Consider the following 44,701-nt stretch of genomic DNA (forward strand, 5'->3'; position numbering starts at 1 on the left):
ATCCTGGCCGGCACGGACGTCGAGGCCGGGCTGTGGCTGCTGCAGACCCTGCTCGGCGTGGTGCGCTGGGCGCAGGCGACCGGCCTGGACAGCCGCGGGCTGCTCGAGGTCCTCGGCGTCGGCCCCGAGCGGCGCGGCCCGGCCGCCGACGAGGAGCGCGCCGCCCTGCTCGACGCCCTGCGCGCGCAGTTCGAGACCGTCCAGCTCACCCCGGACGCGTTCCGCTCGGCCCGCTTCGGGCCGCGCGCGGCACAGGTGATCCACGACGTCGTGGCCGGAGCCGAGGACGTCGGCTCGCCGGTGCTGCGCCTCACGCCGGGCGTCCGGGACGCCGCCTACGCCGCCGTCACCGACCTCGGCCGGGTGACCGCCGACGACTTCCGCGGCATCGGCCTCGACGAACGGTTCGCCACGAAGATCCACACGAACCTGGTCCTGCGCGGGTACCTCGACCCGTCCGGCACCCTCGACGCCGCCACGCTCCCCGAGACACCGGAGGAGCTGTGGCTCACCGGGGACTTCGGCGCGTACCGCGACGCGATCGCCGCCGACCTCGCCGCGGCGGTGGACCGCGCCGGCGAGGACGAGCCCGCCGCGTTCTACCCGTCCGACCTCGCCAGGTACTCGGAGCTGACCGCCGCCGAGCAGGCGGAGCTGTACGACAACCTGGTCTTCAACGGGCGGATCGACGCTGAGGGCCGGATCCTGGCGTCCGACGACGACGCCGTGGACCCGGTGGACGCCGACCTCGCCGACCTGGTCTGGCCCGTGTACGAGCGGCTCCTCGAGGTCGCCGACCGGTTCCCGGGCGCCTGGATCACCCTCGACCCGGCGGTGTTCGCCGACGTGCCGCTGACCGACCAGCAGCGGGCCGCGCTCCTGGAGAGCCTGCGGTTCAACGGCTACCTCGACGACGAGGGCGCCTACACCGACCCGGTCGCCGCGCTCGGCCTGACCCTGCCCGAGCTCACCCTGGACGTGGCGTTCCACCCGCACCGGCGGCAGATCCTCGACGCGATCCAGGGCCAGCTGACGGCCGCGCTGACGGCGATGAACACCCTGACCCCCGACGACTTCCGCGACCTCGGCGACGACGCCGCCGCGCAGCGCGTCGCGGGTGTGCTCGACGCCGGGCTGCTCGTCGACGGGCGGATCCCGGACGACGCCGTGCCCGGCCTGACCGACCCCGCGGCCGTGCTCACCCTCGCCGGGTTCACCGAGGCGGAGAACCTGCTCGTGCTGCAGCGCCTCGTCGAGGCCATCCGCGACGGCGCGCCGTTCCGGGTGGACGTCGCCGCCGTCGACGCGCTCGGGTTCACCGCCCAGGAACGCGACGACCTGCTGCGGGTGCTCGTGGAGGCGGGCGACCTCACGCCCGGGCTGACCGTGCCCGCCGACCGGCTGAACTGGTTCGGGCACGTCCACCACGCGCTGGACTTCGCGCTGCCGGGCCTCACCGACTACAGCCGCGACGTGTTCTTCCTCCTGCACGCCGTGGCCGTGACCGTCGACGCCGCCGCCGACGAGGTCGTCGCGGTGCTCACCGCCCGCGAGGCGGCCCAGCGCGCGGCGGTGTTCGCGACCCTGCAGGACGCGCTCGGCGTCCCCGCCGCGACCGCCGAGGCGATCTGCGCCGCGGTCGTCGGAGGCGCCGCCGAGACCCTCGACCTGCTCGTCGCGCCCGCCCTGGACGACCCGTTCGCGGCCGCGGCGGACCCGGACGTGCGCCGCGCGGTGCGCCGCATCCGCGGCTTCGCCGCGCTCGCCGCGCGGCTCGGGCTCGGCGCCGACGAGGTCGCCGTCGCCTTCCAGGACCAGGACCTGACCGGCAAGTTCGCCGAACCGCTGACCCTGCCGCCCGGCGTCGACCGCATCGACGCGCTGCTGGAAAGCCCCGACGGCGACGTGTACCTGTTCCGCGGGCGCGGCTTCTGGCGGTACGAGCCGGGCGCGGACACCCCGGCCGACCCGCGGCCGCGGGCGCTGACCGAGCTGTCGGACCGCTTCGGCGGGCTCGCCTCCGTCGACGCGGCGTTCACCGACGCCGACGGCACCGCGTGGATCGTCGGCCGCGACGACGCCGGCACCTCCCGCACGTTCGTCCGGCCGCTGGAGCACACCCGGTGGACGCCGCGGACGCAGGCGTGGGGCACGGTCCGCAACGCGTTCAGCGACGGCACCCGCATCGACGCGGCGTTCGTCGACGAGGAGGGCCGCACGTACCTGTTCCGCGGCGACCAGTACGTGCGCTACTCCGGCCCCGGCTACGCCGCCGTGGACGAGGGCTACCCGCGCCGGCTCGGCGAGTGGTGGGAGGGCGAGCAGCGTCGGCCCGGCGACGCGCCGCTGCCGCCGAGGTTCCGTTCGGCGCTGGACGCGGCGTTCCTCGGCCACGACGGCGTCACGTACCTGTTCTCCGGCGACCAGTTCGTCGCGTTGGGCGGCCCGGCCGACCGCTCCGCCGCGGAGCGGCCGATCGCCGGCACGTGGGGGACCGTCGTCAACAACCTCGCGACCGCGGACCGGGTCGACGCCGCGTACGTCGACGGCTCCGCGCTGTACGTGTTCTCCGGCGACCAGGTCGTGCGGCACAGCGACAGCGTCGAGAACGACGGCCTGCGCGCCGACGACGGCTACCCGCGCCGGATCGCCGCCCACTTCGACAACGCCGTCCCGGCGGTGTTCGAGCCCGGCGTCGACGCCGCGCTCGCCGAGCCGGGCGGCGGCGTCATCCACCTCTTCCGCAACGGCAAGACGGCCGCGGTCGGCGCACCCGACGCGAGCGTCGTGCCGACCGCGCAGCGCTGGGGCGTGCTCGGCCCGGTCCTGCCCAGCGGCACCGTCGACGCCGCCCTCCTCGGCCTCGACGGCCGGACCTACCTGTTCAGCGGCGGCCAGTACCTGCGGTACACCGGCGCCGACTACACCACGGTCGACCCCGGGCACCCCCGCGCGATCCCCGACGACTGGGGCGGCCTGTGCCGGGTCGACGCCGCGTTCGTCATGGACGGCGCCACGTACGTCTTCGGCACCGGCGGGAAACTGTTCGACCTGCCGCTGGACGAAGGCCCGCGGACCGCGTGGTCCCGGGACCGGCTCGCCCCCGTGCACCGCGCCGACCTGGATGAGGGCCGGCTGCCGGGCGCGCTGCGCGACCGGCTCGCCGAGCACGGCATTCCCGTCGCCTCCGACGCCGCAGTGTCCAACGCCGGGACCGCCACGGGCGCGCAGTGGCGGCTGACCGCCACCGACGGGCTGAGCCTCACGCTGCGCAAGGCGGGGCGGCGCCTGCAGGTGCACGTGACGCCCGACAGCGAGGACCCGTCGCGCCCGTACTGGGAGGAGGTCCGCCCGCGGACGTTCTTCGTGAAGTACTCGACCCGCGACTACACCACCCCCGACGCCGGCTACCCGCGGCCGATGACCGAGAACTGGTGGAACCTGCCCGACGACCTGATCGGCGGCGAAGCGGAGGCCCCGTTCGCCCGCGTCGACGCGGTCTTCACCGCCGCCGACGGGCGCATCCACCTTTTCGCAGGCGGCCAGTTCGTGGTCTTCGACGCCAAGCGCCGCTGGTGGTCGGCGCCGAGGCCGATCGCCGACGGCTGGGACAGCCTGCCGTTCGGGCACGTCGACGCCGCGTTCGTCGGCGCCGACGGGCGCACGTACGTGTTCAGCGGCCCGCAGTACGTGCGCTACACCGACACGTACACCCGCGTCGACGACCGGTTCCCGGCGCGGATCACGTCGATGTGGGGGACCGTCGCCAACACGATCGCCCGGACCGGGCGGGTCGACGCGGCGCTCGTCGTGCAGCGCCCCGCCACCGACGACCTTACCGCTGAGGCGCCGCTCACCGACGGCTCCCTCGACACCCCGGACCTGCCCGTGGACGGGCGCATGGTGCGGCGCACGTACCTGTTCTCCGGCGGCCAGTACGTCCGCTACACCGACACCGCCGGCGGCACCCGGCCGGCGACCGTCGACCTCGGCTACCCGCGGCAACTCGCCGCGCTGCGCGAGGAGCCCGGCTTCGAGCACCTCGCCGCCGACCTCACGCGGGTCGACGCCGCCTTCGCCGACCGCGGCAACGTCTACCTGTACAGCGGCCGCGACTGCCACGTCGTCTCCCTCGACGTCCACCGCCGCCTCACCGACGTCGCCCGCGCCGACGTCGCCTGCGCGCTCGTCGAGGACGGCACGGTCTACCTGGAGCACCCGGAGGGCTGGCACCGCTACAGCTCCCTGGAGGGCACCACCGTCGCGTCGGAGCCGGCGTTGCCGCGCGGGCTGCGGACCGTGCCCGCCGAGTACCGGACCGGGCTCGACGCGGTCCTCGCCGGCACCGACGGCACCACCTACCTGTTCAAGGGCGCGACCTGCTACAACACCACCCTCGACCGGGCCTACCCGCTGGCCGAGGAGTGGGGCCGGCCGCGGAACACGATCTACCACGACAACGCCGTCGACACGGCGTTCGTCGCCGCCAACGGCAAGACCTACGTGTTCAGCGGCGACCAGTTCGTCGTGTACGACGGCCCCGACTATCTGGAGGCGGAGGTCACGGCCGGCCCATTGCCGATCGCGGAGCACTTCGCCGGGCTGCGGCGCGTCGCCCTCGCCTACGTCCGCGACGGCGTCACCCACCTGTTCGAGCCGCCGGACAGCAGCGGCCTGATGCGCCTGGTCACGTACTCCGGCAAGGAGTACGACCAGCCCGACGACGCCGAACCCCGCTTCGTCGACGCCGAGTTCTGGGGTGTACCGCAGGCGTACCGGCCGGCCGGGTTCACCGCACCGGACGCGGTCCTGTTCACCGGCGACGCCACGCTGCTCCTGACCGGCGGCACCGTCGTGCAGTACGACGAGGTCGACCGCGTCTGGTCCGCGCCGCGGCCGCTGGACCGCATCTGGCGCGGCATCGGCGACGTCGAGGAGCTCACGACCGCGTTCACCGGCCGCGACGGCGCGACGTACTTCTTCTTCGCCCACGAGTTCGCCCGCTACCAGGGCCGCGCGTTCACCCCGCGGCAGCCGATCCAGGACCGCTGGGGCCGCACCCGCAACACGTTCCTGAACGGCAGCGGCGTCGACGCCGCCTTCGTCCACCAGAGTGCCGTGAGTGGCGCCGTGACTTACCTGTTCGCCGGCGAGCAGTACGTGCGCTACTCCACCTCCGACTACCGCTGGGTCGACCCGGGCTACCCGAGGCCGATCGCCGGCAACCTGAGCACCGAGGAGCCGTTCGCGGGCCTGCCGGCGGCCGTCGAGGACGAGCTGGTCGCACGGGCCGGCACCGGCGGCAGCGCCGTGCTCGACGCGGTCGTGGCCGGCGGCCGCAACACCTACCTGTTCGCCGGCAGGACCTGCCACGTCGTGTCCGCCGCGCCGGCCGCCGTCTACGACATCGGCGGGGACATCAGCGGGCTCGGGCAGGTGCGCAACACGATCGCCGACCGGCGGCGGGTCGACGCGGCGCTCGTCACCGCCGGCTACACGTACCTGTTCTCCGGCGACCAGTACGTGCGCTACACCGGCGCCGACTACACCCGCGTCGACGACGGCTACCCGCGCACCATCGCCGGGTCGCTCGCAGAGGAGCTGGATGTCGAGCGCCTGCCGGAGGAGTTCCACACCGGGATCGACGCGGCGATGCGCGCCCCCGACGGCTGGACCTACCTGTTCGCGGGCGGCGGGCAGAGCCTGCGGTTCCGGGACGGCACCGCCGAGGTGACCCCGATCGCCGGCGCGTGGGGCGCGGTCCGCAACGACCTCACCGCCGCCGGCGGCCCGCGCGCCGCGTTCGTCGCGCCGGGCGGCGAGCTGTACGCCTTCGCCGGCGGCCAGTACGTGCGTTACGCGCTGCCGCCGGTGCCCGCCGAAGGGGAGCCGGTGCCCGCCGCCACCGCGTACGCCACCGTGGACGACGGCTACCCGCGGCTGGTCCACGACGCGTGGGGCGCGCTGCCCACGGACTTCGAGGCGGCCATCGACGGCGCGTTCACGCTGCGCGGGCACACCTACCTGTGCAGCGGCGGCCAGTACGTGCGCTACGCCGCCGGCCGGTACGACACCGACGGGCCGGCGTCCCCGCAGGCGTTCGCGGACCGCTGGGCCGACGTCGCCGACTACCGGCTCGGCGACCTGCGGACCGTGACCCGCTTCGCCGCGCTGGTCCGCACCCACCGCGCCGGCGGCGTCGACCTCGCCGCCGCGCTCGCCCCGGCGGCCCGTCCGAGCACCGACCTCTACCGTTCTGTCGCCGACCTGTTCGGCTGGGACGTCGACGAGCTGCGCTGGTGCCGGCGCAACAGCCGGTTCCTCACCGACGGCGCGGACGACGAGGACCGGTTCGAGCTCGAGTTCCTCCTCGAGCTGGTGGAGCTGTTCGGGTTCGCCGGGCCGCTCGGCGCCGGGCCGTCGAAGCTGCGCGCCGACGTGTGGACAAGGCTGCACCCGGCCGCGGGCCGGCCCGCCGACGCCGCGCTCGACGCCGCGGCCGCGGCCCTGACCCTGCTCCTGGCCCGCAAGGTGGGCGCCGACCGGTGGCCGGCGCTGGCCCGCACGCTGCACGACGAGCTGAACCTGGCGCTGCGCGACGCGCTCGTCGGCGCCGTCCTCGCCCGTGACCCCGGCCCCGCCGCACACCCGCGGACCGCCCGCGACCTGTTCGAGCGCTACCTCATCGACGTCGAGATGGGGGAGAAGGGCATGACGTCGCGGGTGCGGGAGGCGATCGCCGCCGTGCAGCTGTACGTGCACCGCTACCTGCTGAACCTGGAGCCCGCCGATGGCGGCGAGGAGCAGCGGCTGCGGGTCAAGCAGTGGTGGACGTGGATGCGCAACTACCGGGTGTGGGAGGCCAACCGCAAGGTCTTCCTGTACCCGGAGAACTACCTGCGCCCCGAGCTGCGCGACACGAAGACCCCCGCGTTCGAGGCCCTGGAACGGGACCTGCTGCAGGGCGAGATCACCGCGCAGGGCGTCGAGCGGGCGTACAAGCGCTACCTCGACGAGTACACCGAGGTGTCCCGGCTCACGATCGCCGGCGGCTACGTCTACACCAAGGACCAGCTGCCGGACGGGCCGCGCCGGCTGGTGCTGTTCGGCCGGACGAAGACCGACCCGCGCCGCTACTACTTCCGGCGGGCCGAGTTCGGCAGCCGGGAGAAGCTGTCCGCGACGTGGGAGCCGTGGCAGCCGGTCGGCGTGCGCATCGACGCCGACCTGGTGCACCCCGTCCACGCGTTCGGCCGCGTCTTCGTCTTCTGGACCGTCGTCGAGCCCGTCGCCGACGACGACCCGGCCAGCGGCACCGTCGTCGCCCGCAGCGACGGCGCGGAGCAGCACGTGACGGCATCGGCGAAGTCGACCCGGGTCCGGATCGCCTACTCGTTCCAGAACCTCAACGGGGAGTGGGTGCCGGCCCAGGAGCTCGGCACCGGTCCCGCGGAGGCCGGGACGATCGGCGACGTGCAGCTGCTGGTGCTGCCGCGGATCAAGCCCGACACGGGCCGGATGTCGGTCGTCGTGTCGTGCACCTACACGGCCACCCCGCCGACCCCCGCGGGTGCGGAGACGCCGCCGGAGCCGAAGCCGGCCGCGGTGCTGTACGAGCTCAACCCCGAGCTGTACGCGGAGCGGATCCCGGTGCCGCCCAAGGCGGTCGCCGGCACCGGCACGACCCCGGCCGAGGTCGCGGCGTCGATCATCGCGTCCATCATGGCCGCCGCTGCCGCCGCCGCGGGCCTTCCGCTGCCGGCGGGGCCCGCCGCGGCCGACGCCGACACCGACGCGGCTCTCGCTGAGCTCGCCACCGCGGTGGCCGCCGCCGCGGCCGCCAAGGCCGCCACCGCCGACCGGGTCGCGCAGATCTTCCTCGACCAGGTCCAGCCGGCCGACGTGGTGCGCTTCGACGCGCCGACCGGCGCCGAGTCGTGGCCGTGGTTCAGCGTCGACCACAAGGGCGGCAGCTTCCTGTGCCGGCCGGTGACGATCGAGCAGGTCACCGTGGCCCCGGTGAAGCTGAGCACCACCGGGGTGCGCTTCCCGAGCTGGAGCGCGGTCGACGCCGCCGTCGAACTGCCCGGCGGCACGGCCACCACCCCCGGCACGCAACTGTTCTTCTCCACCGCCCGTAACCGGTCCGTGGTCGTCCCGCCGGCCGGGCGGATCCCGGGGGCGGTGCCGATCGGTGAGCAGTGGGGGCTGCCCCGCACCGTGCTGCCGGCCGCGAACAGTGCCGTCGACGCGGTCCTCGTCCGCGGCGAGCACACGTTCGTGTTCTCCGGCAGCCAGTACGTGCGGTTCACCGGCACCCCGTTCGGCAAGATCGACAAGGGGTACCCGCGGGCGATCCTCGGCAACACCGAGACGCTGCCGCAGTGGGACCGGGTCGACGTCGCGTTCACCCTGCCCGGCAACGTCGAGGTGTTCCTCAACCAGGCGCTGGAGCAGGTCGTCACCGTCACCGACGGAAAGCTCGGCACCCCGGCGAGCTGGAAGGACCACTGGGTCCGCAAGCACCTCGGCGGCCTGGACGCCGTCATGGTCACCGACACCTACGTGTTCCTGTTCGCCGGCGACCGGTACGCGCGCCTGGACCACACCAAGAAGCCGAACAAGGGCAACTGGTTCGACGCGCCGGACAAGGACTACCCGCGCCCGATCGCCGGCAACCCCGACAGGATCCCCACCGACGTCCGCGTCGACGCGGCGGTGTGGCGCAACGGCACCGCGTACTACTTCGACAACACCGACCACCGCTACGCCGAGGTGCCGGCCGCCGGCGCGCGAACGTACCGCGCGACCTACGCCGCGCCCAGCGCGATCGCCACGTCCCAGATCGTCGACGCGGCGTGGGTCGGCGGCGGCAAGCTGTACCTCACCCGCGCCGGCGAGTACGTGCGGTACACGCTGAACGCCGACAACACCGTCCCGGACTGCATCGACGACGGCTACCCGAAACCGCTGGCGGTGCCCGTCGACACCGTCCTGCGGCGCGGCGCCGACCTGTACGTGTTCAGCGGCCCGCTGTACACGAAGATGCCGGCCACGCAGGAGCCGTCGAAGATGCCGGGCTTCCGGCCGGTCGCCGGCGCGTGGGGCGAGCTGCCGGCGTTCGACTCGGCGCTGACCTCATCGACCGGGCTGTACATGTTCGTCGGCGACACGTACCTGCCGCACGACCAGACCCTCGAACCGCCGCGCCCGTACGAACGCACCGCGCTGCCGTTCGAGATCGTCCGGCTGACCACCGGCACCGCCTCGGACCTGAACCGCAAGCTGCTGTCCGGCGGGATGCCGGCGCTGCTCGACCTGAGCACCCAGGAGACGGACGAGGTCGCGTTCAGCACCGACCCGCTCGACGTCAAGGCGATCCGGGTCAAGCCGGAGCTGGTCGACCCCGACCGGCTGCCGTCCGGCTCGCACCTGGACTTCCGCAGCGCCAACGGCCTCTACTACTGGGAGATCTTCTTCCACGCGCCGCTGCTCATCGCGAACGCCCTCAACGGCGCGCAGCGCTTCGAGGACGCCCGCCGCTGGTACGAGTACATCTTCGACCCGACCCACCCGACGTCCTACTGGCGGTTCCTGCCGTTCCTGACCATCGACCCGGCGGCGCTCGCCGACAGCCTGACCGCCGAGTTCGTCGCGACCGGCGGCACCGGCCTGGACGTCGGTACCCTCGCACCGTCGCCGACGTCGACGAAGCTCGGGCCCGCGCTCGCACCGGTCGTGATCGCGCTGCGGACCCTGGCGCCGGCGGTTGCCGAGCACCGGGACCCGCGGACCGCGCAGGAGCTCGCCGCGCTCGGCACCGTCAAGGCGGCCGCGACGCACAAGCGGATCGCGGGCGCGCTGGCGGCGCTGCTGGCCGGCACGCCGACGGCCGCGCAGCGCGCCGCGGTCGCGGCGCTGGAGGAGCGGACCCTCATCGCAGCCGACCTCGGCGCCCTGTTCGAGGCCAACGGCGACGAGGAGGACCTGCTCAAGGCCTACCGGGAGGACCCGTTCGACCCGCACGCGATCGCCGCGCTGCGCCCGGTCGCCTACCGCCGCGCCGTCGTCATGGGCTACGTCGACAACCTGCTCGACTGGGCGGACATGCTGTTCCGGCAGTACACCCCGGAGAGCGTCGACGAGGCGCGGATGCTGTACGTGCTCGCCTACGACCTGCTCGGCGAGCGCCCCGAACGGCTCGGCGTCCGGCTCCTGCCGCAGGGCAAGAGCCTGGCCGAGCTCGGCACCGCGGACCTGACCGGCTACTTCAGCCGTGGCGGCGTGATGCTCGACGGCCCCGGCGAGGTGCACGCGGGCGTCGGCGACGCGTACTTCTCCATCCCCGAGAACAGCGTCTTCCTCGACTACTGGACCCGGGTCGAGGACCGGCTGCACAAGATCCGGCAGTCGCTGGACATCCTCGGCATCAGCCGGCCGCTGCCGCTGTTCGCGCCGCCGATCGACCCGATGGCGCTGGTGCAGGCCGTCGCGTCCGGGGCGGGCCTGGACCAGGTGACCGCGGCCGCCGCCGCCCAGCCGCCGCACTACCGGTTCGCCGCCGTCTACCGACGGGCCCAGGAGGTCGTCGACAAGCTCGGCCAGCTCGGCTCGGATCTGCTCAGCGTCCTGGAACGCGGCAGCGCGGAGGAGCTGAGCCTGCTGCAGAACCGGCAGGAGCACACCATCCTCACCATGTCCCTCGCGGTGAAGGAGGCGCAGGTCCGCATCGCCGAGGAGGGCGTCGCGGAGCTCACCGCCGGCCGGGTCGGCGCGCAGGAACGGGCCGCGCACTACGACGCGCTCATCGCCACGGGCATGACCGCGCTGGAACGGGCGCAGATCGCGACGATGTCCCTCGGCGCGACGATGCACATGTCCTCCAGCGTCCTGCAGATCGCCTCCGCCATCAGCCACGCGCTGCCGCAGATCAAGATGGGCCCGTTCATCATGGGCGCGGAGGCCGGCGGCGACCAGGCCGGCAGTTCGCTGGACAGCACGGCGCAGATCCTGCAGTCCCTCGGCGAGGGCTTCCAGGTGATCGGCGAGGTCCTCGGGGTGTCCGCGCAGTACGAGCGGATGTCGCAGGACTGGACGCTGCAGCTGGCCACCGCCCGCAACGATCTGGAGCAGCTGGAGCACCGCATCGCCACGGCCGACCAGCAGCTCAGCATCGCCCGGCGGGAGGCAGACATCCAGGCGCGGCAGCTGGAGCACTCCGACGCCGTCGCGACGTTCCTGCAGGACCGCTTCACCAACGCCGAGCTCTACGGCTGGATGGCCGCGCGACTGTCCGGCATGTACTTCCAGGCGTACAGCCTCGCCTACGACCTCGCGAAGGCGGCGGAGCGGGCCTACCAGTTCGAGCAGGGCGTGACCGACGAGTTCATCCGGCCGACGTACTGGGAGAGCCGGCGCAACGGCCTGCTCGCCGGGCAGAGCCTCGCGCTGGACCTGCAGCAGCTGGGCAAGGCGCAGCTCGACGGCGACGCGCGGCCACTGGAGATCACCCGCCAGGTGTCGCTGCTGGACACCGACCCGGTCGCGCTGCTGCGGCTGCGCACGGCCGGCAGCGCCGACTTCGCGCTGAGCGAGGCGCTCTTCGACCGGGACTTCCCGGGCCACTTCCGCCGGCAGATCCGCACGGTGACGGTGACCTTCCTGGACGCCGAGGGCCAGCCGGTCGGTGTCAACGCGACGCTGACCCAGCTGAGCAACAAGACCGTGCTGGCGCCGGACCCGGCCGCCGTCAAGCACCTGCTCGACCCGAAGGGCAGCCCGCCGGACGCGATCCGCGCCGACTGGCGGGCCAGCCAGCGCATCGCGCTGTCCCAGGTGGACTACGGCAAGGAGAACAACGGCCTGTTCGAGCTGCGCTACGACGACGAGCGTTACCTGCCGTTCGAGGGCACCGGAGCGGTGTCGACGTGGCGGCTGGAGCGCTCCGCCCACCGCGCCCCCGACGTGTACGACGTGCTGGTCACCGTGAAGTACACGGCCGAGTACGGCGGCGACCCGTTCGCCGCGGCGGTCAAGGGGATGCTCAAGCCCTTCACCGCCGCCCGGTTCTTCGACGTGGCGCGGGAGTTCCCCGAGCAGTGGGAGGACTTCGTCGGCAACGGCGCGTCCCGGCTCGTGCTGCCCTTCGCCACCGGCATGTTCCCCGACATGGCGGGCCGCCGGATCACCGGCATCGTGCCCGCGTACGAGCTGACCAACGGCACCCCCGCCCGCCTGGTCCTCAACGGCGATCCGAAGCTCACGCTCACCGAGGCGACGCTCCTGCCGACGCCCGGTCTCACCGTCCGCGACGACGGGCCGGGGTGGGCGTTCGCGCTCGACGGCGACAAGGCCGACCTCGGCAACGTCGGGCTCGTCCTGACCTACCAGGCCCGCGTCCAGTAAGGAGACTGCGATGACCAACCCAACCCGTTCGGGCTCGTCCGGGTACAACCCGAGCCGGCGGCAGCAGCCGGTGCCCCGGTACACCCCCCGGACCACGTCCAGCATGAGCACGACCACCAGGGTCGGGGGCAGCTACGGCTACAGCGGCTGGTACAGCCCGCCCATCACGGCCTCCTCCTCGTCCTCTTCGTCTTCGCGGTCGGCGTACGGGTACCGCCCGCGCCCGGCGGCCTCGTCCTCGACCTCGGTGTCCCGGTCGACGCCCGTGCGGTCGACCCCTGTGCGGTCGACGCCCGTGCAGTCGGCGTCGTCGCGGTCCACTTCGTCGCGCTCGACCTCGTCGCGGGCAACCCCGTCGCGGGCGACCGAGGTGTGGCGGCCGGTGGCGCGGACGACGACCGGGCGGTCCACCGCCTACACGCCGCCGCGGTCCACGCGGCTGCCGGACCGGTATCCGACGATCCGCGAGGCCGAGGCGTCGCGCTCGGCCCGTCCGACGAGCTCGACGCGCAACCCGGTCACGGTGTGGCGGCCGGTCAGCAGCACCACGAGGCCCGCGACGGTGCGCGACACGCCGGCGGACGCGGGTCCGCCGGTGGCCGCGCCGCAGCAGCCCTCGCCGGCGGCCCCGCCGCCGCCCGGCCCGCCGCCGCCGAAGTCGACGGTGAAGACCGGGTTCGCGTCGCGGGTCAAGGCCACGGGCGAGCCCGGCAAGACCAAGCACGGCGAGCTGCCGGTCAGCGACCCACGCGAGGTCATGCGGGAGCAAGCCGAGGTGATCAGGGACTTCCTGAAGTGGCATGAGGGCCTGCGCACCCCGGTCGCCGACGACATGGAGCTCGCCGCGCTGAAGAAGATCGGCGACGAGGCGGAGGCACTGCTCGGCAACAAGGGCCAGGCGCCCGACGAGGACCTGGTGGGCCAGGTCGCCCAGGCGTTCGCGACCACGATGGCGCTGAACGTCCGCCCGCTGCCGGAGAACGACGAGCTCGACATCGAGGAGGAGTTGAAGAGCGTCGCGGAGGAGAAGGCGAGGCAGCGTGCCGCCGAGGCCCCCAACGGTGAGCCGGAGCCGAAGGCGGCGGACGACGACTCGCCGAAGACCGAGGAGGAGCAGGTCAGGGTGCAGCTGGACGGCGTGAGCTCCGCGCCGGAGTTGGCGGCCAGCAAGCAATGGGCCGCGCGACTGATCGACGAAGGTAAGTACCACACCGCCTCGTACGTGATCGACCAGACCTACCGCGTCGTCCGCTACATGGGCATGGCGGAGAAGGCCGCGAAGCTCGACAACGCGGCCCGCACCGCGGAGCTGCGGCAGCCCGAGCTGGTCAACACGGCCGTGGGCGATCTGGTCGCGGGCAAGTTCGACAGCGTCCGCGCCGCGATCAAGGGGTTGAAGGACGACGCGTACCTGCCCTCCGACGAGGGACACCCGAAGTACAAGGCGCTCATCGGCGACGTGTTCGCCAGCCCCGCATTGAAGAGCCAGGCGACGCAAGCGCCGGACGTGTTCGCCGACCTGCTCGTCGGCGCGATCAAGCTGTCCAGGGTGAAGTCGGACGCGAGGGTCGTCGAGGTCACCGGGGCCGACGTGAAGGCGCTGCGCGACGCGCTGCCGCCGGAGGCCGCGCCGGCGGTGGCGGCGAACCTGCTCAAACGCCACTGGCGCAACCCGGTGGCCTTCGACCAGGACACCCTGAACTGGATGATCGCGAACATCGAGCCCAAGGCGTGGAACGACCCCGGAGACGGGCTCGCCGCGCGGGCGTACAACATGCTCTGGCACGCCGGGGACTATCCGGAGATGATCCGTCTCATCGACAAGGGCGTCAGCCCGAGGCTGCCCGCCAGCGACGGGTCGGACTCCGGCCGCAACCGCGAAGGGGTCTGGAGCGGCTTCGTCCAGCCGCTGGAGCACCTGCTCGGCAACTACGTCCGGCTCGCCGACCCGAAGATCTCGGCGACCGAGAAGATGACGGAGGACGAGCGCAAGAAGGTCGCCGGCGCCGCGGAACTGTTGAAGGTCCTTGGTGCGCGGAAGGACACCACGATCGTCACGACCTGGAAGGAGATCAAGGAGTGCCAGGTCATCACCGGGTTCGACAAGGCTCCGGGGACGATCTGGGGCTTCGAGGACGTGCGGCTGCCGTACGTCCAGGCCGCGCACGAGTCCGCGGAGGGCCAGCGGCCGCTGCGGATGATCGAGATCTGGGACGCGGTGGAGAAGGCGCTCAACGCCAGGGGCTACCCGGCGCTGCTGGCCAACCCCGACAAGGTCATCAATGACTGCCTCAAGGCCGGCGTCAAGAAGCTGCAGGAGGGCCTCAAGGAGAAGCCGCGGGAGTACTACGGCCGGGAGTCCGGCACGTTCGAGGCGCAGTTCCAAGAGCAGGCGAGGGCGTACCTGACGTTCCTCGCCAAGCAGACGCCCGAGGCGAAGCTCGCGATCGCCGACCTCAGCGGCAAGCGGCCGGACAAGTGGATGGGCGCCCTCGGGTGCAAGGCCGGCCTGTGGTGGGCCGCCGAGGCGCAGGAGCCGGTCTACTACGTCCTGGACGGCCTGAACGAACGCGACGCGATCGACTACAAGGCCTACAAGACGAAGAAGATCAACGAGCGGATGGCCGACCCGCTGAAGGTCCAGGCGTTCGGCGAGGTCATCACGCTGTCGGAGGTCCGCGAGATCCTGAACCACTGGGACGACAAGGATCAGAAGATGCGCACGTACGTGAAGTTCGTCGAGCGCGGCAAGATCCTGGACGGGGCCGAGCTGGGCAAGATCGACGGCTGGGTCAAGGAGATGAAGGAGGCCGACGCCACCACGAAGCGCATCATGGCGCGGACCGGCCCGTCGAAGGAGGCCCTCGAACCGAAGCTCAAGGGCCTGGACACGACCAACCCCAACCTCCGCGGCGAGGACGAGAGCACCCTCAAGCACGTCGTGCTGCAGGCCGACCTGGTGAAGATGGCCGCCAACGCGCAGTTCGAGCTGCTGTCCGGCGCCCTCGACAACTGCAAGGTCCTCTACGACTGCCTGCTGCTGCCGAAGGACTTCAAGGACGGCTACCAGGAGATGCTCGGCCTGCCGGCGGACAAGCGGTTGTTGGCGGCGGCGGCACTCAAGGACAACTACCTCACCCCGGACAAGACGGCCGCCGCGCTCGTCAAACCGCTGCGCACCGCCGTCGACCGGTGGGCCGTCGCCGACCTGATCGTGTGACCGCCCCTCGTCGCCCAGGTCGGTGATCGTCTCGTCGCGATCGCCGACCTGGGCGACGGGGTGGTCAGATCGTGCGGCGCAGCGTGGTCTCCACGGCATCGATCAGCGGGTCGCCTGCGGTCCGCGGGTGCCGTGCGAGACCGAGCTCGACGTCCGGCAGGGTGGGCAGGGCGTCCGCGTCGTGGCAGGCCATGGCCGGCTCGAGGTTCGCGGGCATGAGCGCCGCGACGCCGAGCCCGGCCCGGAGCGCGGCGAGCACACCGATCAGGCTGTTGCTCTCGAACGCCACCCGCCAGCGCCGACCGGTGCGGTGCAGCGTGTCCACCACCGACGTGCGCCACGCGCACGTGTTCGAGAACAGCACCACCGGCAGCGGATCGGCGGCGACGTCCACCCCGTGGCCGACCGCCCAGACCAGCGGGCGGCGCACCGTCCAGTGGGGCGGCCCGGGAAGGTCCGGCACCTCGTCGAGCACGAGGTGGACGCGGCCCGCGTCGTACGCCTCCCGCATCGCGGCCGTGGAGACGCTGAGCACCTCCAGGGTCGCGCCGGGGTGCAGCCGGGCGAGGTCGGCGAGGGCCTGCGGCAGCTGGGAGGCCGCGAGGTCCTCGAGCAGCCCGACGCCGCAGTGGCCGGTGAGCGCGCGCGAGGTCTCGGTGAGTGCCTGCGCGGAGAGCGAGAGGATGCGCTCGGCGTACGGCAGCAGCTCCTCGCCCGCCCGGGTCGGCGAGACGCCGGACGGTGACCGGTGCAGCAACGGGCGGCCGACCACGCTCTCCAGCTTGCGCAGCTGCTGGCTGAGCGCGGGCTGGGTGTGCCCGAGCGCCGTGGCGGCGCGGCTGATGCTGCCCGCCCGCACGGCGGTGACGAACGACCGCAGCAAGACGATTTCGAGATCCCTTGCCATAAGCGTTCATTATGCCTGCCCCAACAGAATGAGGCGTTCCTATGGCGTACCGGATGACCTAGCGTCAGGTGAGTGACCGGATACCGGCAGGTGCTCGCCGTGCCAGGGATGGCCTCGTTGCTCGGCATCTCGCTGCTCGCCCGGACCGCGATCACCGCCGACGTAATGGCGCTGACGCTGTACGTCGTGCTGGGCCTGGACCTGAGCTACGCGGCGGCCGGTGGGGTCGCGGCGGCGCTGACCGCCGGGCTGGCCCTCGGCGGCCCGCTGCTCGGCCGCATGATCGACCGGCGGGGCGCGCGGGTCGTGCTGCTGGCCACCGCCGCCGTGCAGGTCGTGTTCTGGATGAGCGTGCCGGTCCTGCCGTACGGCGTCCTGCTGGGCGCCGCCTTCCCGGCGGGTCTGCTGATGGTGCCGGCCCAGTCGGTGACCCGGCAGGCGATCGCCGCGATGACGACGGCGGGGCAGCGCAGGGCCGCGTTCGCGCTGGAGTCGGTGCAGGGTGAGCTGTCGTACATCGTGGGCCCGTCGATCGTGATCCTCTGCGTGGCGCAGACGTCCCCCGACGTGGTGGCGTGGGGAGTCGGCGCCGCGATCGCGGCCGGCGGCGCCGGGATCGCCGTGCTCGATCCGCCGGTGCGGGCCGAGGGCGAGGCGGATGCCGCAGCGGCCGGACGCCCCCCGCGCCGGCAATGGCTGGGCGCCGCCATGATCGCCGTGCTGATCATGGCGGTCGGCACCACGACCCTGCTCAGCGGCGTCGATCTCGCCATCGTCGCCACGCTCACGGAAGCGGGCCAGGTGTCCTGGGCCGCCGGCGTCGTCGCCGTGTTCGGCGTGGCGTCCGTCGCCGGCGGGCTGATCTACGGCGCGCTGCCCCGCCCGCTGCCCACGTGGCTGCTGCTCGGCCTGCTCGGGCTCGTGACGATTCCCGCCGGGCTCGCCTCCGGCTGGCCCTCGCTGTGCGTGGCCGTCGTCGGCGCCGGGCTGCTCACCGCGCCGACCCTGTCCACGGTCGCCGACACGGTGAGCCGGCTGGCACCGGCCGGCGCGCGGGGCGAGGCGACCGGTCTGCAGTCCTCGGCGCAGAGCGCGGGCTTCGCGCTCGGCTCCCCGGTGGTCGGCGTGGCCGTCGACCTCTCCACTCCGGCAGGCGGCTTCGCGGCGGCGGGGCTGGCCGGCGTCGCCGCCGCCCTGACCGGATGGCTGCTGTCCCGCCGCCCGCCGTCTCCGCCCAGCGACCCCGCCCGCGCCGAGGCACCGGACCTCGAACCGCAGGGACAGCGTCCCCGCTGACCTGCTCAGCGGCGCCGGCGGCGGGCGCGCTGGCGGCAGGTCGCCCCGCAGCAGCTCGGCCGCCGGCCGGTGACGTGAATGTGCAGCCGCGCGCCGCATTCGAGGCAGTGCCCCGTCTCGTGACGCCGGTCCGGAGCCGTGTCACGAAACCCGGCCTGGTTCGTGAGGGATCGCGCACGGGGGTACACCGGCAGCTGTTCCCACCACACGAACCCATGCAGGTCGTCGCGCTCGAGGACCTCGCCGACATCGCCGCCCTCGTGCGACAACCGCGGTCCCGCTCGAACCGGGCGGGTCCGCCGGCGGGTTCAGACGGTGATGGCCCGGAGGGTCTCCGCGATGATCTGGCGTGACCGGGTCCGCGCCGCGGCATCGGTCACCATGTCCTGGACCATGACCTCGGTCGCACCCGATGCCCGGATCACCGGTTCGAGCTGAGCCCGCAGGGTCGCCGGGGTCCCGGAGATCTGTGGCGGGACGACGCCGCCGACGATCGTGCTCGGCTGCGCCTTCGCCGAGGCGCTCAGCTCCGCCCGGGCCTGCTCGACGGTGGGGATGGGCCGGTCCCGTCCACCGGCCCGCAGTGCCCGCGCGGGCCAGGTCAGCCGGTGTGCCGACGCCTCGTCGTCGGCGGCGACGATGTTCAGCGCGAGCATCGGCTGCGCAGCACCGGTGCCGAAGGGTGTCTTCGTGAAGCCTTCCCGGTAGTGGCGGAGCGCGCAGGCGGCCCGGCCGGGGTTGATGTGACCGCCGAAGGTGTAGCCGATGCCGAGTCGCGCGGCGAGGCCGGCGCTCGCGCCGGAGGAACCGAGCACCCAGACCTCGGGCACGCCGTCGATGCCGGCCGTGAGGTCGATCGCCGCGAAGGGGTGGGCGCAGTCGAATGCCTTGTGGAGGTATCCGATGATCTCGTGCACCTGGTCGGGGAAGTCGTCGGCCGGCTGGCTGCTCCGGTCACGGCGCAGCGCGTGGTCGATGAGGGGTGTGGCGGTGGAGCGGCCGAGCCCCAGGTCGATGCGGCCGGGCGCGAGCGACTCGAGCATCAGGAAGCGTTCGGCGACGCTGAAGGCGCTGTAGTGGTTGAGGAGGACGGCGCCAGAGCCGAGGCGGATCCGGGAGGTCCGCTGGGCGGCCGCCGCGATCAGCGCGGCCGGGTCCTGGGCGGCGTATCCCGTCACGTGGTGGTGCTCGGCGAACCAGAAGCGGTGAAAGCCGAGGTGTTCGGCCTCCTCGGCGGCGGCGAGGGCCCGGTCGAGGGCATCCCGCTTGCTGCCGCCGGGCGCGACCGGGGCCAGTTCGACGAGCGAAAATCTCACCGGATGCCTCCGGCGTGCAGGACGCCGCCGGTCCAGGAGGGGAAGCCGGCCGCGAGCACCGAGGCGACGTCGGCGGCGGCCGGGTCGATCTGCAGGCCGTTGTCGAGGGCGCGGCGGGCGGCGGCGGCCATGGCGGCGGGGTCGGGGCCGGCGTCCAGGAGGGTCTGCACGAAGGAGACGTGACCGCGGCGGATCAGCACGGGGATGCCGCCCATGGCGCGGACCTCGGGGACGAGGTCAGCGTCGGTGGTCTCGACGATCGGGGCGTCAGGGGTGAAGAACACCGCTGCCAGGGGGTTGGCGACGATCTGCGGGAACTCCCGCATGGCGGCCTGCGAGCCGGCCGGGGGACGCTCGGCGGGTGCCGTGGCGACCGCGCGCATCGCGAAGAAGAGATGCGCCAGGTCCGGGATCTCGGGCGCGCTCAGCAACGCCCGGCAGGCCGCCGTCTCGAGCTCGAACGCCTCATCCAGCGGCGCCGCCGCGCTCCGCGCCGCCACCTCCAGAACCGCGGCGAGCGCGCGCACCGGCGACCCCGCCGATCGGCGTCCCACCTCGTCGGCAAGGCCCGGCGGCTCCGCGGTCCCTCCGGGAACCTCGTAGCCGGGCCGCTCCCACCGCTGCACGAAGTGCCCGGCCTGCTGCGCCAGCACCCAGGCCCGCGCCGCGGCGACCACGTCGTCGGCCAGCTCGTCCACCAGGCCGGCGGCCAGCGCCTGCGCCGGGTGATACGCCGTGCCCGGCCCGACGATGTCCAGCACCGTCGCGGCGATCCCGAACATCCGCGTGGCCCGGACCGTCCCGCCACCGCCGGGAATGATGCCCATGCCGGTCTCGGCGAGTGCCCACACGACCGACGGGTCGTTCGGGCCGACCCGGTAGTGGCAGGCCAGCGCGAGTTCGAAGCCGCCGCCGAGGGCCGAGCCGTTGAGCGCGGCGGCGACCGGCCGCCCCAGGGTCTCCAGCCGGCGCGCCTGGTCGCGCAGCGGCGTCAGCAGGTTGTAGGTGCCGGCCGCCTCGTCCGGGGTGATCTCGCCGGGGACGAAGTCGGGGCCGGCGATGAACGAGCGCTTCGCCGAGGTGAGGATCACGCCGCGCAGCCGGCCGAGCTGCGAGGTGAGGTCGTCGAGGCAGGCGCCGAGCCCGTCGTGGTGGCGCTGGTTGAGCATGTTCGCGGTGCGGCCGGGGTCGTCGAGGGTCACGGTGACGACGCCGTCGGCGTCCCAGGACCAGCGCGCCGAACCAGATTGTTGGACATCCGTCATACGGTCAACATAGGCGATGGTATGACGGATATCCAACTGTAGGGTGGGGCTATGGCGCGGGAGGACGACGCGATGCCGGACATCGCCGACGTGACGATGGTCGACGTGCTGCGGGCGGTCGCCGACCCGATCCGCCTGCGCATCGTGCAGACGCTCGCCGACGGCCTGCCGCACGGCAAGTGCGGCACGCACTGGGACTTCGGCGTGCACAAGTCGACCATGACGCACCACTTCCGCACGCTGCGGGACGCTGGCCTGACCCGCACCGTCGTGGCCGGCCGCACGCACACCATCGAGCTACGCCGCGACGAGCTCGACGCCCGCTTCCCCGGTCTGATCGACGCCCTCACCGGGGCTCCGGCGCGATCGTCCGTCGGACTCGGCGGCTCTCCGGCCGACCAGCCGGGCCGCTGATCGAGCCCCCTGCCCGGCCGTGATGACAGTCCTCGGCCGGGCGCTCCGACGTATCGGGTAGCTGCCCTGATCGCGCGCAACCGGTCCGCAACGCCGGGCGAACCGTGGTGCGCCTCGCCTGTCCGACGGTTGGTGGAGCCGATCACCAGCCGTCCGACAGGAGCCGCCCATGTTGCCCGCAATCCGGCGTACGATCGCCGTCGCCATCGCGGCGACGTTCGCCTCGCTGGCCGTGGGGGCCGGTGTGCCCACGGTCGCGCAGGCCAGCGACCCGCTGTTCTCGTGCCGCTCGCGTGGACCCGAGTGCCGCCAGCCCGGCGGGCCGTCCGTGAGCCTGCCGGAGCCCGACGGCACCATGAGCCCGGCGGAGTTCATCGCCGCGTCCGTGCCGGGCGCCCAGCAGAGCCGTCGCGAGGACGGGGTGCCGGTGTCGGTGACGATCGCGCAGGCGATCCTCGAGTCCGGCTGGGGCAGGAGCGCGCTGTCCACTGTTGACAAGAACTTCTTCGGCATGAAGTGCAACGGGCAGGGCAAGTACGCCACCGGCTGCCGCAGCCACGCCACGAGCGAGTGCACCGCGGCCGGGGCGTGCTTCGGGACCACGGCGTCGTTCCGGGTGTACAGCAGTGCGGCGGACTCGTTCCGCGACCACGGCTACACGCTGGCCACGCTGCCGCGGTACAGCGTCGCCTTCCAGTACCGCAACGACCCGAACCGATTCGTGGCCGAGATGCACAAGGCCGGTTACGCGACCGACCCCGAGTACACGGTTAAGCTGACCGGCATCATGGCCAAGTACGGCCTGTACCAGTACGACCTGCCCTGAGGTCAGGCGGTCAGGTCGAGAAGGCCGGACCAGCCGCCCGCGTAGAACGTGTAGTAGGCGTGCCCGTCGCGCCCCGCCGTGTACGCCTCGGTGGTGCCGAAGCTCGGGTTGTACAGGACCGAGGGCGACCCCGCCATCGCGCCGCCCAGGCTGTTCCAGCCCGACCAGCCGCCCAGGTAGTAGATGTACCGCAGCTCGTCGGCCGGCGTGTGGACGTACACCTCCGTGGTGCCGGAGGTGCGGTTGTAGACGACGCCGGGGTCGGAGTCCACGGAGCCGCCGAGGTCGACCCAGGAGGACCAGCCGCTGAGGTAGTAGCGGTACTTCAGGGTGCCGTCGGCGGCGCGGGTGTATGCCTCGGTCGTGCCGTAGCGCGGGTTGTAGAGGATGCCGGGAGTGCCCTCGACGGTGCCGCCGAGGTTGATCCAGCCCGCCCAGCCGTTGAGGTAGTAGCGGTACGCCAGAGCCGCGCCGACCTTCGCGTAGACCTCGGTCGTGCCGTAGCGCGGGTTGTACAGCACCGCCGGGTCGGCCGCGGCCGGGCCGCCCAGGTCGATCCACGAGGACCAGCCGTTGAGGAAGTAGCGGTACGCGAGGTTGCCGCTCGCGAGCCGGGCGTACACCTCGGTCGTGCCGAAGCGCGGGTTGTACAGCACGGCCGGGGTGCCCGTGCCGTCGCCGCCGAGATCGATCCAGTCCGCCCAGCCGTTGTAGAAGTAACGGTAGGCGACGTGACCGTTGGCGAGGCGGGCGTACACCTCGGTGGTGCCGAAGCGCGGGTTGTAGAGCACCGCCGGGTCGGCCTGGGTGGTGCCGCCGAGGTCGGTCCAGCCGGACCACTCGCCGGACCGGTAGGCGTAGGCGAGCGAGCCGCCGGTGGTGCGGGCGTACACCTCGGTGGTGCCGAAGCGCGGGTTGAACAGGCTGACGGTCCGCGAGCCCGGGCGCGGCGGGTCGGCCTGGCGGACGTAGAGCAGGCGGTTGGCGGTGGACGCGGCGGCGTACGCCGGGTACGTCGACATGTCCAGGGCGCCGACGGTCGAGCTCTGCACGAGGGCGGCGCGGACCAGTTGCGGGCTGTAGTCCGGGTGCGCCTCGAGGATGAGCGCGGCGGCGCCGGCCACGTGCGGGGATGCCATCGAGGTGCCGTCGAGCCGGCGGGTCGCGCTGTTGTCGGTGTTCCAGGCGGACAGGATGCCCTCGCCCGGCGCGAAGAGATCGACGCAGGGGCCGTAGTCCGACCAGCGGACGGGGTGGTCGGAGGAGCTCGACGCGCCGACGACGATGGCCTCGGCGACGTCGCCGGGCGAGTTGTCGCAGGCGTTGAGCGGGTTGTCGTCGGCGTCGCCGTTGCCGGCGGCGACGGTCCAGGTGAGGCCGGAGTTGATGGAGCGGCGCACGGCGGCGGCGAGGATCTCGGTCTTCTCCCCGCCGAGGCTCATGTTCACCACCGCCGGGCGGGCCGCGTGGGCGGTCACCCAGTCGACGCCGGCGACGACCTCTGAGAGGTAGCCGTCTCCGCCGCAGTCCAGCACCCGCACGGCGACCAGGTTGATGCCCTTGGCCACGCCGTACGTGGTGCCGCCGATCGTGCTGGCGACGTGGGTGCCGTGCCCGTCGCAGTCGTTGGCGTTGGCCGGGTCGTTGCTGTTGCCGGCGTTCGCCGGGATCGGGTTGGGGTTGGTGGCCCGGTCGACGAAGTTCCGCCCGTAGCTCGCCCGGCCGCCGAACTGGGTGTGCGCGACGCGGATGCCGCTGTCGACGCTGTACGCGGTGACGTGGCTGGCGGTGTTGGGGTAGGTGTACACCGTGTCGGTGCCGCTGCGGTCGTCGATGCGACCCAGGCTCCACGGCGCGTCGGCCTGCGTCGCGGTGGCGTGCAGCAGGATGTTGCGCTCGACGCGGGCCACCCCGGCCGCGGCCGCGAGCCGCCGCGCGTCGGCCTCGTCGAGGCCGTCGATCGCGAAGCCGTGCACGGCCGCGCTGAACTGCTCCTGCACCTCGCCGCCGAACCGCCCGGCGAGGTCGGCGGCGGCAGCGGCGACGGCGGCCTGGGCCTGTCCGGCGCTCTGAATCCCTGGCTGCTGGTCCAGCAGCACCACGTAGCCGGCGGCGGCGCCGCTCGGCGCCTCGCCGTACACCACGCCCTCCGGCGGCGCCGCCGGGCCGGGGGCCAGCAACGCCGCGAAAGTGGCCAGAGCGAGGGTGCCGATCACGCGTCATCACCTCAGGTGCTCGTTTGACTACGTTGAGTCACCATACCCGATGGCGGCGCGCTGACACCCGATCAGTGCTCGGTTCGGCGGGCACAATACATGGGTGGGACTGCTGTTCCAGACGCGTGCGTCTGACTCCTCGTGGATCGGCACCGTGTGGACGTGCACGAGCGAACGCGTTGCGGAGATGACCTCGGTCGCCGGAGTGTCGTGGGGTCTCGTCTTCTGGCAGCGCGACGGCATCGCGTACACGAGCATCAGTGGACCCGAGACCAGGACCGGCACCGCGCCCGTGCCCGAGGGCGCGACGTTCGTCGGCATCGAGTTCGCCGTCGGCACGTCACTGCGGGTCGTGCCGACGCCCGCCCTGGTCGACGGCGGCGTGGAGCTGCCCGACGCCCACAGCCGCAGCTTCCGGCTGGACGGCGGCCGGTGGGAGACGCCCGGCGCCGACGACGCCGAGGCCCTCGTCGCGCGGCTCGTCCGCGCCGGCGTCGTGATCCGGGACCCGCTCGTCACAGGCCTGCGCCGCGGCGACCGGCCGGCGGCGACCGCGCGCACCGTCGAGCGCCGCTTCCGCGAAGCGACCGGCCTCACACAGGGCGCCGTCCGGCAGATCGAACGCGCCCGCACCGTCGCCGCGTGGCTTGCCTCGGGCGTCCCGGTCGCCGAGGTGGTCGCGGGGCTCGGCTACTTCGACGAGCCGCATCTGGCCCGGGCGCTGCGCCGGTACGTGGGCCGCACCGCCCGCCAGCTCCGCGACGGCACCGGCGGGCCGATCGCGCTGGCCCTGGATCAGCGGGCGACGTCGTAGATCAGCTTGACGACGCCGTTCGGGTACGCCGCCGACTCCCGCAGCCGCAGCACCTGCTTGGCCTTGTCCGCGTCGCTGAACAGGCGCTTGCCGGCACCGAGCAGGACTGGGAAGACGAGCAGGTGGTACCGGTCGATGAGCCCTTCGTCCGACAGGCGCCGGGCCAGCTCCGCGCTGCCGTGGATGAAGATCGCGCCACCGTCGCCGCGCTTGAGCTCGGCCACGTCCCCGGCCGACCGCAGAATCGCCGTCGATCCCCATCCGTCGACGAGGGCGTCGCCGGCCAGCGTCGCCGAGACCACGTACTTCGGCAGGTCCTTGTACGCGGCGTGGTCCTCCGAGCCGCGCCATACCGGCGCGAACACCTCGTAGCTGCGCCGCCCGAACATCAGCGCGGTCGTCTCCTGCAGTTCCTCGCCCTTGAGCGAGAACGCCTCGGGCAGGAACTCGACGTCGTTGACCACCCAGCCGCCGCTGCGGTGCTCCTCACCGGGCCCGCCGCCGGGCGAGTCGACCACCCCGTCGAGCGACATGAACCCTGTGTAGACCAGCTCACGCATGACCCTGCTTCTCCTCAGCCCGGCAACGAGATCGACAAGGATGCTAGGACCCGCCGCCGTGACCGTCTTGTACAGAAACGACGCACCGCCGTCCCGTTGTCGAGAGCGGCGCCTGCCGGTCGGCCGGGTTGGTATGCCGAGGTGCGGGCGCGTCAGGAGGCGGGTTGTGACCGGTCGGCCAGGTGCGATCGGACAGCGCTGAGGAATGCCTCTGTCCGGGGCTCAGGTCCGGGGCCGTAGTTGATGTGACTGCCGTCCTCGGTCCACTCGCCCAGAACGGTGTACCTGGTGCCGTCGATCACTGAGCGAGCCTCCTCGAGGACGATGTACCGCACGCGGGCGTCATGGGCCGACACTGCCATGGCGGCGAAGTGCGCTTCGGCCGGATGCTGCGCGGCCGGGAACACCACGAGGAGTACGTGGTGGTCGGCAACGAGGTGGTGACTCACGGCCAGGCCGGTCGCGGGCAGCCGTTCGTGATCGGGCAGCGTCTGCCCCACGCGGTCCCAGACCGCGTCGAGGTCGAGCCGGCCATCCCGCCCGGCGCTCACCAGGTCGATGCCGAGCCGGAACAGCCCTGAGGGCAGCTCGCGATGCGCGAAGAGGTAGTGATGGCGGCGCGGATCGTCGGACATGCGCCGACGCTAGCAAGGCCCCTCATGGCTCGTTTCGGGGCGCGGCGAAAGGACATCGGTTCGTAAGAATCACGGCGGGGCGGGGATCGTAGGGTCGTGTCGTGGTCTTCAGACGTCTTGGCGCATCCGTCATTGCCGCGCTCGCCGTGCTCGTCGTCGCGGCCGGCTGCGCGGACGGCGCCTCCACCGGCGCGGCCGGGCCCGGGAGTCCGTCCGCGCCGGCCCCGGCTGTCACGGGTGGCGCCTCACCCGCCACCTCCGGCGCCACGGCGGCCCCGCCGACGCTGACGTTCACCGCGCGGACCGTCGGTGGCGGCGAGTTCAACGGCGCCACCCTGGCGGGGAAGCCGGCCGTGCTGTGGTTCTGGGCGCCGTGGTGCCCGACGTGCGCCGGTCAGGCCAAGGGGGTGAAGGCGACCGCCGAGCAGCTGGCCGGCAAGGTGAACGTCGTGGGCGTCGGCGGCCTCGACGACGAGCCGGCGATGCGCCGGTTCATCACCGAGTGGAAGCTGGACGCGGTGCCGCACCTGTCCGACGAGGCGGGCACCGTGTGGAAGAAGTTCGGGGTCACCTCGCAGAGCACGTTCGTGCTGCTGGACAGCCGCGGGACCGTGGTGCACAAGGGAGTCCTGCGAGGCGATGACCTCCCCGGCCGGGCCGCCGCGCTGACCTGATGGCCGACCTCGGGCTCGCGCTGGCGGCGGGGCTGGTCGCCGCGATCAATCCTTGCGGGTTCGCGCTGCTGCCGGTGTACCTGACGCTGCTGGTCCTCGGTGACGACAGCCCCGGCCGGGTGGTGGCGGTGCGGCGGGCGCTCGGCGCCACGGCCGCGATGACGGCCGGGTTCGTCGCGGTGTTCGGGGTCGTGGGGTTGGTGATCTCGCCGGTCGCCGGTGCGCTGTACCGGGTCCTGCCGTGGTTCACCGTCGGGTTCGGGCTGCTGCTGGTGCTGCTCGCCGGTTGGCTGCTCGCCGGTCGGCACCTGCCGTCGTTCGGGCTGCGGCCGGTGCGGGGTCCGCGGGTGCGGCGCTCGGCCGGCTCGATGACGCTGTTCGGTGCCGCGTACGCGTCGGCGTCGCTGTCCTGCACCATCGCCCCGTTCCTGGCGATCGTCGCCTCCAGCTTCCGCGCGGGCTCGGTCCTGGCCGGGGTGGGCCTGTTCGTCGCGTACGCCGCCGGCATGGGCCTGCTGGTCGGTGTCGCGGCGCTGGCCGTGGCCCTGGCCCGGCCCACGGCGCTGACCGGGCTGCGCCGGTTCGGCCCCGCACTGTCCCGGATCGGCGGTGCGGTCCTGCTCGTCGCCGGCGGGTACGTCGCCTACTACGGCTGGCACGAGCTGAGCGGCGCGGTCGACGACCCGGTCATCGCGGCGGCGCAGCAACTGCAACAGGCGCTGGTCCGCGCGGTGGAGACGCCCGGCACCGCGTGGATCGCGGCGCTCTTCGGCCTACTGCTCACCGGCGTTCTGACAGCACGAACGATCCGCGTCCGCCGTGCCGGACGGACCGCCGCCCCCGGACAGGAGCCTGGCGACGCCCCGCACACAGACGCAGGACGGTGACGGTGCCCCTCTCACCCGGAGCGCCGGACAATCGCTCGGTCCGGGTGAGTTTGGCGGGACCGAGCGGATATTGGTTTGTACGGTACGGCTCGGGGCGCCGACGTGCGGACCCGTGGCGCAAGGTCTACACCAAGATCTACGATCCTTGGAGGCCATGTTGACTACCACGGCCATCGATCTGGACACCCTTTCCGTCAACACCATTCGCGGCCTGTGCATGGATGCGGTCCAGCGGGCGGAGTCCGGGCATCCGGGCACGCCGATGGGGATGGCGCCGGTCGCGTACACCCTGTGGCAGCGGTTCCTGCGGTTCGACCCGGCCGATCCGATCTGGCCGAACCGGGACCGGTTCGTGCTGTCCGAGGGCCACGCCTCGGCCCTGCTGTGGTCGCTGCTGCACCTGACCGGGACGCGGGCGGTCGACCCGGACTACGAGGTGCTCGGCCGTCCCTCGATCACACTCGAAGACCTCAAGACCTTCCGCCAACTCGACTCGCGCGCTCCCGGCCACCCCGAGTACCGGTGGACGAGCGGCGTCGAGGCCACCACCGGGCCGCTCGGCCAGGGGGACGCGACCTCGGTGGGGATGGCCATCGCCGGCCGGTGGCTGGCTTCCCGGTACAACCGGGACGACTTCCCGATGTTCGACTTCGACGTGTACTCGATCACCGGCGACGGCGACATGATGGAAGGCGTCGCGTCGGAGGCCGCCTCGCTCGCCGGTCACCTGCGGCTGGCCAACCTGTGCTGGATCTACGACTCGAACCGGGTGACGATCGAGGGCTCCACCGACCTCGCGTTCACCGAGGACGTGGCCGAGCGGTTCCTGGCGTATGGCTGGAACGTCACGACCGTTGCGGACGCCAACGACCTGGACGCCGTGGAGCGGGCGCTGCACAACTTCCGGACCGAACACGAGCGCCCGACGCTGATCGTGGTGCACAGCCACATCGGCTACGGCTCCCCGGTCGAAGGCACCGCGCAGGCGCACGGCAAGCCCCTCGGGGCGCAGGCCGTCCGGGAGACCAAACGGTTCCTCGGCATGCCCGAGGACATCGACTTCTACGTCCCCGACGACGTGTACGGGTGGTTCGCCCAGGGCATCGGTGCCCACGGTGGCGCGGCCCGCGCCGCGTGGCGGTCGAGCTTCGAGGGGTACCGGGCGCGGTATCCGGAGCTGGCCGACGAGATCGAGCGGATGCAGCGACGCGAGCTTCCGGACGGCTGGCAGGACGCGCTGCCCACCTTCCCGGCCGATGCGAAGGGCATCGCCACCCGCGAGTCCTCGGGTCAGGTGCTCAACGCGCTGGCGCAGGCGGTGCCGTGGCTGTTGGGCGGGTCGGCCGACCTCGCCCCGTCCACGGACACGCGCCTGACGTTCCCCGGCGCCGGCGACTTCCAGGCCGACGAGTTCGGACGCAACTTCCACCTCGGTATCCGCGAGCACGCGGCGGCGGCGATCGCCAACGGGATGGCGCTGACCAAGCTCCGCCCGTACTGGTCGACCTTCCTGATCTTCTCCGACTACGCCCGTGGCGCGATCCGGCTGTCGGCCTTGATGGAGATCCCGACGGTGCACATCTTCAGCCACGACTCGATCGGGGTCGGCGAGGACGGGCCGACCCATCAGCCCGTCGAGCAGCTCGCCTCGCTGCGGGCCACGCCGGGGCTGCAGGTGTTCCGGCCGGCCGACGCGAACGAGGTGGTCGAATGCTGGCGGGTGGTCGCTGGACTGCGACGTGAGCCGGCGGCGCTCGTGCTCACCAGACAGCCGGTGCCGACCTTCGACCGCACCCGGTTGGCCGGCGCGGACGGGGTCGCGAGGGGCGCGTACGTGCTGGCCGACGCGCCGTCCGGCGAGCCGGACGTGATCCTGCTGGCCACCGGCTCGGAGGTCGCGCTCGCGCTCGCGGCGCGCGACGAGCTCGCCGCCGACGGGATCGGTGCCCGGGTCGTGAGCATGCCGTGCTGGGAGCTGTTCGACCGGCAGCCGCGACAGTACCGCGACGAGGTGCTGCCACCGGCGGTGCGGGCGCGGGTCGCGATCGAGCAGGCGTCCACGCTCGGCTGGGAACGGTACGTGGGCGACGCCGGCGCGATCATCGGCATGCACACGTTCGGCGCCTCCGCACCACTCAAGCAGCTGCAGAAGAAGTTCGGGTTCACACCAGAACGGGTGACGCAGGTCGCCCGGGAACAAGCGGCCGCGAACCCCTGACCGTCGAGGCGGCCTCGCCCGGCGCAGGCAACGAGGGGTTGTGGCAGGCAAGGAGGGGACGTGAAGGCAACCCAGACGCTGCACGAGCACGGGCAGAGCCTCTGGCTCGACAACATCACCCGGGGCATGCTCGACTCGGGCAAGATCCAGCACTACATCGACAAGTACTCGGTCACCGGCCTCACCTCGAATCCTTCGATCTTCGACAAGGCCATCGAGTCCGGCTACTACGACGACGCGATCCGGCAGGGGTCCAGGGCCGGGCTCTCCAGCGAGGAGCTGTTCTACGAGCTGGCGATCGAGGACCTGCGGCGGGCGGCCGACGAGTTCCTGCCGGTGCACGAGCGCACCGACGGCGTGGACGGGTGGGTGTCGCTCGAGGTGTCGCCGCTGCTCGCGTCCGACACGGCAGGGACGATCGAGGCCGCCAAGACGCTGCACGCCCGGGCCGCGCGGCCCAACCTGCTGATCAAGATTCCCGGGACGGCGGAGGGCCTGCCGGCGATCACCGAGTGCGTGGCGTCCGGGGTGCCGGTGAACGTCACCCTGCTGTTCTCACCGGAGCAGTACGAGGCCGCCGCGGACGCGTACCTGGCCGGCGTCGAGCGCCGGATGGAGCGCCAGCTCGATCCCGCCGTGGGGTCGGTCGCCTCGGTCTTCATGTCCCGCTGGGACGTCGAGGTCGCCACCCGCGTGCCGGAGGAGCTCAAGGACGAGCTCGGGCTTGCCGTGGGCCTGGCCACCTACCGGTCGTACCGGCAGCTCATGGACTCCGACCGGGTGCAGCGTGTGCAGAACTCCGGCGGGCGGATCCAGCGGCTGCTGTGGGCCAGCACCAGGACGAAGGACCCGGCCGCCTCCGACACGCTCTACGTGTACGGGCTCGCCGCGCCGTTCACGATCAACACCATGCCCGACGTCACGCTGGAGGCGTTCTACGACCACGGCGAGATGGGGGCGCCGATGCCCGCCGACGGCGACGGCTGCGACGCGATGCTGGCCCGGTTCCGTGAGACCGGCCTCGATGAGGGTGCCCTCGCCGCGAAGCTGCAGTCCGACGGGGCGAAGCAGTTCGTCGCCGCCTGGAACGACCTCGTGGAGAGGATCTCCGCACAGCGTGCCGCGGTCGCCTGACGCAGGCCGCGCCGGCCGGGCGGCTGCGTCACCGGCCGTCCGGCAGGTACCAGTGGTGCGGCGCGATGAGCCGGTGGACGGCGTCCGGGCCCCACGACCCGGGGTCGTACGGCTGCACCGGTGGCGGATTGTCCAGCAACGGGCCGGACACCTTCCAGAGCCGCTCGACACCGTCGGCGCGGGTGAACAACGACTGGTTGCCCAGCATCGCGTCGAGGATGAGCCGTTCATAGCCGGCCAGCGCGCACTGGGTGCAGAAGGAGTCCGCGTACCGGAACGTCATGGCAGCCTCGGTGAGGCGCATGGTGGCGCCGGGCTCCTTGGCCAGGAAGCGGGCCGCGATCCAACCCGGATCGTCGAAGTCGATCACCAGCTCGTTGTTGGACATCGCGCACGCCAAACTCGGGTCCAGCGCGAACATCCGCAGGGCCGGCTGCTTGAGCCCGAGGGTGACCACCTGCCGCCGCTGCCCGAGCGACTTGCCGGAGCGCAGGTAGAACGGCACCCCCGACCAGCGCCAGTTGTCCACCTCGACGCGGGCGGCGACGAACGTCTCGGTCTGCGAGCCGGGATCGACGCCGGGCTCGTCGCGGTAGCCGCGGTACTGGCCGCGCACCACCTGGGTGGGGTCCACCGGCGGCATGGCCTCGAAGACCTTGGTGGTCTCGTCGCGCAGCTGCTTGGCGGCCAGGGAGGTCGGCGGTTCCATGGCCACGAAACCCAGCACCTGGAACAGGTGCGTGACGATCATGTCGCGGAACGTGCCGGTCTGTTCGAAGAACCCGGCGCGGCCCTCGATCCCGATCGTCTCGGGCACGTCGATCTGCACGTGGCTGATGTGGTCGCGGTTCCAGATCGGCTCGAACAGTCCGTTGGCGAACCGCAGGGCGAGGATGTTGTCGACCGACTCCTTGCCGAGGAAGTGGTCGATGCGGAACACCTGGGACTCGTCGAAGGTGGTGTGGATGGCGTCGTCGAGCGCGCGGGCGGAGGCGAAGTCCGTGCCGAACGGCTTCTCGACGATGACGCGTGCGTTGCCCGCCAGGCCGGTGTCGCCGAGCATGCCGATCGTGGGCGTGAAACCCCGCGGCGGCACGGCCAGGTGGAACAGCCGACGGGGGTGCCCGCCGATCGTCTGCTCGGCCGTCGCCACCGCGTCGAGCAGCGGTTGCGGGTGCGCCGGCTCCGCCGAGCCGTAGGACAACGACTCGGCGAACTCGTGCCACGCCTCGCCGGTCGGCTCCGCCGTGCCGAACTCGGCCACCGCGTCCCTGGCGCGCCGGCGGAACTCGTCGTCGGTGACCGCGGAGCGGGCCGAGCCGACGATCCGATAGCGGGGCGGCAGTAGACCCGCCCTGGCCAGGCTGAACAGCCCGGGTAGCAGCTTGCGTCTGGCGAGGTCCCCGGTGGCGCCGAAGAGCACGATCACGTGATCCTCGCGGGGTGCGCCCTCCTGCCGCGGCGTCACCGATTCCCTGGCACCAGGCGCTGCATACTGAACGCTCATGATCCCTGGTCACTCCGACCGTTGTGGATGTTTGTCTGTACTCCTGACCGCTACCCGGCCCGGCGGTTCGTACACCGATGACGGCGCCGGTGGAATGCCGGTGGAGTCCGGCACCGGTGCTACACCATCCAGGCCATGTTCGAGGCCTGGGTCGGGTAGACGAACAGCGCTTCCCTCAGCGCGTCGGCGCGGATGTCCGCCCGGATGGCGAGCGCGAAGAGGTTCGAGAGCTCGTCGGCCTCGGGGCCCAACAGGTGCGCGCCGAGAATCCTGCCGCTGCCCTTCTCGATCAGGACCTTGTACATCGATGCCGGCTCGGCGACCCGTCGCGCCGAGTACCAGCTCGAGGTGTCCGCCTGCTTCACGTCGAAGCTCAGGCCCTCGGCCCGGGCCTCCTGCTCGGTCATCCCCACCGCGCCCAATGCGGGGATCGAGTAGACCACGCTCGCCCGGCCGCGGTAGTCCGTCGTGTGCTGGTCGCCGTTCAGGAGGTTCTCGGCGACGAGGCCGCCCTCGTACTGAGCGAAGGGCGTCTCGGGAAGACCGCCGCTGCTGGCCGCGTCCCCCGCCGCGTACACCGCTGGGTTCGAGACGCTCCGCAGGTAGTCATCGACCCGGATTCCGTGGCGATCGACCTCGATCCCGGCAGTGGACAGGTCGAGGTCGTCGATCTCGGGTGCGCGACCGGCCGCGTGGACGACCATGTCCGCCTCGAACACCTCGGATCCCGAATCGGTCGCGGCCATGACCCTGAAGTTCCCCGGCGTTCCTTCGACCCCCGTGACCTGGGCGCCGGTCCGGACGTCGATGCCCGCGTCGTGGGTGCGCACCAGGAGCCGGGCCACGAGGTCCTGGTCGAACTGTTTGAGGGGCCGGTCGCCCTGCTGCAGGATGGTGACCGTCGCGCCGGCCCTGGCCGCGATGTGGCCGAACTCGAAGGCGATGTAGCCGCCTCCGACGAACACGATCCGCCGGGGCAGCTCCTGCAGGTCGAGGAACTGGTCGCTGCGGGTGAGGTGCTCCTCGCCCGGGATGCCCAGCTTTCTCGGCCACGCGCCGGTCGCCACGACCAGGTTCGCGGCGTCGAGCACGTCCTGGCCGACCTCGATCGAACGCTCGCCGACGAAGCGAGCCCGCCCGTGGAAGGTCTCCACCCCCTCCTTGACGAGCATCTCCTCCTGCTGCCGGGGAAACGGGTCCGTGAACGTGGCCTTGAACCGGATGAGCTCCGGCCAGTCGATGCGCAGATCCCCGGTGACGCCGCGGCCCTGCATGCGACTTCTCCGGTCGATGATCTCGGCCGCCCCCACCAGCACCTTCTTGGGGTCACAACCGCGCAACCCACAGGTGCCGCCGTAGGGCCGGGAATCGACGATCGCCACGTTCCGGCCGGCCGCCTGGCATCGCGCGGCCACCGTTGAGCCGGCTTCCCCAGTTCCGATCACGACGACATCAAAGGACTTCTTCATGATCCTCCTTCTGAGGTACCTCGTCGTTGACGGCAGCAACGATCTGGCGCCGCCGCGCGAGTGCTGCCCGCCCGGCTGCCCGTGAGTGTGCTGCCCTACCCAGGTCCACGGCCCCCGACACATCCGCCGCCTCCCGCGCCCCCGCGGCCTGGTTCCCATCGTGTCGGCGCATGATGGAAGACGACGTCCACCGGCTCGTCCGAGTGCGCTCAGTGGGGGAGTACCGCCGTGACCAAGGACATCACGTACCGCAGGATCTACGAGGAGTCCTCGCCGGACGACGGCAAGCGGGTGCTGGTCGATCGCGTCTGGCCGCGGGGGATGCGCAAGGCGGACGCGCAGCTCGACGAGTGGCTGCGTGACGTCGCTCCTTCCACGGAGCTGCGCCGCTGGTACGGCCACGAACCCGGCCGCTTCGACGAGTTCCGCCGCCGCTACCTCACCGAACTGCGCGAGCCCGAGCGCCAGGAGGCCACAGAGCATCTCCGAGCCATCGCCGCCCACGACAAGGTGACGCTGCTGACCGCCACCCACGACGTCGACCACAGCCAGGCCGCCGTCCTCGCCGAGTGGCTGACCGGCGCCAGGACCTCCACGACCTGATCCGGTCGGGGTGCGTGACGATTCCTGACCGCCGGTGCGGTCCCGGCCGTGACGCCGCACGGCCGGGACCGGGGAGGAGAGGCTACGGCGTAACGTCGGCGCTGTCGATCGCCACGTTCCATCCGCTGCTGGCCGCGTTCTTCGTGCCGGTCAACCGGATCCGCAGGGTGTGCGAGCCGGCCGCGAGCACCGGGCTCGTCCACGCCACGCCCGAGGCGTTGCGCGTCGGGGCGTAGTTGTCGACCAGGGTCTCGGCGCCGCCGTCGAGCGACAGGGCCATGATCTGCTGGTCGGCGTCGCGGACGGCGTGCAGGGCGACCCGTGTGCCGGTGAAGGTGAACGTCGCCGTCGAGCCGGCCGTGAAGCTCCAGTTCGCGGTGCCGTTGAACATGTCCGGCACGCCCGTGGTCAGGCCCCAGCCGGAGCCGTAGGCGAAGCGGGCGTCGGTGCCGTCGTAGGTGCTCGCGGCCGCCGCCTGGGTCACGTCGGCGCGGTCGAGGGCGATGTTGGTGCCGGTGCTCGACGGGTTGCGCTGGCCCGTGTTGACGATCGTCAGCGTGTGCGGGCCGGACGCCAGGACGGCGCTGGTCCACACCACGCCCGAGGCGTTGCGCGTGGTGGCGTAGTTGTCGACCGTGACCGGGGTGCCCCCGTCGACCGCGACCGTCATGCGGCCCTGGTCGACGTCGCGGACGGCGTGCAGCGCGACCTGGGTGCCGGTGAAGCGGAAGGTGGCCGTGGCGCCGGCGACGTGGCTCCAGTTCGCGGTGCCGTTGAACATGTCCGGGACCCCCGTCGTGACGCCCCAGTTCGCGCCGTACGAGAAGTCGGGGCTGTTGGCGTCGACGATGAGCGGGCCGCCCGTGGTACCACCGTCCAGCGGGGTGCCGAGCGTGACGGTGTACGCGTCCGAGCCCGACGTCATCGGCACCGCCACGTTCAGCGTGCCGCCCGTGACGGCGACGTCGGCGCTGGATACGACCGCCGGGCCGGTCAGCGGGGACTGGTTGGCGATGCGGGCCACGGTGACGCGGGCGCGGCCGCTGGTGACGAGCCACGACGGCACGCCCCGGATCGCCACCGTGGTGGTGCCGGTCTGGCCCGTCTGGTTGCCCAGCAACGCGACCGCGCGGCCGGCGTTGCGGTCGATGCTCGCGGCGACGCCGATCGGGCCCGAGCCGGTCGCCGCGACGAGGTTCCCGGTCATCTGGGCGTAGGCGCGGTACGTCCACCACTGCCCGGTGGGCTGCCCGTTCCACAGCACCGAGTCGAGCGTGCCGGCGACGCAGCAGTCCGACCAGATCGCGTGCGCCGCCGCGGAGACGTTGGACGCGGCCAGGCGGGACAGGAACCAGGCGAGGTACCCCGGCTGCTGCTGCCCGGAGAAGAGGTACTCGTCGATGGTGAGCGGCAGCGCCACCACCCCGCGCGCGGACAGGATCGCCGCCGCGTCGGCCGAGTCGGCCAGGGGGTCGTTGCCGAAGTGCCAGTTGAGGACGTTCGGCAGGGTGCCGTCGGCCTTGGTCCGCGCGACCCAGGCGTCGAGCCAGCCGTGGTTGTAGCCGGAGTACGACGGGCCGACGATGACGGCCGACGGGTCGACCTGGCGGATCTGCGTCACCGCGGTGTTCCACATCTGGTAGTACTGCGCGCTGTTGACCCCGCGCGGCCAGAAGCCGGTGCCGTCGGGCTCGTTCCAGATGTCGTACCGCACCCGCGCCCCCGACGCCTTCACGTCCGTGGCGAGCCGGTTGACGAACGCGCGCCAGTTGGTGCAGTCGCCGTTGTCGCACGGGTACACGGTGTTGGACGGCTGCTCGGTGTCGGCGCCCCAGATGTCGGAGACGAGCAGGTGGTAGGTGGCGTTGTAGGGCGCGGCGGTGACCCGCCGGGCCTGCCCGACGGCGGAGTTGAGGCGCACCTGGTAGGCGGACCCGGCGGTGTACCCGTCGCCGATCCAGCCGTGCCCGGCGATGCGCGCCCCGCCGCCGCGGAACAGCGTGGGATGCAGGGGCTGCAGCAGGGAGTCGGCGGGCCCGGAGCCGTCCTGGTTGAGGCCGTACAGGAACCCGGACCCGGCGAAGGTGGGTGTCTTGCCGACCGCGGAGAAGTCGACGTTGACGGTGGTGTCGGCGGCCTCGGCCGAAGGCGTGGCCAGGAGCGGCACCGCGATCGAGCAGATGCCGAGGAGCAGGACGGCGATGAAGCGGCTTGGCGGAGCGGCGCGGGACATCAATCCTCCTGATTGACGGGGAGACGGGCGTCGTCTCGCAGGAACAAGGGGATCCGGGCCAGGGGAGCGTCGACGGTGACGGTCCTCCCGCCCGGGAACGTGGTGCCGGTGTCGGTGTGCGTCCAGCGGGCGCCGGCCGGGAGGTACACCTCGCGGTCGCGCGCGCCGGGGTACAGGACGGGCGCGACGAGCAGGTCGCGGCCGAACAGGAAGGCGTCGTCGACGTCCCAGGCGGCGGCGTCGGACGGGAACTCGACGAGCAGCGGGCGCAGCAGCGGCAGGCCGGAGCGCAGCTGCTCGTGCAGGTACGGGCGCAGCCGTTCGCGCAGTCGCAGGAAGGCGGCGAGGATGGCGTAGGCCTCGTCGCCGTACGACCACACCTCGTTCGGGCCGCCGCCGACCCCGACGCCGGCCCGGTCGGTGCGGGGCTCGCGGTGGCCGTGCAGGCGGAACAGCGGGCAGAACGCGCCGAACTGGAACCAGCGCACGAGCAGCTCCCGGTACTCCGGGTCGTCTGGGTCGCCGCCGTGGAAGCCCCCGATGTCAGTCGTCCACCACGGGATGCCGCTCATCGCGACGTTCAGCCCGGCCCGCACCGACGCCCGCAGCGCCGGGAACGTCGCCGGGATGTCGCCCGACCACAGCGCCGCGCCGTAGCGCTGCGAACCGGCCCAGGCCGAGCGGACCAGCGACAGCACCTCCGTCTCGCCCTGCTGGCCGAGGTACTCGAAGGCGCCGCGGGCGTGCTCGCGCGGATACAGGTTGGCGACCTCGGCGCCCGGCCCGGCGGCCAGGCTCAGGTTGTGGAAGTGGCCGGGGCGCATCTCGGGCTCGCAGGCGTCGAGCCAGAACGCGCGGACGCCGTCCTTGCCGTACGACTCGTGCACCCGCGCCCACAGGAACTCCCGCGCCCGCGGGTCCGTGGCGTCGTAGAACGAGACCCCGATCGGCGCGTCGGTCTCGCCGTCGGGCCATTCCGCGTGTACGCCGCTGCCGCTGTCGGTCGCCACCAGCAGCCCGGCGTCGCGCATCGCGGCGTGGTTCGTCGACAGCGGGCTGACCGACGGCCACACCGACACCGCCAGCTCGACGCCGAGCCCGCGCAGCTCCTGGACCATCGCGGGCCCGTCGGGCCAGTCCTCGCCGTCCCAGTCCCAGTCGCCGAGGTGACGCCAGTGCAGATAGTCCGCGACGATGACCGACAGCGGCAGGCCGCGGCGACGGTACTCCCGGGCGACCTCGAGCAGCTCAGCCTGCCCGCGGTACCGGAGCTTGCTCTGCCAGAAGCCCGACGCCCACGCCGGCAGCTCGGGCGCGGGCCCGGTCACCTCGGCGTAGCGGCGCAGGATCTCGGCGGGCTCGCCGGCGGTGAGCCAGTAGTCGATCTGCGGCGCCCGGTCGGCGACCCAGCGGGTGCCGTTGACGGCCAGCTCCACGCGCCCGACGGCCGGGGTGTTCCACAGCAGCCCGTAGCCGCGGCTGGACACCGTGAACGGGATGCTCACCTCGCCGTTGCGCTGCTGCAGCTCGAGCACCATGCCCTTCTGGTCGAAGCGGCCGTGGCTGTGCTGGCCGAGGCCGTAGAAGCGCTCGCCGGCGTAGGCGGCGAAGCGCTGCTCGACGCGGTGGCCCCCGGCGCCGGCCGGCTCGAAGTGCCGCGGGCCCGGCCACCAGAAGTGGGCCGGCGCCTCGCGCAGCAGCTCCTCGCCGGTGTCGGCGCGGCGGGCGGTGAGCAGCCCGCCGGCGCTCACCTCGACCCGCAGCCGGCCGTTGACGAGCGCACCGTCCACGATGGACGCACCCGGGTCGGCGGGCCGGTCGAGCAGGGCGCCGGGCCGGTCGTCGGCGATGCGGTGCCGGCCCGCGCGGACCCGCACACTGTCGGCGCCCCACGGCTCGGCGACGAGCACGTCGTGGCCGTGCCGCCAGGTCAGCGCTGTGGTCATTGCTCTCCTAATCCTTGACGCTGCCGCTGGTGATGCCGGCCGCGACGTAGCGTTGTGCGACGACGAGCAGCGCGGCGACCGGCAGCGAGGCGATGACCCCGGTGGCCATCACGCTGTTCCAGTCGCTGATGTGCGCGCCGATGAAGCGGTAGATGCCGACGGTGATGGGGGCGGCCTCGTCGCGGGTGGTCAGCGTGACCGCGAAGAGGAAGTCCGCCCAGGCGAACAGGAACGAGAACAGCCCGGCGGTGATGACCGCGTTGCGGCTCACCGGCAGGATCACCGACCACAGCGTGCGCAGCGCCGAGGCGCCGTCGAGCTGGGCCGCCTCGCGGATCTGGACCGGGATGCCGCGCATGAACGTGTGCACGATGAGCACGGCGAACGGCACGCACAGCGTCGAGTCGGCGAGGATCAGCGCGAGCGGGGTGTCGAGCAGGTACAGCTCGTCGGCGGCGACGTAGAACGCGTTGGCCATGACGATGCCCGGGATCATCTGCGCCACCAGCAGGCCGAACAGCAGCGTGCGGCGCAGCGGGGCGCCGAGCTGGGCCAGGCCGAACGCGGCCGGCACGGCGACGGCGAGCGTGACGCCGACCGTGCCGAGCGCGACGTACACGCTGGTCAGCAGGTGCCTTCCCTGGCTGGACAGGGCGTTGCGGTAGCCGTCCAGGGTGCCGTGGACCGGCAGCCAGACCGGCGAGGGTTTGATGAGATCCGTGGACGGCAGCAGGGAGGCGTTGACCATCCAGTACAGCGGGAACAGCATCACGGCGAGGACGATCACGCCGATCGTGGTGTTGGCCGCGCGCCTCACGACGAGCGCCGTTCCGCGCGCAGGTAGCCGATCGCGAACACCACGGCGACGACGATCAGCAGGTTGCCGACGGCGGCGCCGCGCCCGAACGTGAGCTGCTGGAACGACAGGTCGTAGGAGAAGGTCGTCAGGGTCTGCGACGAGTCGGCCGGGCCGCCCTGGGTGAGCACCATGATGACGTCGAACACCTTCAGCGTGTAGATCAGCCCGAGCGTGAGCACGACCGTCGTGACGGGCCGCAGCAGCGGGAGCGTGATGTGCCGGAACCGCCGCCACGCCCCGGCGCCGTCCAGCGCGGCGGCCTCGTAGAGCTCCTCGGGGATGGACTGCAGCCCGCCGTACAGGATCACCATGTTGAACGGGATCCCGACCCAGACGTTGACCAGCGTGACGGCGGTGAGCGCCACGCTCGTGCTGGCCAGCCACGGGATCGGCTCGTCGATGAGGTGCAGGCCGAGCAGCGACTGGTTGAGCACGCCCGAGTCCGTCTCCAGAATCCACCGCCACGCCGTGCCGGACACCACCAGCGGCAGCAGCCACGGCACCAGCAGCAGCGAGCGCAGCACGCCGTTGAGCGGGAACCGGCGGCGGAAGAACACCGCCAGGGCCAGGCCGATGCCGAACTGGAAGGCCAGCGACGCGGCGGTGAACAGGACCGTGTTCGTGACGGTGCCGGCGAACGCCGGGTCACGGAACACCTCGCGGTAGTTCCGCAGCCCGGCGAACGGCGCGACGCCCGTGTAGAAGGACGAGACCGTATAGTCCTGGAAGCCCATCCGCACGTTGGTGGCGAGCGGATAGAGGTAGAACAGGACCAGGTACAGCCACGCCGGGGCGACGAAGGCGAGCCGCTTCACTTTCGGGCAGCCGCCTTGAGCGCCTCTTCCGGCGACTTCCCGCCCGCGAGGCAGGCCTGGATCGCGTTGAACAGCGCCTCGCTGGCCTTCGGGTAGTCGGTGCCGAGCTCGGCGGTGCGGGCCTGGGCGGTGGCGATCTCCTCGACGAACGCCGACAGCTGCGGGTCGCTCTGCGCGAGCTGGGCGGCGGCGGCCTGGTTGCTCGGGATGTAGCCGGCCGCCTTCGACCACTCGAGGCTCTTGTCCTGGCTCAGCAGGCACTTGAGCACCGACATGGCCTTCGCTTCGCGCTGCGGGTTGCTGCGCCCGACCGTCCACATCTCGCCGCCGAGCGGGGTCACCGGCTTCGCGGTGGGCGAGGGGATCGGGATCGGCACGATGCCGAACTTGAGGTCGCTCTTCTTGTTCAGCGTCGGCAACTGCCACGGCCCGTTGACCATCATCGCGGCGTTGCCGGCCATGAACTGGTCGTTGACGTCGGCCTGGGTCCAGGTGACGACGGACTTGGACGCGGCCTTGGCCTCGACGAGGTCCTTCCACAGGGTCAGGGCCTTGATCGCCTCGGGGGAGTCGAGCCGGCTGAGGCTCGCCCCGGCGGTCCAGAAGAACGGCTCGAACTGGAAGCTGCCCTCCTCGGTGCCGACGGCGGAGAAGGCGATGCCGTAGCGGGTGCCCTTGGTGAGCGCCTTCGCGGCGGCGGTCAGCTCGTCCCAGGTCTTCGGCGGCTGGAGGCCCGCGGCGGTGAAGAGGTCCTGGTTGTAGTACAGCGCCAGGCCGTTGACGCCGGGCGCGATGCCGTAGGTGTCGCCCTTGTACTTGCCGGCCGCCACGATGGAGGGGTACAGCCCGTCGGTGGACAGCTCCTTCAGCGGCACCAGGCCGCCGGACGCGGCCAGCTGCGGCAGGTCGGGGTTGTCGACGAGGGCGAGGTCGGGCAGCGACCGGGCGGACGCCTGCTGCAGCAGCTTCGGCATGAACTGGGCCCGCGGCACCTGCTGGTGCTGGACCTTGACGCCGGCCTGGGCGCCGCACTCGTCGAGCAGCTTCGGCAGCTGGCTGTTCTGCGGCGCGGCCTCGTAGTAGTCGATCTCGGTCAGGGTGTCGGCGCCGTCGTTGGTGCCGCCGGCTCCGTTGCCGCACGCGGTGAGGGCGAGGGCGGTGAGGACGGTGGCCGCGAGTTTTCTCATGGGGGTGGGCCTCTCTCGATTTGTCGAACTGATTCGACAACCGGCGGAAGGGTGTGCGGTGGGCGGGGGTGTCGGTTCAGCGGACCTTGAGCAGCGGGGCCAGCATCGTGACGGAGGGCTGGACCTCGTTGTTGAGCAGCCCGGCGAGGCGCTGCACCGCGGTGCGGGCGAGCTCCTCCACCGGCAGGGACACCGAGGTGACCGGCGTGGTGAGCCGGTCGACGGCGTCGTCGGGGCAGATCGCGACGATGTCGAGGTCGGGCCGGCCGAGCCCGGTGAGCCGGTCGGCCACCAGCGGCAGCGCCCACTCGTTGTAGACGACCATCGCGGTGATGTCCGGGTCGCGTTCGAGCAGCTCGCCCAGCGCGTCGACGACCCCGCCGGCGGTCGGCAGGCAGGGCGTCCAGGTCGCCGCGGCGCCCTGCTCGCGCAGCGCGTCGAGGGCCCCGTCGCGGGCGTGGGCGGCGTAGGCCGCGCCGCGGCGGTAGGTTTCGGGATGCTGCCCGAGGAAGCCCACGTGCGTGTGGCCGCGCTCGACGATGTGCTCGGCGGCGGCGCGCCCGCAGGCGACGAAGTCGAAGTCGACGTACGGCAGGCCGTAGGGGTTGTCCGGCGTGCCGACGAGGACGGCGGGGCACTGCAGCGTGCGCAGGAGCTTGGCCCGGGGGTCCTTCTGCTGCACCTCCATGAGCATCACCCCGTCGACCAGCGCGGTGCCGACGGCGTCCCGGATCGCGGACGTGCCGTCGTCGTCGGTGAGCATGAGCAGCTTCAGCCCGGCATCCTGGGCGGCGGTGAGGGCCGCCCACACGTACGGCATCTGGACCTGGTTGTGGGGTCCGTGCACGAGCGGCAGCGCCATGGCGATGACGCCGGAGCGCCTGGTGCGGATGGAGCGCGCCCCGGCGTGCGGCCGGAACTGCAGCTCGGCGATGCTCGCCTCGACCCGGGCGATCGTCTCGGGCGAGATGGAGCGGTTGCCGCTGAGCACGTAGGACACCGTGCTGCGCGACACCCCCGCGTGCCGGGCCACGTCCGCGATGGTCACTGCCATTGCCCGAGTCTCCTCCCATCGCCGCGGTCCGGCCGCACTGGGTCGAGCCGGCTCCGTCGAACTGTCGAATCAGTTCGACGCGTGGACGGTAACACCGCGGCAACACGGCGACAAGACCCGGCGGCAAGGACCGGTCAGTCCGTCGCCGCGATGGCGTCTCTGATCGCTTGCGCGTCGCTGTCGAGGAGCGACCGCTCGCGCTCCGGCGCGTCGTGCTGGAGGGTCCAGCCGTCTCCCGCGTAGCGGGGGATGACGTGAAGGTGGAAGTGGAAGACCGTCTGGTAGGCGACCTCGCCGTCGCAGAGGAGGACGTTGATTCCCTCGCAGCGCATGGTTGAGCGCCGCAACGCCCGTGCCATGTCGTGACCGACCGACCAGGCGTGCGCGCTCGTGACTCCGTCGAGGTCTTCGAGGCCCACCGCGTGCACGCGCGGCACGACGAGGAGGTGGCCGGGTGTGACGGGGTTGAGGTCCATGAAGACCACGACGGTCTCGTCCTCGTACACCACACTGGCCTCGGCCTGCCGGGCCGCGATGGCGCAGAAGATGCACCCCTGCGCCGCCGGCGTCGCGTTCTGTGTCATGCGCGCAATGGTCCCCAGTGCGCCCAGACGGGCGCTACCGGGTTTGCTGCTCTACCGATCGGGGCCGGTGCCTGGCTCGGCCCGCGTGTAGCTGTCGGTGTAGTAGCGGCCGACCTGGTCCCGGTAGCCGGACTGGGTGAAGGTGTCCGGGTCGTACGCGGGGGAGTCCTTCACCTGCTGCCGCGTCCGGTCCACGTGGACGGTGCGCTCACGGTGTCGACGTGGTCCTGTAGCCGCCGGCGAGTGCCGCCGGGTCACGCCAGGTCCAGGGATCGAACATATCCACGGGTTACCCCGATGGCCGCCGCTCATGCGGATCGAGTCCGTCGAACAGGATCTGGCGGTCGTCGATCACAATGAGAAACCGCCGTCGAGCGTCAGCAATCCGCAAACGACAAACGTGGGAATGGTGCCGTGCCGGCGCCGCCACGAATTCGGCCGGTCTATTCCGGCCCTCAATGCCGGAAGTTCTATTTCGGAATCGGTTTGCGGTCCAGCGGAATGGCGCAACCTTGACATGGGCCAACTGTCCGCCACGCCACAAGTCGACCTGCAGGTCCGGGAGTGAGCCATCGGGCAGATTCCGGGAACCGAATCGACGGCTTGCTGGTCAGGCCTGGTGGCGCTGGCCAAACGGCTATGTGGCTGTATGATTTGCGGCATCGCCGAAACGACGAAGACCGTCATTCTCGGCCGCACCAACAGGTGTGATCTGGGTCACTCAAAACCTGCGCCGATTTGTCCGATCCGGGGCTTACGTGGGTTTTCTGAATCGTACTGCTTCTTAGCTTTGACTTAAGGCTGTTAAAGGTAGCGGTGTGTCTATACCTCAAGGATTCATTCCCTCGCCGAACCGTGGCATGCTTTCGAACGGAATGGTTACGGCAATGTCTCGGACGGCGCTGAACGCCGGTCATCACGCAGCCAATGAGCGTGTACCGCAGACAAAGGAAAGTTGTAGTTAGGTCTGGAACCCCGACCGAACTTTCATGCCGACAAGATCCGACAGGCCAATGGCCGTCGACGGACGGATGTCGACTGACCGGGAGGATTCCCACAGCATGAACCAGCACTCCACCTCGCATGACCTCACCGACGGGCTGCCCAGCGTCCCCGCCGACGAGTCCCCGCTCCACCCCGCGCAGACCTCTTCGCGCTCCGCGACCGGCCGCAGCCCGCTGCGCCGCGCGGGCGTCGGCATCGTGGCGGCGGTGCTCGCCGCCGGCAGCCTGAGCGCGTGCAAGGATCTCCCCGACCTTGGCGCTCTCCCCGCCTATGGCGCGCAGCCCGGCGCATCCGCGAGCACGGGCGTCGCCCCGTCCGCCTCCACCGGCCTGGGTAGCCCCTCCGCTTCGGCCTCGGCCTCGGCTTCTGCTTCTGCTTCGGCTTCGCCCTCCGGCTCCACGGCTCCCACGCCGACGAGCACCAGCACGACGACGCCGGGCGCGGGCGGCAACCCGACCTACACGGTGGCCGGCTTCCCGGCCGCCAACAACACCGGCTACCCGCAGGGCCTGCCCGGTGACACGCGCAAGAAGGTGACGCTGACGCCGTACACCGGCCCGATGACGATCACGGTCGCCGGCACGGTCATCGACGGCAAGGACATCAACGGCCACATCGAGATCAAGGCCAAGAACGTGACGATCCGCAACAG

The 44,701-nt window shown here is 72.1% G+C and carries 31 protein-coding genes (1 of these 31 running past the window's edge); 13 read left to right on the top strand and 18 right to left on the bottom strand.

Going from position 1 to position 44,701, the window contains the following annotated elements:
* A protein-coding gene (locus ABZ321_RS46880; protein WP_354902819.1) for a hemopexin repeat-containing protein crosses the window boundary here: on the top strand, window positions 1-12,405 show its 3' portion. 1,380 nt of this gene lie to the left of the window's left edge; the window shows 12,405 of its 13,785 coding nt (coding positions 1,381-13,785); its start codon lies beyond the left edge, outside the window; the stop codon is at window positions 12,403-12,405.
* A gap of 138 nt (window positions 12,406-12,543) precedes the next feature.
* Here ABZ321_RS46880 and ABZ321_RS46885 read toward each other — a convergent pair whose 3' ends face one another.
* On the bottom strand, window positions 12,544-12,816 hold the full coding sequence (locus ABZ321_RS46885; RefSeq protein WP_354902822.1) for a hypothetical protein: 273 nt from the start codon (window positions 12,814-12,816) through the stop codon (window positions 12,544-12,546).
* Between the two features lie 3 nt (window positions 12,817-12,819).
* Entirely contained in the window at window positions 12,820-13,098 is a 279-nt protein-coding gene (locus tag ABZ321_RS46890) for a hypothetical protein (protein ID WP_354902824.1), read from the bottom strand.
* Between ABZ321_RS46890 and ABZ321_RS46895 the strand changes: the two genes are divergently transcribed.
* Window positions 13,070-15,625, top strand: coding sequence for a hypothetical protein (locus ABZ321_RS46895; protein ID WP_354902826.1), 2,556 nt, complete (start codon window positions 13,070-13,072; stop codon window positions 15,623-15,625). The genes ABZ321_RS46890 and ABZ321_RS46895 overlap by 29 nt on opposite strands.
* A 64-nt stretch (window positions 15,626-15,689) precedes the next feature.
* On the opposite strand, the gene ABZ321_RS46900 is transcribed toward ABZ321_RS46895, so the two are convergent.
* Window positions 15,690-16,532, bottom strand: a complete 843-nt coding sequence (locus tag ABZ321_RS46900; RefSeq protein ID WP_354902828.1) for a LysR family transcriptional regulator — start codon at window positions 16,530-16,532, stop codon at window positions 15,690-15,692.
* Between the two features lie 72 nt (window positions 16,533-16,604).
* Between ABZ321_RS46900 and ABZ321_RS46905 the strand changes: the two genes are divergently transcribed.
* Entirely contained in the window at window positions 16,605-17,828 is a 1,224-nt protein-coding gene (locus ABZ321_RS46905; RefSeq protein ID WP_354902830.1) for an MFS transporter, read from the top strand.
* A gap of 308 nt (window positions 17,829-18,136) precedes the next feature.
* Here ABZ321_RS46905 and ABZ321_RS46910 read toward each other — a convergent pair whose 3' ends face one another.
* Complete coding sequence (locus tag ABZ321_RS46910; RefSeq protein WP_354902833.1) at window positions 18,137-19,144, bottom strand: MsnO8 family LLM class oxidoreductase; 1,008 nt, start codon at window positions 19,142-19,144, stop codon at window positions 18,137-18,139.
* Window positions 19,141-20,409 carry an enoyl-CoA hydratase/isomerase family protein gene (locus ABZ321_RS46915; RefSeq protein WP_354902835.1) on the bottom strand — a complete coding sequence of 423 codons (1,269 nt, stop codon included), beginning with the start codon at window positions 20,407-20,409 and terminating at the stop codon, window positions 19,141-19,143. The genes ABZ321_RS46910 and ABZ321_RS46915 overlap by 4 nt, the downstream gene beginning before the upstream one ends.
* 51 nt (window positions 20,410-20,460) lie before the next feature.
* Between ABZ321_RS46915 and ABZ321_RS46920 the strand changes: the two genes are divergently transcribed.
* Together ABZ321_RS46920 and gsmA are read left to right on the top strand one after the other, a co-directional pair.
* Window positions 20,461-20,823 (top strand): helix-turn-helix transcriptional regulator, encoded by a 363-nt coding sequence (locus ABZ321_RS46920; protein ID WP_354902837.1) that lies wholly within the window; start codon window positions 20,461-20,463, stop codon window positions 20,821-20,823.
* A gap of 169 nt (window positions 20,824-20,992) precedes the next feature.
* Window positions 20,993-21,649 carry a sporangiospore maturation cell wall hydrolase GsmA gene (gsmA, locus tag ABZ321_RS46925; protein WP_344506425.1) on the top strand — a complete coding sequence of 219 codons (657 nt, stop codon included), beginning with the start codon at window positions 20,993-20,995 and terminating at the stop codon, window positions 21,647-21,649.
* A 2-nt stretch (window positions 21,650-21,651) separates the two neighbouring features.
* On the opposite strand, the gene ABZ321_RS46930 is transcribed toward gsmA, so the two are convergent.
* Window positions 21,652-23,865: a S8 family serine peptidase gene (locus ABZ321_RS46930; protein ID WP_354902839.1), complete on the bottom strand. Its 2,214-nt coding sequence runs from the start codon at window positions 23,863-23,865 to the stop codon at window positions 21,652-21,654.
* Between the two features lie 103 nt (window positions 23,866-23,968).
* On the opposite strand from ABZ321_RS46930, the gene ABZ321_RS46935 reads away from it, so the two are divergent.
* Window positions 23,969-24,679, top strand: a complete 711-nt coding sequence (locus ABZ321_RS46935; RefSeq protein ID WP_354902840.1) for a helix-turn-helix domain-containing protein — start codon at window positions 23,969-23,971, stop codon at window positions 24,677-24,679.
* Here ABZ321_RS46935 and ABZ321_RS46940 read toward each other — a convergent pair.
* Window positions 24,661-25,239 (bottom strand): dihydrofolate reductase family protein, encoded by a 579-nt coding sequence (locus ABZ321_RS46940; RefSeq protein WP_344506418.1) that lies wholly within the window; start codon window positions 25,237-25,239, stop codon window positions 24,661-24,663. The two genes, ABZ321_RS46935 and ABZ321_RS46940, sit on opposite strands and share 19 nt — an antisense overlap.
* A 152-nt stretch (window positions 25,240-25,391) precedes the next feature.
* Window positions 25,392-25,874 (bottom strand): hypothetical protein, encoded by a 483-nt coding sequence (locus ABZ321_RS46945; RefSeq protein ID WP_354902842.1) that lies wholly within the window; start codon window positions 25,872-25,874, stop codon window positions 25,392-25,394.
* A 101-nt stretch (window positions 25,875-25,975) separates the two neighbouring features.
* On the opposite strand from ABZ321_RS46945, the gene ABZ321_RS46950 reads away from it, so the two are divergent.
* The 4 genes from ABZ321_RS46950 (at window position 25,976) to tal (ending at window position 30,787) form a co-directional block, all read left to right on the top strand.
* Window positions 25,976-26,548 carry a redoxin family protein gene (locus tag ABZ321_RS46950; protein ID WP_354902844.1) on the top strand — a complete coding sequence of 191 codons (573 nt, stop codon included), beginning with the start codon at window positions 25,976-25,978 and terminating at the stop codon, window positions 26,546-26,548.
* Window positions 26,548-27,435, top strand: coding sequence for a cytochrome c biogenesis protein CcdA (locus tag ABZ321_RS46955; RefSeq protein WP_344506412.1), 888 nt, complete (start codon window positions 26,548-26,550; stop codon window positions 27,433-27,435). Before ABZ321_RS46950 ends, ABZ321_RS46955 begins: the two co-directional genes overlap by 1 nt.
* A gap of 154 nt (window positions 27,436-27,589) precedes the next feature.
* Window positions 27,590-29,653 carry a transketolase gene (gene tkt / locus ABZ321_RS46960; RefSeq protein ID WP_344506410.1) on the top strand — a complete coding sequence of 688 codons (2,064 nt, stop codon included), beginning with the start codon at window positions 27,590-27,592 and terminating at the stop codon, window positions 29,651-29,653.
* 60 nt (window positions 29,654-29,713) lie between these two features.
* The gene (tal, locus tag ABZ321_RS46965) at window positions 29,714-30,787 is read left to right on the top strand and encodes a transaldolase (protein WP_354902846.1); all 1,074 of its coding nucleotides are present in this window, start codon (window positions 29,714-29,716) and stop codon (window positions 30,785-30,787) included.
* 28 nt (window positions 30,788-30,815) lie between these two features.
* Here the strand turns inward: tal and zwf are convergent, their stop codons facing one another.
* Together zwf and ABZ321_RS46975 are read right to left on the bottom strand one after the other, a co-directional pair.
* Window positions 30,816-32,255 (bottom strand): glucose-6-phosphate dehydrogenase, encoded by a 1,440-nt coding sequence (gene zwf, locus ABZ321_RS46970; RefSeq protein WP_354902848.1) that lies wholly within the window; start codon window positions 32,253-32,255, stop codon window positions 30,816-30,818.
* 158 nt (window positions 32,256-32,413) lie between these two features.
* The gene (locus tag ABZ321_RS46975; RefSeq protein WP_354902851.1) at window positions 32,414-33,763 is read right to left on the bottom strand and encodes an NAD(P)/FAD-dependent oxidoreductase; all 1,350 of its coding nucleotides are present in this window, start codon (window positions 33,761-33,763) and stop codon (window positions 32,414-32,416) included.
* A 228-nt stretch (window positions 33,764-33,991) separates the two neighbouring features.
* Between ABZ321_RS46975 and ABZ321_RS46980 the strand changes: the two genes are divergently transcribed.
* The gene (locus ABZ321_RS46980; RefSeq protein WP_354902854.1) at window positions 33,992-34,366 is read left to right on the top strand and encodes a DUF488 family protein; all 375 of its coding nucleotides are present in this window, start codon (window positions 33,992-33,994) and stop codon (window positions 34,364-34,366) included.
* Window positions 34,367-34,448: 82 nt separating this feature from the next.
* Here ABZ321_RS46980 and ABZ321_RS46985 read toward each other — a convergent pair whose 3' ends face one another.
* From ABZ321_RS46985 to ABZ321_RS47020, 8 genes are all read right to left on the bottom strand, one after another.
* Window positions 34,449-36,599 carry a hypothetical protein gene (locus ABZ321_RS46985; RefSeq protein WP_354902856.1) on the bottom strand — a complete coding sequence of 717 codons (2,151 nt, stop codon included), beginning with the start codon at window positions 36,597-36,599 and terminating at the stop codon, window positions 34,449-34,451.
* The gene (locus ABZ321_RS46990) at window positions 36,599-38,545 is read right to left on the bottom strand and encodes a TIM-barrel domain-containing protein (RefSeq protein WP_354902859.1); all 1,947 of its coding nucleotides are present in this window, start codon (window positions 38,543-38,545) and stop codon (window positions 36,599-36,601) included. The genes ABZ321_RS46985 and ABZ321_RS46990 overlap by 1 nt, the downstream gene beginning before the upstream one ends.
* Window positions 38,546-38,552: 7 nt before the next feature.
* Entirely contained in the window at window positions 38,553-39,362 is an 810-nt protein-coding gene (locus ABZ321_RS46995) for a carbohydrate ABC transporter permease (RefSeq protein WP_354902861.1), read from the bottom strand.
* Window positions 39,359-40,219, bottom strand: coding sequence for a sugar ABC transporter permease (locus ABZ321_RS47000; protein ID WP_354902863.1), 861 nt, complete (start codon window positions 40,217-40,219; stop codon window positions 39,359-39,361). Before ABZ321_RS47000 ends, ABZ321_RS46995 begins: the two co-directional genes overlap by 4 nt.
* Window positions 40,216-41,406 (bottom strand): sugar ABC transporter substrate-binding protein, encoded by a 1,191-nt coding sequence (locus ABZ321_RS47005; RefSeq protein WP_344506397.1) that lies wholly within the window; start codon window positions 41,404-41,406, stop codon window positions 40,216-40,218. The genes ABZ321_RS47000 and ABZ321_RS47005 overlap by 4 nt, the downstream gene beginning before the upstream one ends.
* 76 nt (window positions 41,407-41,482) lie before the next feature.
* Window positions 41,483-42,460 carry a LacI family DNA-binding transcriptional regulator gene (locus ABZ321_RS47010; RefSeq protein WP_354902867.1) on the bottom strand — a complete coding sequence of 326 codons (978 nt, stop codon included), beginning with the start codon at window positions 42,458-42,460 and terminating at the stop codon, window positions 41,483-41,485.
* A gap of 134 nt (window positions 42,461-42,594) precedes the next feature.
* Window positions 42,595-43,044, bottom strand: a complete 450-nt coding sequence (locus tag ABZ321_RS47015) for an HIT family protein (protein ID WP_344506395.1) — start codon at window positions 43,042-43,044, stop codon at window positions 42,595-42,597.
* Window positions 43,045-43,095: 51 nt separating this feature from the next.
* A complete protein-coding gene (locus ABZ321_RS47020; RefSeq protein WP_354902869.1) occupies window positions 43,096-43,239 on the bottom strand; it encodes a hypothetical protein in 144 nt (47 codons plus the stop codon).
* A 115-nt stretch (window positions 43,240-43,354) separates the two neighbouring features.
* Here ABZ321_RS47020 and ABZ321_RS47025 point away from each other — a divergent pair, with 115 nt between their 5' ends.
* Window positions 43,355-43,612: a hypothetical protein gene (locus tag ABZ321_RS47025; RefSeq protein WP_344506393.1), complete on the top strand. Its 258-nt coding sequence runs from the start codon at window positions 43,355-43,357 to the stop codon at window positions 43,610-43,612.
* A gap of 493 nt (window positions 43,613-44,105) precedes the next feature.
* Window positions 44,106-44,701, top strand: a 596-nt coding sequence (locus ABZ321_RS47030; protein WP_354902871.1) for a hypothetical protein, incomplete at its 3' end; no start/stop codon positions are given.

Source organism: Dactylosporangium sp. NPDC006015 (genome assembly GCF_040614215.1).
Lineage (GTDB): Bacteria > Actinomycetota > Actinomycetes > Mycobacteriales > Micromonosporaceae > Dactylosporangium > Dactylosporangium maewongense.

What these genes read in the sequence shown, in the direction of transcription:
- ABZ321_RS47015 (WP_344506395.1), bottom strand. Translation starts at nt 43,044, where the DNA reads ATGACACAGAACGCGACGCCGGCGGCGCAGGGGTGCATCTTCTGCGCC.
- ABZ321_RS47005 (WP_344506397.1), bottom strand. Translation starts at nt 41,406, where the DNA reads ATGAGAAAACTCGCGGCCACCGTCCTCACCGCCCTCGCCCTCACCGCG.
- gsmA (WP_344506425.1), top strand. Translation starts at nt 20,993, where the DNA reads ATGTTGCCCGCAATCCGGCGTACGATCGCCGTCGCCATCGCGGCGACG.
- ABZ321_RS46990 (WP_354902859.1), bottom strand. Translation starts at nt 38,545, where the DNA reads ATGACCACAGCGCTGACCTGGCGGCACGGCCACGACGTGCTCGTCGCC.
- ABZ321_RS46915 (WP_354902835.1), bottom strand. Translation starts at nt 20,409, where the DNA reads ATGACGGATGTCCAACAATCTGGTTCGGCGCGCTGGTCCTGGGACGCC.
- tkt (WP_344506410.1), top strand. Translation starts at nt 27,590, where the DNA reads ATGTTGACTACCACGGCCATCGATCTGGACACCCTTTCCGTCAACACC.
- ABZ321_RS46985 (WP_354902856.1), bottom strand. Translation starts at nt 36,599, where the DNA reads ATGTCCCGCGCCGCTCCGCCAAGCCGCTTCATCGCCGTCCTGCTCCTC.
- ABZ321_RS46955 (WP_344506412.1), top strand. Translation starts at nt 26,548, where the DNA reads ATGGCCGACCTCGGGCTCGCGCTGGCGGCGGGGCTGGTCGCCGCGATC.
- ABZ321_RS46940 (WP_344506418.1), bottom strand. Translation starts at nt 25,239, where the DNA reads ATGCGTGAGCTGGTCTACACAGGGTTCATGTCGCTCGACGGGGTGGTC.
- ABZ321_RS46945 (WP_354902842.1), bottom strand. Translation starts at nt 25,874, where the DNA reads ATGTCCGACGATCCGCGCCGCCATCACTACCTCTTCGCGCATCGCGAG.
- ABZ321_RS47025 (WP_344506393.1), top strand. Translation starts at nt 43,355, where the DNA reads ATGCGGATCGAGTCCGTCGAACAGGATCTGGCGGTCGTCGATCACAAT.
- ABZ321_RS46920 (WP_354902837.1), top strand. Translation starts at nt 20,461, where the DNA reads ATGGCGCGGGAGGACGACGCGATGCCGGACATCGCCGACGTGACGATG.
- ABZ321_RS46975 (WP_354902851.1), bottom strand. Translation starts at nt 33,763, where the DNA reads ATGAAGAAGTCCTTTGATGTCGTCGTGATCGGAACTGGGGAAGCCGGC.
- ABZ321_RS46900 (WP_354902828.1), bottom strand. Translation starts at nt 16,532, where the DNA reads ATGGCAAGGGATCTCGAAATCGTCTTGCTGCGGTCGTTCGTCACCGCC.
- ABZ321_RS47010 (WP_354902867.1), bottom strand. Translation starts at nt 42,460, where the DNA reads ATGGCAGTGACCATCGCGGACGTGGCCCGGCACGCGGGGGTGTCGCGC.